The sequence below is a fragment of the Aerococcus sp. HMSC10H05 genome, from assembly GCF_001806975.1.
Taxonomy (GTDB): domain Bacteria; phylum Bacillota; class Bacilli; order Lactobacillales; family Aerococcaceae; genus Aerococcus; species Aerococcus viridans_B.
In genome coordinates this window covers 1-51,474 of the sequence record NZ_KV786999.1, presented here as the reverse complement: position 1 = coordinate 51,474, position 51,474 = coordinate 1, and the positions used below count along the sequence as shown (strand labels likewise).

Here is a 51,474-nt window from a genome sequence, read left to right as displayed (position 1 = left end):
TTTGGTCACCAACACTATTTGACACAGAACCAGTTTTTTAAATAAATAAAACCGCTATACACCAACTTCGAAACGTTGATATATAGCGGTTTCTATTAATGTTAAGAGTGGGATTCGAACCCACGACCTACGGTTTAGAAGACCGTTGCTCTATCCAGCTGAGCTATCCTAACAAAAGCTGCCAATCTTAAATGACAACTACTAAATTTTATACCAAGATAGTAAGTTCTGTCAAGCACTTTTTATCTTGGCTTAGGCAATTGTAAATATTTAGGCTTAAATAAATGCAATTTGTATGTTTGGGCTTCCTCATCGAAGGATAAGTTTTCAAAATAAATACGATCTTGTAAACCCATCCAGTTACCAATTTGATTAGGAGAAACTGAGATTTCAATTTCATCATATTGCTTCTTCAATTCATCGATAATAGCCACTAATAAATTTTGAATGCTATCACCAGACTTAGCACTAATCTGTATATTGGGTTGATTAAAAGCTAAAACAGCTTGACTGCTATCTAACTTATCCATCTTATTATAAACGAATAAATGTGGTATATCTAACATATCTAATTGCTTCAAAGTATCCAACACAACTGCTTCTTGTTCACTAGCATATGGTGAGGAAGCATCAATCACAATTAACATCAAGTCTACCTGTCTACTCTCTTCCAAGGTTGAATGAAATGAATCAATGATTTGTGGTGGTAAATCTTGGATAAAGCCTACTGTATCAGTTATAGACATTTGAAAGTGGTTGTTTAACGAAAATACGCGAGTTAACGGTGTTAAAGTTGCAAACAATTGATTTTCTTCTAAAGTATTCGCTTCAGTTAAAGCGTTGGTAATCGTAGACTTTCCAGCATTTGTATACCCAATTAAACCCAATTGAAAAATAGCGCCCTTTTCCCGATTCTCACGAGTTCGACTGCGATGTTTTTCAACTTCTTTTAACTCCCCCTTAATACGTTGAATATCGTTTCGAAGCACCCGACGATCTTGTTCAATCTTTGTTTCACCAGGACCTCTTGTCCCGATTCCCCCACCAAGTCTGGAGAGTGCATTATAGTTACCAGCTAATCGCGGTAAAAGATATTCATTTTGTGCTAAAGCTACCTGAAACTTACCTTCTTTTGAAGTTGCGCGCATAGCAAAAATATCTAAAATTAATTGAATACGATCAATTACTGGGAAATCCACAGCTTGTTGAAGGTTATTATTTTGTGATGGTGTTAATTGTTGGTAAAAAATAATTAAGTCAGCTTCTTTTACTTCAGCCTGCGACGCTAATTCATCTACTTTCCCTTTACCAATAAGGGTTCTAGCATCATAGCGTTCACGTTTTTGTGAAACGAATCCTACAACTTTTCCACCTGCTGTGTTCACTAACTCCTCTAATTCTTCAATTTGCATATCAAATTGACGGTCACTAATATCAGGTGTCTGAACTGCTGCTAATAAAACTTTTTGCATACATCTTCCTCCTTCTGAACCGAAAATCTATGCTAATGCACACTAGTGGTATTTAAAAAATCATCAACTAGTTTTAATAAATCCTGTAAATCTTGTGGATGTGCTACTAAATCTACCCAATGCACATCTGTTAAACGATTTTTGATCCATGTTATTTGACGCTTGGCATAACGTCTTGAATTTTGCTTTAAATCTTCTAAAGCAATATCAAGCGATATCTCTCCACGGATATAAGGAAATAGTTCCTTATATCCAATGGCTTTCATTGATTGTTGGTTTTTATCTAGATTTTGAGATAATAACCATTTACTTTCTTCGACAAGGCCTTGATTTACCATATCATCTACACGCTTATTAATTCTATCATATAGCACTTGACGGTCAGTATTTAAAGCAATAATACATAGATCATAAGGAGAAACATGATTATCATGTGTTTCTGACTGGTCAGAAAAGAGTTTATCTGAAAAAGTCCCTACTTCCAGTGCTCGAATAACTCTCCTTAAATTATTTGGATGAATTTGTTCTGCTGCCTTAGGATCTAAATCAACTAATTTTTGATAAACAACCTGGTTTCCTTCATTTTTAGCTAACTTTTCCATTTGCGTACGAAATTTAGGATGCTCTAGGTTATCGCCACCTAATGACAAATCATAAATGAAAGACTCCAAATATAAACCAGTTCCACCAACCAATATAGGGATTTTACCCTTAGCTAAAATATCCTCCATCGCCGCCTTTGCGTCTGACTTAAAACGGGAAACAGAATACTCTTCATCAACTCTAACATATGAAATTAAATGATGTACTGCTTCTGCTTGTTCACTTTTAGTTGGTGTCGCTGTACCAACATCTAAGGATTTATATATTTGCATGGAATCACCATTAATAATTTCGCCATTAAATGCTTTGGCTAATTTTAAAGATAAGCTAGTCTTCCCTACCCCAGTCGGTCCAGCTATCACGATTAGTTTGGGTTTCATGCGCCCACTCCTTCTATTTTACCGAAGATTTGCTTTAAATTGTCGATCTTCTTCAATCTGCTCTGCTGCTGCCTCTTTTGCAACTGCGGTAATGTTTGACCCAGTTAGCATTCTTGCAACTTCATTTATGCGTTCTTCATTTGTTAATAATAGTACATTGGTATATGTACGATCACTTTTTTCTTCTTTAGAAATAAATAATTGATGGTCTGCCATAGCAGCTACCTGTGGTAAATGAGTGATACATAAAACCTGAGCTTTAAGAGCAATCTCAAACATTTTAGTTGCGATTGCTTGTGCCACACGACCAGATACACCTGTATCCACTTCATCAAATATTATCGCTGTTACACCAGATGCATTTTGAAAAATAGTTTTCATGGCTAACATCAACCGCGACAATTCACCACCTGATGCAACCTTAACTAAGGGTTTAAATGGCTCTCCAGGGTTTGTCGCAATCATAAACGTCACATCATCCATACCATCTGGCCCTAATTCAGCCAATGGTTGCATATCTACACGGAATTTGGCCTTTTCCATATAGAGTGCTTGCATTTGCCTTTCGATTGCTTTAACTAATCCATCAATAGCTGCTCTTCTACTATCAGATAATTTCTGTGCTATATCTAATGCATTGCTATGTGCTTTTTTTACAGCGTTCTTTAACTTCTGTTGATTTGATTCACGATTTTCCAACTCTTTTAACTCTTCTTTAGCTTTATCCAAGTATACTAAAATTGCTTCTGTATTTTCTCCATATTTGCGGGTGAGATTTTTATAAACAGCTAATCGTTCGATAATTTCATCTAGTCGGTTAGGGTCATAATGTAGTTGGTCAACCTGATCTGAAATGCTAGAAGCTATATCTTGTAAGGCATAGTAAGTACCTGTTATTTGCTCGTAATAATCACTATAAGCCGAGTCAAAATCGCGAATAGTTTCCAATTCCCCAATAACTTGACCCACTAAGTCTATAATATTAAATTCTGAATTAGATAATAAACTATTAGAAGCACCTAATGCATCCGCAATTTTTTGAAAATTTTGTAGTTGATCCCGCTCAATAATCAAAGCTTCGTTTTCACCAACTTGCAAGTTAGCAGATTCGATTTCATTTATTTGAAACTTCAGTAGATCTACCCGCTGAGCTGCTTCTTGTTCATTTAAATCCTGACTATCTAATTTTCTTTTAGCAGCTTGATAACTAGCATATGCTTCTTTATACTCAGCCAACTTAGGAGCGATATCACTTTTTGCAAAGTGATCCAGCAAATGAATATGATTGCTAGTATTCATTAAAGTTTGATGCTCATTTTGTCCATGAATATCTACAATATGTGTCCCTAGCGCTTTAAGCATACTAACCGTCATAGAAACGCCATTGACTTTAATCGTATTCTTACCGTTAGTATCTAGTTGTCGAACGACCATCAACTGAGCGTCATCAAATGGTATATCATTATCTACCAGCATAGCTCGTCCTTCATCTGAAAGATCAGGCATATAAAAAATACCGCGTAAATCAAATTTTTCACTACCATAGCGAATGAAGTCTGTTGATCCACGACCTCCTACTAATAAGCCAACAGCATCGATAATGATTGACTTCCCCGCACCTGTTTCCCCAGTTAGAACGGTCATGCCGGTATCAAAATCAATCGTTAAATCTTCTATAATCGCAAAATTTTTAATTGTAAGATGCTGAAGCATTTACATCTCTCCCCTTATCTAACCATTTAGATATCCATCATTAATGAAAAACCGAATGCGCCTCTTCAATTACCGCACTTATATCAATGGTACAATCGATTTTCCCTAGTTCACCTTCTGTATTTGTTAATAGCATCAAGAATTCTATATTTCCTGACCCACCAGTAATTGGTGAGTAGGTCAAACCTGAAACATCATATCCTAAACCAATTGCAGTTTCCATTGTGTGAGTTATAACGTCTTTATGTACTTGCTTATCTCGTACAATACCTTTTTTACCAACTTTATCTTTACCTGCTTCAAACTGAGGTTTAACCAAGGCCGCAACCTGACCATTTATTTTTAAAATAGACCGTAAAGGCGGTAGGATTAAGTCTAAGGAAATAAAAGAAACATCAATGGTTGCAATATCTGGTTGTCCAGCCACAAAATCTTCTGGTTTTGAATACCGGAAGTTGGTTTGTTCCATGACCACTACACGGTCATCCGACCTCAATTTCCAGTCTAGTTGATTCGTACCAACATCCAATGCATAAGACATACTTGCACCATTTTGTAGTGCTACATCCGTAAAACCACCTGTGGACGATCCAATATCTAAAACTTTTTTATCAGTGAAATCGATAGCAAAAGTTTCCATGGCTTTTACCAATTTAAAACCACCTCTGGATACAAATGGTATATCTTCACCTTTTAAAGTTAATTTTGTTGTCACAGATAGTTTCTCACCCGGTTTATCCACTCTCTGGGCTTTTTCAGTATAAATTTGTCCAGCCATGATAAAACGTTTTGCTTTCTCACGTGAATCTGCTAATCCTTGCCGAACAACTAAAATGTCAGCTCTCTCTTTCTCCATTTATTCTCCTTATTTATTTCGCTAAATTTTTAAGTACTTCAAGAAACCTGCTAGTAGGTCACGGTCAAAAGTTGGTTCGATTTCTTGTATTTGTTTTAATATATCATTACATATATTTACTTTATCATCCAATGCTGTCAACGCACCATTAGTTCCCATTATAGATGGATAGGTACTTTTATTTAGATCAATATCTGAATGATTAAGCTTACCTCTTTTTTCGTCTGTCCACATTACTTCTTGTAAATCATTTTGAATTTGATAAGCAACGCCATAGGTCCAAGCAAAATCATCTAATAAAATTGCCACATCTTTAGATACTTGTGCAATTTGTGCACTGGCAAAAATTGCATATCTAATCAGTTCACCAGTTTTATGTTTATGTATATTCTGCATGGTAAGCAAATCTATTCGTTTGCCTTCTGAATCGACATCCATTACTTGTCCAGCAATCATACCCGTGCTTCCTGCTGCCTTCGACAACTCCGCAATCAATTTCACTTTCGTTTGATTGTCACTAATATAATCATCATTAGCTATCAGCGCAAACGCATCAGTCAGTAAAGAATCACCTGCTAAGATAGCGGTTGCCTCATCAAAGGCTTTATGATTTGTTAGCTTTCCACGACGATAATCATCGTTGTCCATTGCTGGTAAATCATCATGTATAAGGGAATAAGTGTGGATATATTCCAATGCAATAGCCGTATTTAACCCTAAGCGAATATCTGTATTTAAAGATTCTAAAGTTGCCAATAGTAGCATTGGACGAATACGTTTACCACCAGTATTTAATGAATATACCATTGATTCTTTTAATTGTTCTGGTTGTGTTTGTTCATATTGATCGACAGCATTAAGTATCGCTTCATCTAAAACTGGCAAATATTTTTCTATGAAAGTTGTTGCCTTCATCATACATCCCCTTGGCTTGTTGGTTCTTCAAATGCTTCGAGTTGTCCACTTTCTGACATCAGTTTAGTCATCGTTTCTTCCGCATTTTCAAGGGTTTGGCTACAATATTTGCTTAAAGCGATACCATCTTGAAATGCTTCCATCGACTCTTCCAACTTGATATCACCATCTTGGAGCTGATTCACAATTTCTTCTAATTTTTCTAATGCTTCTTCAAAAGATAATTTTGAGGTGTCAATAGACATTTATGATTCTCCTTTAATTTTAGATAATTGTTTCTTATCTGTTCCAGTAATTTGCGCGGTAATTTTTCCATCAGCTAATTGTATAGCTAATGAATCGCCTATATCCACCTTAGTAATTGAATCTACAGGCATTTTATTACTTGTTACGTAGGCAAAACCTTTACTCATACGTTTCAATGGTGACAATAGATCTAATTGTGAAATGGCTTTTTGCAGTTGATACTCTTTAGCTCTTATTTGCTGACTATGATTACTGATTAATTGGTGCTGTAAGTAATTCACTTTTGTATGATAAGTTCCTAATGTAGTCAATGGCGTTGATTGATATAAACTTTGGTCCAAATGTTGGATAGCCATTCTTTGTGATCGCATATTACTTTCTTGAGACTGGATCAGTTGAGCTTGTAGGTTTCTAAGTTTCAGTTGGTAACCTTCATATAATCTCAAAGGTTGCCTAAAAATATAAGCATTTTGATATTCTAATAATCGCTGATTAAGATATTGGATCCGATTTGCTTGCGCACGATATAACCTTGCCTGTAATTCTTGAATCCGAATTAATTCATCCGACAATACTGGTGTCGCAATTTCTGCCGCTGCGGTTGGTGTAGCTGCTCTCATGTCACTTGCAAAGTCTACAAGCGTCGTATCTGTTTCATGACCAACTGAGGAAATGATAGGAATATTCATTTTACGAACGGCACGTACCACTTTCTCTTCGTTAAATGGCCATAAGTCTTCTATTGATCCGCCACCACGTCCGATAATCACCGTATCATACTCACCATGTATTGAGACACGTTCTAAATTTTTCACTAATTCATCCGCCGCATATTTACCTTGAACTGCAGTTGGATAAAGTGTTAGCTGAACAATCGGGTAACGACGTTTAACTGTAGTAATAATATCTCTTATTACAGCTCCCGAGGGTGAAGTAATCACTGCTATATTCTTAGGAAAGTGTGGTATCGGTTTGGGATCAAACTGAAAAACGCCTTCCTCAGTCAGCTGCCGCTTCAATTGTTCATAACGTTGGTAGAGGGCACCAACGCCATCTGGCTCAAGGTGGTCTATATATAGTTGATAGCGCCCCGTTTGATTAAATACACCTATCCGACCGATAGCTAATACTTTCATACCATCTTCTAAGTCAAACTTTAACTGGTTAAAGGCATTAGCAAACATGACACCCGATAGGACAGCATGATCATCCTTTAATGAAAAATATTGGTGTTTCGCCCGTTTACGATAATTAGACACTTCACCAGTTACATAGACTTGATGTAGGTAAGGATCTTTTTCAAATTTCGTAGCAATATATTGCGTCAGCTGACTAACCGTTAAGTAATTTTTGTCAGACAACATCTGTCACTTCCTCTAGTCTATCAATCATCTGTTTAAATACCATTAACTTAGTAACTGGTCCAACCCCTCCTGGAACCGGGGTAATGGCATGTGTTTTTTCTGCTACATTTTCGTAGTCTACATCTCCAAATACTTTACCAGTCTCATCATAAGTTGTACCGATATCAATAACCGTAGTCCCTGGTGAAACCATATCTGCAGTTAAAAATTTTGGAATACCAACAGCCACACAAATAATATCTGCTGAACGTGTTAATTCTGCCATATTTTCGGTTTGACTATGGGCAAGCGTAACCGTTGCGCCACGTTGCAACATTAATTCAGCTAAAGGTTTACCTACGATAGTTGACCGCCCAATCATTACTGCTCTCTTACCTTTGAAACTTGTATTCACTTCATCCATCAATGTAATTGCCGAAAGTGGTGTATTCGGCACACGACTCTGATTACCTGCTAGCAAATTCCCCAAATGTATTGGGTGGATAGCATCTAGATCTTTATCCGGATCAATAGCAACATTGATTTTTTGAAAATCAATTTGTTTTGGTAGCGGCATTTCAATCATGATGCCTTGTACACTGTTATCTTCATTAAGACGTTTAATGATTGCTAATAATTCCTCAGTTGTTGTTTCATTTGGACAAGAAATTAATTCATGTGCTACGCCAATTTTATCAGCAAACTTTGTTTTAGTTCGTGCATATGATGCACTTGCCTCATCATCACCACAAAGAATAATCACTATCTTTGGGTGAATACCATTATCTTTCAATTCACTAACTCTCTGTTTTAATAAATCAGTTTGTACCTTAACAAATTCTTTTGAACGAATTTCTATCATGATTGCCCACCTTATTCAATTTGTAATGTAACAAGTATATCGAATGTTTCACTATAATAACAGTCATGTACTGATATTATACCTACATAAATTAATCATCATATATCACGAATTTTAAAAAGCCGGGACTTAAGTCCCGGCCTCTAACACTCCAAACTATTACTCAACCATATTCTCAGCACTTACATTTGTTTTATGCTCATCGTTTGTATCTTCATTGGCTTTTAATTCTGCTAAGATATTCGATAAAATACCATTTATAAATTTACGCGCACGATCGTCTGAATAAAGTTTTGCTAACTCAATTGCTTCATTAACTGCAACTACTCGAGGGACAGTTTCTTTATCCGTAAATAATAATTCAAATACTGCAATGCGTAAAATTTGAAGGTTTACTAACTCTAAACGTTGTACCGACCAATTACCATGAATGTGGTTATCGATCATTTGATCTATTTCAAAGCGATTGGCTTTAACACCTTCTACTAATGTACGTAAATAAGCGGGAACAGTCACATCTTCAGTTACATCCGGTAATTTATCAAAATGATTTTTTGTTGAAATATGCTCAATACTATCCTTCAACTTAATTGCATGGTTTTCATACTCAATAAATTCTTCTTCTGTTAATTCTTCAAAGTTAACCTTCTGACCCAATTTCTTATGATTTTGAAGAATATGCTTGAAGGCACTTTCTAAAGAAAGTTGTGGATTGAACTCTTGTTGATAAGATATTAATACAGCGAGTTCTCTAATTTGTGATAACCCTAATTTCATACTTGTTCCCCTTAATACGATTTATTTACTTGTTTTTTCCATAGATAAGTTCGTCACATGTACATTCACAACATCAATCGTAATATCTGTCATAAATTTTACCTGATCGATTACCTGTGTTTGAATATTTTGAGCAACTGCAATAACTGCAGAGCCAAAATATAATTCAACAGACATATCTAGCACCATTTCATTTAGATCATTTTGATAAAGGATTACTCCGGCATCACGTTGGAAAACATCTTGAATAGTCTTATTCGCACGTTTAATTGCCCGAACACCTTCACTTTGTAAGGCAGTTGCTGCGGCAATGTTTTCGATTACTTGAGGAGCAATTTCAATTGCACCAGTAGATTGCAGCTGATTTTGCTTGTATGCTTCATTATTGTTAGCCATTGTCGTTCACTCCTTATATCAAATTACGCGCGTGAAATATACTCTCCACCATCAGTGGTATTAATGACTAATTTATCACCAGCGTTAACAAAGAACGGCACATTAACCACTACACCTGTTTCCATAGTAGCTGGTTTTGACCCACCTGAAGCTGTATCTCCCTTTATTCCAGGTTCAGTCTCAGTAACTACTAATTCTACAGTTTTTGGTAATTCAACACCTAAAACTTCGGCACCAAAAGTGATGACTTTTACTTCCATATTTTCTAACATAAATTTTAGTTCATCATTAATTTGATTTTCCGGAATTTCTATTTGTTCATACGTTTCATTATCCATAAATACATGAATATCACCATCCGCATATAGATATTGCATATCGCGACTTTCAATATGCGCAGTTTCTACTTTTTCACCTGCTCGCCAAGTTTTATCTAACAATGCGCCAGTCCGTAAGTTTTTTAATTTTGAACGCACAAAAGCAGACCCTTTACCCGGTTTAACATGTTGGAACTCCACAACACGGAATAAGTTTCCGTTATCTTGAATCGTTAATCCTGTTTTAAAATCGTTTGTTGTAATCATATTTACATCTCCTAAAAATTTAATCCTATCAAAATTATAACACATTAAAATGCATCCTGGCTCAAAAAGTCGGATGCATTCGTTCATTTGCACTAAATCAGATGATAATCAAATGGCGTGGTGAGTGAGTAAGCACTTTATTACCATCTTCTTTTAAAATCAAATCATCTTCAATTCTGACGCCACCGATACCCTCTAGATAAATACCAGGTTCGTTAGTGATAACCGTATTCACTTTCAATACTTGTTTATTATGCATACTTGCGTTTGGTGACTCATGAATATCTAAACCAATAGAGTGACCAAGTGAATGTCCAAAGTCATCTCCATATCCATGGCTAGCTATAAAATCACGTGCTATTGCATCCATTTCTTCACCAGTCATGCCTGCTTTAGCCTGCTCATTTACAAGCTGGTTAGCTTGAAAGACAATATCATATATTTCTTTCATTTTACTTGTAGGTTCCCCTACAGCAATCGTTCTAGTAATATCAGAGACATACCCATTATAGTAACAACCATAATCCAAGGTCACGATATCTCCTTCTTCAATTATTTTATCAGAAGCAACACCGTGTGGCATTGCGGAACGATAGCCTGAAGCAACAATCGTTTCAAATGATACACCACTAGCACCTTTACTTCGCATATAGAAATCTAATTCATTTGCGACTTCAATCTCTGTCATCCCTACTTTAATAAAGTCTAAGATATGGTTAAAAGCTGCATCTGCAATTTCACAGGCGTGTTGAATAGTAGCAATTTCTCCTTCATCCTTAGTCTGACGTAAAGCTTCTATCATACCAGATGCAGGAATTAATCGAGCAGAAACAATATCTTCTAGCTCATCGAACTTCGCAACTGTCATATATTCTTCTTCATAACCTAATTGACTCAGATTTTCGTTTACCACCACAGATTGTACAAATCTCAAAGGACTAGTATGAGCTGCTGATCCACCAGCAATGATGATTTCAAAACCTATACACTGTGCTTTCGCTTGTTCTCTGTATCTAAAATCTGTAATGAAGTAAGCTTTATTAGAAGTAATTAACGCGGTACCACTTGTTCCAGTGAATCCACTGATATATCTTAAGTTAAAAGGATCAGTGACATAATATGCATTAATGCCTTCAGCTGCCATGCTTTCTTGCAAAGCACTTATTCTGTTTTCCAAACTTTTTCACCTCATATTGACTAATCTATCTCTCTAAATAGAACCACTTTTATAGCCCAATTAGTATAGCATATATCAGCTTTTATTGAAAATTGCCTTTACTCACCCCTGAATTTGTATCAAATTATCTTACATTTAATCATGATATATTATTTATTTTTTCTCCTATCATAGGGTATATCTTTGTAGGTATACTGGGAACTGTTTTTTACTAATTTAACTCTAGTATTAAATTGACCATTTTTTAGTTCTACATACACACTTCCTTTATTAAAAGACTTGGTCCATTCACCATTAGCTAATATCGTCTCATTTGTAATGTTATCTTTTTCATCTAATTGTTTGTCTTGATTTACATCATTCGAATCGATTTTGGCTCCATTCATTTCCTTTTCTATTTCTTTGCTTTCGTCTATTGACATATTATTTCTATCCTCTAACCTCTTAGAGGATTCAAGGCTATGCTTAGCGATAATATGTTCAACTGCAAGCCTGGAAAGTATTTGTGCTTGATAAGAAGCATGTATCTCTTCATTCAGTTTAATTTGACTACTATACATACTCAAATTGACTAAATATATAATAGTTAGAATAGACATGAACAATAAGGAAGTATATAGTATAAATCCTCTTTTTCTCATCTACTTATCACCTTTTTCTAGAGGTAAAAGTACTTGATACTGTTTTCCGTCAGATAGTATGACAGTAAACAAATAATTACTAGATGTTACTGCTTTAATATTTAAACTAGTAGCATTAGGGATTTTAGGCTCGTAGCCACCATTTAATCGGTAGACAATCCAGTCAGTATTTCCCTTTGCCTTCTGATAACGAAATGTACCTATTTTTTTATCTTCTATTATCGAAAGACTGTGTGCTGTTGAAGAGACCAGTTTGGCTTGATTATGATCTTGTAAAAATTGAAATGAAAAGACGTCAAAATCATCATAAGCGATTTTTTCAAAGTATTGATAAATATCCATTTCTAATCCCATAACTGCTATAAAAGTGAACTGAATGAGTGCATAAAAAAATAAACCATAAATTAATTCTAGTAAAGTAAAACCTTCCTTATGTTTTGTGTGTCTTGAGTTAGTTTTGAATCTTAAATTTCTCGACTTTATCATATCGTTGATCCTCCAGCATTCCTCTAGCTAAATCTATGCTAATACCTTCATGAATACTAGCGCCAAATTGAACAGCATTTAACTGATGAAACTGTTCACGACTCCGAGCTAATGCGGCTTCACTTTCGCCTAATTTCTGGATTTGGATTTGTTGATTTGCAACCAATAAAACTACCATCATTCCTATCAAATAGATACCGATAAGAGACTCTACTAACATAAAACCCCGTTTATACTTGTTATTGGTATGTTGTGAGCGTATATATTCATTTTTCTTCAACTCGATAGCGACCTCCTGTTAATTGAAATACAATGGCATAATTTTTTGTTGGTGTAATTAAAGTAATTGTCTGTGCACCCACATTTCCTGAAGGTGTGATAGTAATTCTATTAATTTTGTTAAAAGTAGTTTCTTCAGGAAATACAAAAGTTTTATCATCTGGTAAAGATTTAGTTAGATCTCCCCTAAACTCAACTGTATTTTCTTTAAAAGTCACAAAGTACACGCCTTTTCGAACTACGGTCATCTTGTGTACATATTCAAAATGTTGCATGACATTACGCACCATTACTTTTGATTCATAGCGAGTATTAGCTTCTCTTGCATATGGGACCGCAAGTATTAGTGATAATGATAAGGTAAATAGTACCAGTATTAATTCAAGAAGGGTAAATCCCAATTTACTTTTAAAGTTGTTTTTCAAGATCTACCCCTCCTAATCATCTAGAATTTTTCTAATTTACTTTTTTATAGCATTATATTGATTTAATTGATCTTGAGTAATATAGCCGTCATTTGCTAATTTTTCAGCTGTAACGCTTTGTAGGCCATCATTTTCTAATAAATATAAATTTTTTTGTGCTTCAACTGTTTCAACTAACGCTTTATCCGTCTTCGCTTTTGCATTATTTGCTTGTTCTGTCATATTCGGTATAATGAGCAGTAGCAAGGCTGCTACAATAAATAGGACCAAAACCATCTCGATCAATGTAAACGCTTTGTTTTTTCGACACTTTATAATTAAGTTCGTTAATAATTTTTTCATAATAAATTCTCCTTATAGTGTTCCTAACATTGTCAGCATAGGTAACATTAAAATTAAATAAACCATCACCACACAAATGGCGACACTAAGAAATAGAAAGGTCTGAATCATTTTGATTCGTTTATCAATCGTTTCATATAAGAGCCTTAGCGTCCTTTCACTATACAGCCTTGTCTTAATTGCTAATTGATTCAACAACTCACCTTGGATAACTATCGCTGGAAATTCATGGGTAAACACATTTACTGCTCTTAAACTATCTGCAAATGATACACCTTGGTAATATTTTTTATCTAAATATTCACCAAATGCCTGTAAAAAAGCCACCTCATTTTGATTCATTAAAGATTCAGTAATTTGTCTTACTGAATAGCCTATCTTAAAGAGTTGGCTAAATTCGTAAGCAAAAAATTGTGTGTAGTAAATTCTACAAATTTTGCCTACAACTGGTAATTTCACATATAGCTTTGCTCTATCTAATGGGTTAGTCCGCTTCTTCCAAAAATAATAAAGCGTAAGGATAGTGAATATTGCTATAGTGAACCCTATGACGATTAAAGGCAGCTCTTGCAAGAAAATTAATAACCCTGTCAATAAACTGTTACTTTCACCCACTAACATCGTCTCTAGTTGAGGCAAAAGGAATATACGTAGACCAAATAACATCCCAATCATCAAAGCAATTAACACTAACGGATAAATCAATACACCTTTTAGTTTTTTCATCTGTAGGTCACGCTCTTGAATGTACTTTGCAATTACTTCTAGCCCTAACCCAAATTGACCATATGCTTCTGCAACCTGGATTTGATAAGCTACATTTCCATGGATTTTCATGATATGAACAACTTGGTAGAAATATTGACCAGCTGAAAATCCTGTGCTCATTTTCCTAAATGATATTGCTTGTTTAGGATAAATGATCATTAAAAAGTCAAAAATTTCTAACATTGGAAAACCTTCTTGGAGCATTTCAGCAATATATAAGAGAACATTTGCCTGTAATTGAGGGTTCCAAGTCGATGTGATTTCAGTATTCGCTAACTGTTTCCAATCGATACTCTTCCATAGTGTTTTTCGTAATATAGCCATTGGTATAGGCCTCCTTTAACAATAAATTGAGCGATTGAAAATTATTTGGATAAATATGATTTAAAATAAAATTACTCAATTCCTCACTATGAAGTAGCTCAAATAAAGCGATCTTTTCTGTCAAATTACTTACGGAATTAGATGTTTTAGGTAGCAGCCGTTGGGCAACAACCAAAAGGAGTGTTTGTACTAATTGTTCATTAGTAATGCCCAATTCCTTTAATCTACCAATCACACCAAAAGTATTCTTTGCATGAACAGTGGCTAATACTAGATGACCAGTTAATGACGCTCTTATGACCATTCTAGCTGTTTCCTCGCTACGAATTTCACCAATTAGAATAATATCAGGATGGTGACGCAAACTAGCGGTTAACAGTCGATCATAGGTGATATCCGCCTTTTCATTAACTTCCGTCTGCAGAAAAGTTGGTTCTTTAATTTCTATTGGCTCTTCTATCGTTATGATTTGACTAGCCCTTGATTGATAAGCATTTCTAAGTAACTGATAGATGGTTGTGGTTTTTCCTGAAGATACTGGTCCAGAGAAAATAATTAACCCACTCTTACGCTTCATGTATTTATTCATAATGTCATAAGCTTCTTGATTTAAATGATTAGATTCAAATTCATAGGTTAACTTATCATGGAAAACACGAATAACTAAAGATTCGTGCATAAGATAATTAGATATTGAGGATAGACGTAATTCAATTTTTTCATCTACCAAGTCATAAACCATTGCCCCATCTTGTGGCATTCGTTTTTCACCCACATCCATATTCGCCATATATTTCAATAACCGAATCAACTGACTACCTTTTTCAAAGTCAAAGGTATTCTGCAAAATTAATTGGTGTCCGTCTCTAAGAAAAACGTGGTATTCCTCTCCTTCTGGCAGTATATGAATATCATCAGACCTTTTTAATAATGCCATACTAATAATTTCATCAATAATTTCTTTCAACCTACCACCTCCAAGTATTTTAAGATCATATAATTTATACGAAAAATATTTGCAAATGCACTAATAAAATGAAAATAATATGCAAAAAAAAGCGCATCTCATTTTTTTGCCCACTTTTGCATGATAAGCTACCGTTTTAATTTTGAATTTTTTTTGAAATGATATACTTTAAGTTAGGCCATAAAAATGGCACAAAAAAAAGGGAGGGAACTGCAATGGATGACATCGTAAATCGTTTATATCAAATTGAAAATACGGCTAAAGATGCGGAGAATACGGTTCAAAATCAGAAAATGAAAATTAAAAAATCTTTTGATGATAAAAAACGCGATTTTTTACAAGCATCTAATGAGGCTTATGCAAAAAAAATCGAAACAACCAAAGAATCGTTTAGTTCTGAAGACTATGAAACTTCTCATAATCTTTCTGCCGAATTTTCCCGTAAAATGCAACGCATTCAAGAAATTCTTGACAATGAACGCGGTCTTTATGTAGACAAGTTCATGGAAAAAGTAACAAAGCTTGGAGTCGATGAAATTGGATAACTATACTGCTATAGATACAAAAATTCATGGTATGCGGAAGCATTTACTGACTAGTGAAAAAATAGAAGCCCAAGGGGATGTTCGTACATTAAATGAATTGTACACATTGATCACTGAAAATCCTTCTTACAAAAAAGCAGCAGAAGTATTAAACACTGATGTCTCTTCGCGTGAAGATATTGAGTTGATGCTTAATTACGGCAATTTCTTTGAGTTTTTAAAGATATATCGATTTGCCTCATTACAACAACGCGCTTTCCTTAAACGATATGCAATGTTTTTTGAAGCTTGGTTTATCAAACATACCCTAAGATCGGTAGTTAATCGTGGTGAAACAACAGTCATCATGAGTCCTGTTACTCACTATCTTGATGATAATCGTAAGTTCAAAACTACAGAACTCATCATGGCAACCGATGTGAAGACCGTTGTAGATGCACTTGCTGACACCATTTATGGACCTTTTTTCCAAAATTATAGCAATTTATTTAGTCAAAATGACTATCAACGCTATGAATTTGAAATCGCCTTTGACCAATTCGTTATCCAACAAATTTGGCATGGCGGCAAAAAATATCTAACAGGAGAATCGCTAAACGGTTTTAAGAAATTGTTTGGTGCTCGTTTTGATATTTTAAATATCTTTACAATTTATCGTTTGAAATTCCTCTATCAATTAAGTAATAACGAAGTGACTTCTGCTCTAGTGGATGCTCATTATCGCTTAAACGATGAGTATATTGATCGATTGCTAGAGGCACCTGATATTCGTAATTTCGAAATCACAGTTGCTGAGCTAGGCTATGGTGATATTTTTGAACATTTATCAACTGATGAATCCCTTCAAAAATATGAAATAGCGTTTTTAAGTTCTTTACAACGGCATCTAGCAACAAGAGCGCCGAAATCTATGTATGCAATTATTCATTATTTAGAAGATAGCCGTCGCTCATTACTAATGTTAGAAGAATTAACTGAACGAATTTCATATAAAAATATTTCACCCATAGAAAGGAGTTTAAATCAATGATAACCGAAATGCGCTTAGTCAATATTACAGGTCCTCGTGACGATATTGACCGGATGGCGGATCGTTATTTGACCCACTATCCTATCCATTTAGAAAATGCATTGAAGGAGTTGTCAGAGATTCGAACACTTCGTCCCTATACAAGTCCAAACCCTTACGAACCTTGGGAAGAACGAATTGATAACTTATTAGATTACACAAACGTCGAACATGGTAAAAACATCCACATAGACAAACCAATGTCTTTTACGGAAGCACAATCTTTAGTGAACGAGGTAGAAGCCAGCCTACAAAAAGAACGCGAAGCAATTGCGAAGGTTCAAGCCGAACATGATGAAGCAAACGAAAAATTATTAATGTTTAGACCTTTCCAATCGATTGATTTCACCCTTGATAAAATTTACGAAATGAATCATATTAAATTCCGTTTTGGTCGCTTCACTCGTGAAAACTACCGTAAATTTAAAAAATATGTCGAAACAATGGTACCTGCTATCTTCGTTGAAAGTGAAGAAACTGAAAAATATGTTTACGGTGTATACTTCACACCAGATGAAGCACGACAACGTGTGGATGCCCTTCTTTTCTCATTAGCTTGGGAACGAATTTACTTACCTGAAGAAAGTGGTAGTTTCCGTGAAATTACACACAAATATCAGAATCTAGTAGAAGAAACTGAGAGCCAATTAATTCAATTAAAACGAAAAATGCGTGCTTTGGTTACACCAGTTGCCCCAGACTTATTAGCGGCTAAGAGTCGATTAATGGACTTATCACAGGCTTTTGGTGTTCGAAAATTTGCAGCGATTACGCGTGAAGAATTTGCACAGAAAGAAACACGTTACTTATTAATTGGTTGGATGGCACAATCTGACGCACAAAAATTCAGCGATGAAGTAAAGAATGATCCAAACGTAACGATGTATATAGAAGATGAAGATGATAATAGTCATTTAAATCCTCCAACCAAAATGAAGAATAATTTCTTAATCCGTCCATTTGAGTTATTGACCAAGATGTATGGTGTTCCAAACTATCGCGAACTTGACCCAACGGCGATTGTAGGTATTTCTTACTCCCTTCTCTTTGGTGCCATGTTTGGAGATGTGGGACAAGGTTTAATGCTATTTTTAGTGGGACTAATCGGATTCTTTAACAAGAAATTACGTCCAATCGGTATGCTAGCGCCAATTGGTTTGAGCTCAACCATCTTTGGTTTTCTATACGGGTCTATTTTTGGATTTGAAGATGTGATTCCTGCTTTGTGGTTACATCCAATGACTCATATGACTGATATTCCGTTCTTTGGAAGCTTAAATACAGTATTTATCGTAGCTGTTGCCTTTGGTATGTTTATGATTTTAGCAACAATGATGATGAATATCGTACAACGATTTAATGCTGGAGAAAAATGGGAAGCTATTCTTGATAAGAATGGTATTGCCGGTTTTCTTTTCTACTTTGTTTTAGTAGCCATGCTGATACTATATATGTCTGGACATACAATTCCAGCAATTGGTATTTTAATCGCTATCCTAGCATTAACCTTAATTACAATTGCCTTTAAAGAAGAAATTATTCATAAATTAGAAAATCACAAAGAAGCTAATGGCGATAATATCGTAATTAAAGCTTTAACTATCTTCTTTGAAACTTTTGAAACCCTACTAACTTACTTCTCAAATTCAATTTCATTCGTTCGTGTGGGTGCTTTTGCGATTTCCCATGGCGCTATGATGAGTGTGGTATTGATGTTTGCTGGCGCTGAGAATAGCGGTAATATCAACTGGTTAGTAGTCATTTTAGGTAATTTATTTGTAACTGGTTTTGAAGGGTTAGTTGTGGCTATTCAAGTTTTACGTCTTGAATTTTATGAAATTTTCAGTCACTTCTATCGTGGCGATGGTATTGAATTTAAAAATATTTGGATTAAAGATTAAAGGAGAAAATAAAAATGACAACAGAATTATTAATTAAACTAACTATGATTGCTACTTTCGTTTTAGGGTTCGTTTTACCGTTTGGTTATTTCTATACAGGCAAAAAGACAAAAAAACGCTACAAGAAATCATTAACAACTAATATCGTATTCGTTGTTGCTGGAATCTTAATTGCCATCGTATTAGCTTATAACCCTGAAGTTGCACTGGCATCCACTGGTGCTGCTGCAGAAACAGCTGGTGAAGCTGCTGGCTTAGCAACTGGTCTTGGCTACATTGCCGCTGCTTTATCTACCGGTTTATCTTGTGTCGGTGGTGGTATTGCCGTTGCTTCTGCTGCATCAGCTGCTCTAGGTGCTATTTCAGAGGATGGTTCAATCTTCGGTCGTTCATTAATCTTCGTTGGTCTTGCTGAAGGGGTTGCCCTTTATGGTTTGATCATCTCATTCATGATTTTAGGTCAACTATAATGAAAGCTTACGTAATCTGTGATAATTTAGACACTTTGACTGGATTGCGGTTAGTAGGCATTGAAGGTGAAATTGTAAAGCCTGCGGAATTTGAACCTGCCTTTAAAAAAGCAATAGCAAATAAAGACATTGGCATTCTTTATATTTCACCTTCCCTAATTGAAAGCAATCAAGACCTTGTTAATGATGTTCGCTTTAACCAAGCGACACCACTTATCACTTCAGTCTTAGGTGCAAATGAATATCAAAATGCGACCAATACCATTGCAGAAACGATTCAACATGCAATTGGTATTCAATTATAGAATGGGAGTTTTAAGCAATGGATTTAGAAGATAAATTTGCTTATTTTGAAACGCAAGTAAACCAACAAGCACAAAGTATTATTGATGAACAAGTTAATCAATACCAAGCAACTTTGCAAAAAGACTATGATGAGTTTGTAAAAAATACCAATCAAGAGTTTGATGCAAAGTTTGTAAATGCAAAAAAAGATATGCGAAAAGAGTTAAATAAGAATATTTCTCAAAGTCATATTCACTTACAACATGACTTGTACTTACAAGAAGAAAAGTTAAAAAAATCTTTATTCGCTGAATTTAACGAAGCGGTTCAAAAATATATGCAAACAGATGAATATCGCAATCAATTAGTTGTGATGATTAATAACTTAAAAAATTATGCTGATAAGAGTCGTGAAGAATTGGTTGTTTATATCAATCACTCTGACCAAGCTTTGCAAGCTTCTCTTTTAGATGAAACAAATGCAAATGTTAAAATTTCAGACCGTGAGTTTTTAGGCGGCGTTCGTGGAGTGCTAAAAGACCGTCAAGTTTTAGTTGATTATTCTTTCTCTACCCTGTTAGCGAATGCTGAAAATGAATTTACAATCAAGGAGGTTGATGACTAGAATGGCAAGCGAAAATATTATTTATTCAGTTTCGGGTCCAATCGTTAAAATTGCTGGTCCAACCGACTTATCTATGCAAGAAATGGTACATGTTGGTGAGGATAAATTAGTTGGTGAAGTGATTTCAATCAATGAAAAAGAAACCACGATCCAAGTGTATGAAGAAACCGCTGGTATCCGTCCTGGAGAACACGTTTACGGTACAACAATGCCTATTAAAGTACAATTAGGCCCTGGCTTAATCAATAATATTTATGATGGTATTGAGCGCCCATTAGTTGAGATTGAAAAACAATCTGGCTATATGATTAAACGTGGTGTACAAGTAGACTCATTAGACAAATCTACTTTATGGCATGTGAAACCTGTTGTGAAAGTCGGTGATCAAGTTTCTGGTGGTGCTATTGTCGCAGAAATTCCTGAATCTAATGCGGTTACGCACAAGGTATTAGTACCACCAACAATCGTTGGTGAAGTAGTAGATGTTGTAGTTGAGGGTGACTATACTATAGAAGATATCTTGGTTAAAGTGCGTCGTTTTAATGGTGATATCGATGAAATCAAGGCTTACCAAGAATGGCCAATTCGCCAAGCACGTCCTGTTGCTTCGCGTTTTGAATCCACAACACCACTAATTACTGGACAACGGATTATTGATTCTGTCTTCCCTATTGCAAAAGGCGGTACGGCTGCTATTCCAGGTGGTTTCGGTACTGGTAAAACTACTATGCAACATCAGATTGCGAAATATGCAGATGCGGATGTAATTGTTTATATCGGTTGTGGAGAACGCGGTAATGAAATGACAGAAGTACTTGAAGACTTCTCAAAATTGATTGACCCACGTTCAAATGCACCACTAATGGAACGTACAGTTCTTATCGCCAATACCTCTAATATGCCGGTGGCAGCTCGTGAAGCCTCAATTTATACTGGGTTGACTATCGCTGAATACTACCGTGATATGGGTTATGACGTAGCAATTATGGCCGATTCAACTTCCCGTTGGGCGGAAGCTTTACGTGAATTATCTGGCCGACTTGAAGAAATGCCTGCTGAAGAAGGTTTCCCTGCTTACCTGGCTAGTCGTATAGCAACTTTCTATGAACGGGCTGGTTACATGCGTAACTTAAACCAATCTGAGGGTTCAGTATCGATCATCGGTGCTGTTTCACCTCAAGGAGGAGACTTCTCTGAACCAGTTACACAAAACACTAAACGCTTTGTTCGTTGTTTCTGGGGATTAGATTCAGAACTTGCGCATAAACGCCATTATCCTGCTATTAACTGGATGAACTCCTATAGTCAATATGTGGACGATTTAGGTGCTTGGTATAATGCGAACGTTTCTGAAAAATTCTTAGCTAACCGGGCTGAAATGATGGCTCTTTTACATGAAGAAGATCAATTAATGGAAGTTGTAAAATTAATTGGTTCTGATGTCTTACCTGACCACCAAAAATTAGTCTTACAAACTGCTCGTGTCTTCCGTGAAGGTTTCTTACAACAAAATACCTTCCATAAAGTTGACTCAGCGGTACCAATGGCTAAACAAGAAAAGATGATGGCAGTAATTCTTTACTTACATCACCGCGCGAAGTCATTGATTCAATGGGGAATGCCTATGTCATATCTGAATAAATCAAATATTTTCACTGATGTCATCAATATGAAGTATACGACCTCAAATGATAACTTAGCTGATTTCGATCACTACTTTGAGGATATTGATACATTCTATGAAAATGCTATGCAAGAGAATGGTTAAGGGGGAATAATAATGGCAATAGAATATCTAGGACTAAATTCCATTAATGGCCCTCTAGTAGTTGTAGACGGTGTTAGAGGCGCTGCATATAACGATATCGTACGCTTTCGCGTAAACGGTAATGAAGAAAAATTAGGTCAAATTATTACAATGGAAGGTGAAAAAGCCATCATTCAAGTATTTGATTCTACTACTTCTATGTCTCTAGACAATACACACACTCAATTTACTGGTCACGGTTTAGAAATCGAACTTGCGCCTGAAATTCAAGGTCGTGTGTTTGATGGTATCGGTCGACCAATTGATAATTTAGGCCCAATACATTCTGACATTAAACGTGATGTGAATGGTGCACCACTGAACCCTGTATCTCGTGTATACCCACGTGATTATATTGAAACTGGGTTCTCAGCAATCGATGGATTAATGACGTTAATTCGTGGTCAGAAATTACCTATTTTCTCTGGTGATGGTATGAGTCATAATCAGGTAGCTGCTCAAATTGTTAAACAGGCGAAATTGGGCGAAAATTCTGATGAAGAATTTGCTGTTGTATTTGCTGCGATGGGTGTAAAACATGATATTGCGGATTATTTCCGTCGTTCATTCGAAGAGTCTGGTGCAATGGACCATGTAACGATGTTTGTAAACTCAGCTGATGATCCTGTTATGGAGCGATTAATCACCCCTCGTGTTGCGCTAACAACCGCTGAATACTTAGCTTATGATTTAGGTAAACATGTGTTGGTTATTCTAACCGATATGACTTCATTTGCTGAAGCCTTACGTGAAGTATCCTCTGCTAAACAAGAGATCCCTTCTCGTAAAGGTTACCCAGGTTATCTTTATTCTGAGTTAGCAACAATTTATGAACGGGCTGGTATTGTTAAAGGTAAACCGGGCTCTGTAACTCAAATTCCAATTCTAACCATGCCTAATGATGATATTACTCACCCTATCCCTGACCTTACAGGATATATAACTGAAGGCCAAATAGTACTTGACCGTGTAATTGAGGGTAAAAACGTTTATCCACCAGTTGGAATTTTACCATCACTTTCTCGTTTGATGAAAGACGGTATTGGTGAAGGTTATACTCGTGAAGACCATTCTGACGTTGCTAACCAATTATTCGCTTCTTATTCTGGTGCTAATGAAGCTAAGTCTTTAGCTTCTGTTATCGGTGAGGAAGAATTATCAGATGTTGATAAACTTTACCTAAAATTTGGTGAATTATTTGAACAACATTTTGTTGGTCAAGGTCAAGATGAAACTAGAACAATTCAAGAAACATTAGATTTAGGTTGGAAATTATTGGGTATTTTCCCACGTGAAGAATTGACTCGTATGGATACTGAAATCCTTGATAAATACTACAAAGATACTGCTGATGAGGTATTAAACCAACAGACAACTGAAAAGCCCCTAGTTTAAGGTGGTGAAAATTAATGGATATTAACAACACCCCTACCAAGGGGAACCTAATGCAAATTCAAAAGACATTAGATCTTTCACGTAGCGGTTACCTATTGATGGACCGCAAACGAATTATCTTAATGAATGAGTTAATTGAATTGCTGAATAAGGCTTCTGGTTTACAGGATGACTTAAAAAAAGCTTATGAATTGGCATATCATAAATTGTCAATTGCTGCATATGAAAATGGTATTTTAAGTGTAAATGATGCATCAACTAACGTAGATGTTGAAGACGATATCCAATTAAAAGTACGTAGTGTCATGGGTTCAGAGGTACCAGAAATTAACTATCAACCTCGACCTATGAAACCCGCTTACTCATTCTATGACAATACTGTTGCGATTGATGAAGCTAGAATTGCTTTTCATAGAGTAAAAGAATTACTGATTCAAATCGCCGAAGTTGAGAATGCGGCATATCGTTTAGCAAATAATATGCAAAAAACGCAAAAACGGGTAAATGCCCTTCAAAATGTTACTATTCCACAATTGGAAGATGCACAAAAATCAATTTCTTCAGCTCTTGAAGAAAAAGAACGTGAAGAATTTACACGTCTAAAAGTAGTTAAACGTATCATAAATAGTAAATAACAAAAGCGACCTATGTAGATAAGCTACCAGCTTATTCACATAGGTCGTCTTTTTGTATGCAAAAAGGCATTGGCAAGAAGCTCCTAAGAATATCTCACCAATACCTTTAATCATATCTTTCAGTTATTCACTGAGCTCTGTATTATAGTGTACATTTTGTACATCGTCATCGTCTTCTAATAGATCGATTAGGTTTTCAAGTTGACTTGCTTTATCTTCAGGTAAATCTAACATTGTTTTAGCTACCATTGTCAGTTCGGCTTGTGCTAATTTAAATCCTTGTTCTTCTAAAGCATCACGAACAGATGTAAAGTCAGAGGCTTCTGTATAAATCTCAAATACCTCATCTGAAGTGGTCATATCTTCTCCACCAGCTTCAATCACATTCATAAGCATTTCGTCTTCATCAAGGTCTAATCCTTCACGTTCAATGACGATATAACCTTGACGGTCAAACATATAAGCTACTGAACCAGATTCACCTAATGAACCACCGTTTTTATTAAAAATAGTACGAACACTTGTTAGTGTACGGTTTGTATTATCAGTTAGCGTTTCTACTAAGATAGCAATACCGCCTGGTCCATAACCTTCGTAAGTTACTTCGTCGTAGTCTTCACCTGCATTATTGCTAGATCCCTTTTCAATTGCACGATTGACATTGTCATTAGGCATGTTTGCAGCTTTTGCTTTATCCATAACCAAACGTAAAGATGGATTTGATTCTGGATCTGGTCCACCTGCTTTTGTTGCTACATAGATTTCACGAGAAAGTTTTTGAAAGACTTTCGCACGCTTAGCATCAGTTGCACCTTTTTTATTTTTAATCTTGCTCCATTTATTATGTCCTGCCAAGATATATACCTTCTTTCACGTAGTATTCCACTAAATTATTATAGCAAAGTATTGACATCATAGCAATAAAGCCTATTCCGTCGCTTCACTCGGTACCATAACTTCAATATGTGATGGTAAGATTTCAATTTCAACTGGCAAAATCGGTCCAGTTTCTCCATCAATATTCACCTTCACATCCATTGCGTTCTCATTCATTACACTAATTACCACTTTTTTGACGTGATATGTGAGCATATTATTTGCTTCCGATATGTAACCACCATTCAGCTCTTTTAACAATCCTGGTATTTCCATTAATAAATTTTCATCTTTCAAAGCCATAATATGTAACAGGCCATCATCTGGCGAAGCTTTGGCAACCATGTTCTCAAAAGATCCCACACTATTAGTTAAAGCGATGACAAGAACTTTTGTAGAAATTTCAACTTCTTTATCATCATCTAAGATCAGTTTATAAGTATATGGACTGTTCTTTAAGACTGCTCGCATTGAATCGCGCACATAAGCGAAAAAACCAAACTTTGATTTCTCTTCACTTGATGTTTCCATAACTGCTGATGGAATAGCACCAATTGCTGCTACATTACAAAAGTATTGATTATTAATTCTTGCAATATCAATTTTTCTTGTTTTAAAATTTGTTAAATCTTTAGCTGCTTTCCTCGGATTTAAGCTGATACCCAAAGCTCGTCCTAAGTCATTAGCTGTTCCAAGAGGTATAAATCCGAATTTAATACGCGTATCTAGCTCAGCTATACCAGAAATTCCCTCATTAACAGTACCATCTCCACCAACTACAACAACAGCTTCATAGTTTTTTTCACTTGCTTCACGAGACCAGTATTTGGTGTCGCTTTCACCTTGAGTAAATCTTGTTTCAATTTCGTCAAAAGATGCGGTCAAAGCCATTTCTAAATCAGCTTGGATTCTTTCACCTGTTCCTTTACCTGATGCTGGATTAATAATCAACATTGCTTTAGACATGTGCTTTACCTCCATTTTATTTAAGTTAACTTTATTTTACTAAAACGAAGAAAATTAAGCTATCTTTAAGATTTTATAATTTTTAAGTTTAATTATGGTGGCTCATTCACTTTACAATGACTAATTCTAATAGCATGTATACAATTGTTTTGATATAATTAACAGGAAATTAACCTATTTTTTACAATAAAAAACGTTATAGAAAAGTGTGTGTATAGTGAAAAAAAACAATGAAGAAAAGAAGAAAACCGGGAACGAACTTTCTAGACTTGAAAAAGTCATGTTCTATGTAAGTATTGCTTTCAAATCTTTAACAAAGATCTTCCTAATCTTATTACTCATCCTCTTTCTTGCAGGAGCATTTGGATTCGGATTGGGCGCAGGTTATTTCATTGGTTTAGTAGAAGATATGCCAATTCCTACTGAAGAAGAACTGGCCAATGCGGTTGAAAATGCTGGCGAAATCTCCACCATGACCTATAGTGATGATACGGAGATTTCAAGTATTCGTGCTGATTTGGTTCGTGAAAACACTGAACTTGAAAATGTGAGTCCCTTTATCATTAATGGTTTAGTGGCTACTGAAGATGAGAACTTCTTCGAGCATGATGGTATTGTGCCTTCAGCAATCATTCGTGCTGGGGTCTCAACTTTCCTTGGTGTGGGAGAGTCTTCTGGTGGTTCAACTATAACTCAGCAATTAATCAAGCAAAAGTTATTAACGAATGAAGTTTCTTTTGAACGTAAAGCAAAAGAAATGCTATTATCTATGCGTTTAGAAAACCACTATTCAAAAGAACAAATTCTACAGGGCTACCTAAATGAGTCTCCGTATGGTCGGAATAATAAAGGCGAAAATATAGCTGGTGTTGAAACTGCTGCTCAAGGTATATTTGGCGTTTCAGCTAGTGATGTAACACTTGCTCAAGCAGCCTTCCTAGTCGGTATCCCACAAAATCCATATACCTACACACCCTTCTTACAATCTGGTGAGCTGAAGGAGAGTGAATATTTAGAGGATGGTATTACTCGTTCACATGAAGTCTTGCAGCGTATGCGATTAACCAACTATATTACAGAAGAAGCATACCAAGAGGCTATGAACTATGATATTACGCAAGACTTCTTAAGTGCTGGTACGAGTGAAGAAGTGCCAGACGAACGGAATTCTTATATATACCAAGCTGTTGAGTTAGAAACGATCGACATTTTAATGGAACAAAAAGTCGCTGCTGATGGTTTAACGATGTCGGATGTTAATGCCAATGATCAGTTATATAACCAATATTATGCTGAAGCTGAAAGCCAAATGCGTAATGGTGGTTTAACAATTAAAGCAACCGTTGATCCTGATATTTATGAAACAATGAATTCAACTGTACAAGAGTTTTCGGCTTCTTTTGGTACAACTTATTACGGAGAATCAACAGACTCAGAAACTGGAGAAACGATTGAAGTAGAAGAACCCGTTCAAAATGGAACAGTTTTATTAGATAATGATACAGGTCAAGTGCTTGGTTTTGTTGGCGGAATTGACTTTGATACTAGTCAGGTAGACCATGCTTTTAGGTCACGGCGTTCACCAGGTTCATCATTTAAACCGATCTTAACTTACGGACCAGCTCTACAAGAGCAGATTGCAGGTGCCAATACCATGCTTGCAGATACCTATACACGAATTGTAGAGCCAAATGGTACTGTGTATGAACCTACAAACTTTGGAACTACCATTTCAAATGATTTTGTGACTGCCCGTTATGCCCTATCAAATTCGATGAATAACCCAACATTAGCCTTGTATAATGAATTATTAAATCAAGGTGTAGATATTCAATCCTATGCTTATAAGATGGGATTGAGCGACGCTATTACACCTGATGAATTCAATCACATTGCATTATCACTAGGGGGTACTACATATGGACCTACTGTCTTGGAAAATGCTGCTGCCTTTGCAACATTTGCTAACGGTGGTGTATATGTTGAGCCTTATCTAATTGAAACAATAACTGATGCTAATGGCAACGTGGTGTATCAGCATCAAACTACAAAAGAGCGAGTATTCGATGAAGACGTCGCTTACATTATCGCCGACATCTTAAAGGATGCAACAAGTGCAGGTGCTATGGCCTCTTATAAAGCGCAAATGGACAGTGATTTAGACTGGTTCTTAAAGACTGGTACTTCAGAACAATTTAGAGATTTATGGGCCAATGGTTCAACACCTAATGTCACCCTTACCTCTTGGATTGGTTATGATAACATCACCCAAACACGCGATTTATATAGCCAAGCAGAAAATGCAGTTTACGGAACACCTGCTCAACGTTCATTACAATACTGGACAACTTTAGGAAACCGATTAAATTATTACTATCCAAAAACGATGGGATCTGGCGAAGTCCTTGAGGAACCGGAAGGCATTCATGAAGAAACTGTTGTTACTGAAACAGGTACAAAATCTGGAAACTTTGAAGGACCATACGATACCAACTACTCTATTCCTTCTTCAGCTTCTACGAATACTGAGTTGTTCACAGCTGCGATGGATCCAAAAGAGCCAAGCTTTACATTTGGAATCGGCGGTTCAATGGATGACTATATGAATAAATTAGAACCTTACCGTTCTAAGACAAATGCTTCAGTGAATACTAAAGTACAAGAAGTATTAGAATCCTTTAAACTACGTAGTGCAGAAAATGAACAACGTCGTCAAGAACTTGAAGAAGATAACATTCAACAAGATGGTTAAGTAAATAAATAAGGTGACACTGGAAAATAACTCAATCACCTAACAAAGACACCCTTCAACGCCTTCTAAATTAGAAAGCGTTGAAGGGTTTTATTTTTTAAAATATAGCAGATCACATACCTAATCATTACGAAAAGATAGATGAAGTAAATAAACCCCATCCACCCTATATTTTTGAAGTCTTTTTTATTATTTTTTCGGCATTAAAAGCTTCTTATATCAAGTATTTTGTATCTATATACTCTAAAAAAATACTACTGTCTTCATTTAGAAAAAGTGATAAACTTATGTAGAATAGAACATTGTTGCTCTCCTAAATAAATGATCTAGCTTTATAAAATAAAAAGGATGAAAAATATGGAATATGTTGAACAAAATTTGTACTATCATAATGATAAAGAACAATCTACAGACAACTTACATCCCTTTGAACAATTAACAGAAAAAAATGTGTATGAAGTGATTCGTGTTAAAGAAGGCATACCCCTGTTTTTAGAAGATCATTTGCTAAGATTCAGAACATCTGCTTTATACGTCGGTAATCCCTTAACGGATTCAGATAATACCTTAATCAGTCGTTTATATCAACTTATAAATAAGAATAGCGCCTTTGATCAGAATAGCGCCTTTGATCAGAACATCAAATTGATATGGAATAAAGACATAGGTTTACTGGCTTTCTTTACTAAAAGTTTTTATCCGCCTAGGAGCTATTATCAGTCTGGCATTAAAACAACATTATTGAATTTGGAAAGAGAAGATCCGAATATCAAGCTCCAACGTGAAGAGTATCAAAAAACTGTACTAGCAAAACGAGAAAAAACAGGTGCTTATGAAGTGCTATTAGTTGATCAAGAAGATAATCTTACAGAAGGCAGTCGTTCAAATTTATTTATTGTTAAAGGAGATAAACTCTATACTTCTCCAGCTAAAAATGTTCTTTTAGGAATTGTTCGTTCTAAAGTTGTAGATATTTGTCGGCAGCAGCAAATTGATATTATTGAACAAAAGATACCTGTGTCTGAATTAAATACCATTGATGGTGCTTTTATTTCAGGAACAGGTAATGATATATTGCCTATAGCTTCTATCAATAACATCGCACTAGAATCAATAAAAAATCCAATCATTTTGACTATTATGCGCGAATACTATCGCTTAGTTAATCAGTACATTGTCTCTAAAAAGGGGTTTAAAAGATGAGTTAAAAACTATCCATTCTCCCAACAAAGAAAACCTTCAACTCCTTGTAAATTAGAAAGAGTTGAAGGTTTCTTAAGCGTTTAAAAAACGTAGTGAGTCGAAAATAAAAACTGCATTAAGAAATCATATATATAATGATTCATCTCGATTTTTATTTTAGCGTTAATTGCTTTCTATCTCCATTTTCCATGAAATATGACATTAGATTATTCAATCATAAATGCATCTAAAGTTGCCATATCAGCTTCAGCAATCTCAAAATCTAATTTAGCATTGGCAAGAATATATTCTTCATGAACAGATTTCGGTAGGATGATGTGACCTTTTTGCAGTGGATAGCGGTAACATAATTGTGGTACAGATACATTGTACTTATCTGCAATAGCTTTAATGTCTTCATTACCTAACAAGCGACCTGTACCTAAAGATGAATAAGCTTCAACGATAATATCATTCGCTTCACAGTATGATACAATATCTTCTTGAGTGTAACCAATATGGTATTTAATTTGGTTTACAACTGGTTTAATCTTTGTATTTTCAATTAAATGTTGTAAGTCATCTGCGTTAAAGTTAGAAACACCGATTGCACGAACCAATCCTTTGTCATACAGCTCTTCTAAAGCACGCCAGACTTGAATATTCTCTTCATAGAAATTTGGACGATTTTCATCTGTTCTAGAGAAAAATCGCCAAGGCGTCGGACAATGTACTAATAATAAATCAATATAATCAGTATCTAAATCTTTTAATTCTTGATAGAAATTGTCCATAGCTGCTTCATAAGTTTTCGACTCACCACGTACTTTAGTCGTAATGAAGATATCTTCACGACTCACATTTGAAGATTTAATGCCTTCACCAATTCCCTTAGAATTTTCGTACGCATGTGCACCATCAATATGTTTATAGCCATTTTCTAAGGCAAAGCGGACTGAGCTTACCGCTTCTGCCGTTGGCGTTTGCCAAGTACCTAAGGCAATTTTTGGAATCTCTACACCGTTATTTAAGGTGAATGTTTGGTTTAATAAATTCATGGCAATACTCCTTAGTATTTATTCAGTTTACACTGTATATTACATTATAGTTGGAATATTTCAGACCACCAAATAAAAGCCCTTACCTTGTGATAAGGTAACGGCTTTGACTTAAAAATCAGCTTAATTTTTAAGTGATTGGATTGGAGCCGGAATACGGCCACCTCGGTGAATAAAAGTACTTGGAGAGGTTCTATTCACTTGCATGACAGATCCTTCACCGAATAATCCACCAAAGTTTAATACTTCATCATCTTGACGACCAATTGCTGGAATTACACGGACGGCTGTCGTTTTAGAGTTGATCATTCCAATTGCTGCTTCATCCGCAATAATAGCTGAAATAATTTCTGGCGTAGTATCTCCTGGAATAACAATCATATCTAAACCGACTGAACAAACAGCTGTCATTGACATTAAAGTTTCAATATTCAAAGTACCATCAGCTGCCGCTGCAATCATACCTGCATCTTCTGTAACCGGTATGAAGGCACCTGACAGACCTCCAACGTTAGAAGATGCCATGATGCCACCTTTTTTAACTGCATCATTAAGCATCGCTAAAGTTGCTACTGATCCATGAGCACCTACTTGATCTAAACCTATTTCTTCTAGAATATGAGCAACAGAATCACCAACAGCCGGTGTAGGGGCTAGAGATAAGTCAACAATACCAAAAGGTACACCCAGCATCTTAGAAGCTTCAGTCCCAACTAATTGCCCCATACGTGTAACCTTGAAAGCTGTCTGTTTGATCGTATCTGCAACTGTTTCAAGTGAAGCATCCTTTGAAAGTTCTGCTAAAGCATTTCTAACAACACCTGGTCCAGAAACACCAACATTGATGACAACATCTGGTTCTCCTTGTCCGTGGAAGGCACCTGCCATAAATGGATTATCTTCGACTGCATTACAGAAGACCACAATTTTAGAAGCTCCCATGCTTTCATTTTCTTGGGTTAATTCGGCAGCTTGACGAACAACTTCCCCCATGATCTTTACAGCATCCATGTTAATACCAGCTCGAGTTGAACCAATATTTACGGACGAACACACATGTTCAGTTTCTGCCATTGCCTGTGGAATAGATTCAATTAGCTCACGGTCTCCTGCAGAAAAACCTTTATGTACTAAAGCAGTATACCCACCAATATAGTTAACGCCTACTGCATTTGCTGCTTTATCTAAGATGTGGGCATACTTTAACGGGTCACCACCTGAAGCGGCTAACAATTGAGAAATAGGTGTTACAGCAATTCGTTTATTTACAATCGGAATACCATATTTTTCTTCAATTTCTTCCCCTGTTTTCACTAAATCTTTAGCAACAGTTGTAATTTTATCATAAATTTTTTGACATGAACGGTCGATATCCGCATCCGCACAATCAATTAAAGAAATCCCCATTGTAATTGTACGAATATCTAAATTATTGTCTTTAATCATTGAAACTGTTTCAATGATATTATTCATTTCTAGCATTTTTCCTTCTCCTTAACTGAACTAAATCTCATGCATCGCATTAAAAATATCTTCATGCATTACATAAACTTCCATTTCAGTTAATGCATCTTTGATTTCCTTTTTAAAATTTTCAAATTCAACGCTTAGATTGTCAATATTAACAATCATCACCATCGTAAAAAGGTCTTGCATAATTGATTGATCTACATCAACAATGTTCGCATTCAATTCCGCACACTTGCTAGCTGCTGTTGCTAAAATACCGACCTTATCCTTACCAATTACTGTGATTACAGCTTGCATACTTCATCATCCTCCAATTTATTTATCACCTTATCTAATACAAGTCCCACTGATAACATAAATAAGGTTGTTGTTTTATCCAATTCAAAGTACATATGCCTCTTAACCAAATGAAACAAAATCTCATCCTATTATAATCTATGCTAATTGAAAACAAAATCAAAATCTCATCTTCTCTGGAAAAAGCACCCAATTTGTTTGATAATCAATACAAAAACAATTCATTATTGCATTTTAGAAAATCTATTCAGCGTTAACACCTTTTGTCCAGGCAGTCTCTAAATAGTCTTGATATGAGAAATCCTCTGTATAAGTGATCATCCGGTTATGAATTGTATCAACCAAAGACGCTTGCGCAGTCTCCTGTCCTTTATAATCTGCTAAAGGGAAACTTTCATAAGCTGTTTCATTGGCTGTACCTGAAAAGTATGTTGGCATAAATTTCCCTTCACTCACTTGCACTTCACCATTCTCGTCACGGACAAAAGTGATTTCATGAATACCACCTAACTTGTTATCATCTGCAACCTGCCCTGTCATGAAAGAAGCTTGCGAATAAATAACATAGGTCTCTTTATCATTAAGCCAGTTAACTGGTTGAATATCGTGTGGATGTCCACCAATGACCAGTTTTACACCTGCATCTGCTAATGCTTGTGTCACAGCAATTTGTTCATCGTCAGGTAAAGTTCCATACTCAGTTCCCATATGCAAAGATACGATCACCGCATCTACTTTATCGCGTAAATCAGCTACATCTTCTAACATCGTTGGTAATTCGGCATAATTCACTACCCAAGGTTCATCTTCAGGTGGCATCATACCGTTAGTGCCGTATGTATAGGATAGAAAACCCAACTTAATACCATTTTTCTCAACAATTCTAACTGTTTCCTTATCTTCTTCACTAGCGAATGCACCGTAATACATCAACCCAGCTTCATCCAAGTAATCCATTGTCATATACGCCCCATCCGCAAATTGGTCTAGTGTATGGTTAGTTGCCATTGAAACCGCGTCAATTCCCGCCCGTTTCAAACTACCAAGGATAGATGAAGGCATATTAAAATTTGGATAGGAAGATATTGGTAAATCAGGATATGCTGCTGGGATTTCTAAGTTGGCTACAGTATAGTCTGCATAAGATGTAAAAGCAGCAATTCTAGCAATCATTGGATCAAAATTATATTCAGATACACCTAAGTCAACAGTTCCACCTTCGCCTCCATAAGCAATTAAATTATCCGAAGTTAATGCAGCAATCTCTTGGAGTTTAGCTGATTGCTTAGAAAAAATATCTGCAGAGGTGTCCGCAGTTGCTGTTACCTCTGAATGGATTAATACATCCCCAACAGACCGTAACACAAAAGTGCCATCCTCACCTTTCCACTGCTCTTCAACTTCTTTAGCAGGGAGATGAGATAAAAAGATTGGAACTTGTATAGCTGGCTTATCATCACTCACTTGTTCTTCATCATGTATCTGAAAATTCCTTGATGAAATGGCCCCTTGATAAGCTAAACCTATACTTGATAAACATACAATGCCTATGGCTATAATCAATAATAAAATACGATTACCTTGTTTCATTTTCTTCATCTTGCACCCCTCCTAGTGACTATACCCATCATAATGGAAGTATTTTTAAACAACAAGAAGAAAAATACCCACACCCACTAGAAGTTACGCGTAATCAAGACATTCTATAAACGTATAATTTACAAATCAAAAAATAAAGCTTATATTTGCTATACCCCTAAATAATGTAACATAATGCTATGTTAATTAAAAATCCCCCAAAACTTTCGCTTTGGGGGATTTTTATTTCATTACGCATTCTTAGTAGAGTCACGTAAAATAAACTTATGCGGTAAGGTAACATGATTTTCAATTTCATCTTCTTTATTCATTAATTTGGTTAAAATACGCATTGAAACCGCACCAATATCATACAATGGTGGTTCAATTGAAGTTAAAGATGGTCTTACAATTTCAGTTAGCGCCGTATTATTTGATGTTACAACAGCAAATTCTTCTGGCACTTTCACACCATTGTCTACCATATGATTTGTTACTTTAACAGCTAACTCATCACCAACTACTACAATGCCATCAGCTTTTGATTCACGAATTTGTTGAGTGATATCTTCACCATTTTTGAAGCGAGAATCAGCCACCTCAAATAATAACGATTCATCTACTTCTTTCCCAGCTTCTTCCAAAGCTTTCAAATAACCTTGATAGCGGTCTAAGTTATTGTGGAAGTATGGTTTTGCAGCCAAGAAACCAATGTTTTGATAGCCTTGTTCGAATAAGCCTGATACAGCTTCATAGAATGCTTGAGTGTAGTCAATATTTACTGATGGTATCTCATAGCGATCATCATTTAAGCCTGCTAATACAAATGGTGTATTTGTACGATTGATTTCTTCACGTACAGTATCAGATAATTGGTGTCCCATATAAATAACACCATCTACTTGTTTTGCTAGAATGTTTGATAATACTTGAGATTCTTTTTTGTTATCAGCATTATCTAGGATGATATTATACTTGTACATTGACGCAATATCATCAATTCCTAATGCTAACGAACTAAAGAAATTATTTGTGATATCTGGTAATAATACCCCAACTGTAGTGGTTTTTTTACTTGCTAAGCCACGTGCAACTGCATTTGGACGGTAGTCTAGTCGTTTAATTACATCTAATACTTTCGCCCGCGTTGAAGGTTTCACGTTGGTATTGCCATTGACTACACGAGAAACTGTCGCCATAGACACTTGCGCTTCTCTGGCAACATCATAGATTGTAACAGTTTGTTTTTCCATCTTCATCGCTCCTTTTTATTCATTTGTTTTCATACTTACATTGGCAAATATAGCATTAATATAATACATTTGCAAACGTTTTCTTCGTTATGATATTTGCTTTCATTCGCATTTTCATATTCTATCAGTATTTAAAGCGTTTAACAAGCTATTTTCATAAAAAAGTACAATTTTTGCATGATTTTTAAGAAATATACTAAAAATTGCCTACAAGGATTTCAAAATCTTGAAATCCCTGTAGGCAATACTATATAACTATTTAATTTTGTACTTATTTCTCTTTAACTTCTTCTACTTGCTCTTTTACTTTTTTAGCATCCTCTTTAAGTGGTTGTTTCTTAGAAGCTGCTTTATCAGTAGTATCTTTCACTTCTTCAGCACCTTCTTTAACTTCAGATCTAGCATCTTCCGTTGCTTTAGCTGTTGTTTCTTTCGCATCTGCATAAGCACTAGCAACTTCATCTCGTGCTTCTTGATATTGCTTAGTCGCTTCAGTTGCTGTTTCATTTAATTGCGACTTTAATGCTTCTGCTGATTCTGATAAGTTAACACGGATATCTTGAGCAGCATCACTTGCAGTTTGATACATAATATTACCTTTTTCAGTAACAATATCTGCATAATCTAAAGCTGTGTCACGAAGAACATTTGCTTGTTGATTTAAATCATCGCGGAATTCACGCCCTGATTTTGGTGCAAATAATAAAGCTGCTACCGCACCTGCTGTTCCCCCGATAATTGCACCTAATAAGAATGACCCTGTATTTTTAGACATATATATTTCCTTCTTTCTTTAAATAATATTATTGATTAATATGGTTTAGATTGTGAATTTTCTTGCGCCTTACGTACTTGGCGTTTTTGGTATAAAGCCTTAGCTGATTGCCCAACCTTTTGAATACCAGTGACAGTAGGTTGACCAGGCTTAACGATTTGATCAGTAGTTACTGAACTAGCCGTTTCGTTATCAGAATCACCCACTGTTTTTTCTTTAATATCATCTACTTTGGTTTGTGCAGTATTGGTGATATTCAGTACTAGGTTTCTTGTAGAGTCATTCACGTCTGAAACAGTTACACCAATATCCCCAATTGCTTTAAATAACGGATCAACCTGCGCCACCTTTCCGTTTACATCATCTAATAAAACATTAGATTTATTGAGTAATCCTTGCACCTCAATTGATAATGCATCCACATCCTTGGTGACTACCTTTACTGTTTCATTCGCTTCATTAACAATACCCGTTACTTCTTTCATGGTCTTTGTTAGCTCACGTAAGAATAGAATAATGTAAATCACTAATGCCGCAAATGCTATTGCTGCAATTAAGCCCGCAATTTGGCCTCCGATCATGTAAAAATCACTCCTTCTCCATCTCTCATACCATTAAATATAAGATATTTAATATATAACTATAAGAATATTTTACCATAGACTGCAAGGGCTTTACAAAACATAACGCACTTATTTTAAGGAAATAAATCTTGCATCCATATCTATTTATTGTCTATTTTGCAAATAACTTTACAATAATTTCCCCATTAGATAACATTAATAAAAAAGGTGAATAATGAAAGGATGATTTATTTGGATCAAATTAGACAATGGTGGCGCACATATATTGAATCCATCGATTATGCTAGCTTACTATCCAGCTTCATTTCGACTGTTTTTGAACTCATCATCACGATAATCATTTTTTGGATTGTAAAAAAAATTGTCGACCGTATTGTTGATGTATACTTTGAGCGTGATGCTAAGCGGATTGAAAATCGTAATATTGGCTCAATACAGCGTAATAAAACAATCCATAAATTAGTAGAAAATGTTTTACAATACACTTACTTTTTCCTATTAGGATACTCTATCCTAGCTATTCTTGGTCTACCAGTTGCTACGCTAGTTGCCGGTGCTGGGGTTGCTTCATTGGCCTTAGGTCTTGGAGCACAAGGTTTTATCACAGACGTTGTGAATGGTTTCTTTATTTTATTAGAACATCAATTTGCTGTTGGCGATTATGTAACAATTGCTGGTTTATCAGGCACAATCATTTCAACCGGTATTCGTACGACTATTCTCTCAGGCGATGATGGCTCTAGACACTTTATCCCTAACCGCAATATTGATAATGTAACGAATTCATCTAACACCACTCGCCATATGTATGTGGATTTATATATTGATCCTAACTCAGACCTTGCTGATATAGAGTCTATGATTAAAAATGGACTAAGTATGGCTTCAACTGATGACCGTGTCTTAGGCGAACCAGAAGTTTGGGGCTATCAGCGTGATGCAGTTGGTCGTTTATTCTATCGCGTAGTCTTTAATACTAGAGATAGCGATAAAATGGTTGTTCGTTCATATTACTATGAACAATTAACTGCATTACTTGTTCAAAATGGCTACAAGCAACCCGTTTATGACTCATATGCTGAACTTTAACGTATCAATATTTTTTTACAATACCCAAAACAATATAAATAAATCGCACGATTGACATGAATATCATGCTATAATCGTGCGATTATTTTGTATTTTCATTAACCAATTTCTGTGATAACTTCCCAATTTTGGTTATAAAACGTGACTTGCTTACTATCTCCTTGCCAATCTAAAATAGCAAAGGATGGGTAAGGGTACTTCCCTTTTGGAATACGAATTGACCCTGGATTAATAATCTTAATACCGTCAATATCTTGGTCATTCATAACATGCGTATGACCATACATAATGACGTCTGCTTGGTTTTCTTTCGCTAAGGAAACCAATTTATTCAAGTTTTGTTTTACACCATATAAGTGGCCATGTGTCACCACAATTTTCCCCTCAGGTGTATTTAAACTAATTGTATCTTTGTAATTGCCATAGTCTGTATTTCCACGTACAGTATTGAAGACGCCCCATATGGTATCTTCTTCTGATAATTCTGAATCGCCACAGTGGATAAATAAATCGATATCATCCCCCGCTTTTAAGACTAAATCAGTTAAGGCTTCATGATCTCCATGATTATCACTAGTAATCAGTATCTTCATATAATTTCAGCTCCCCACTTTCCAAGTCTTTGGCCAGTAACCGTAAGGCATTTCCACGGTGACTTATTGAATCTTTTTTTTCTGCAGACATCTCTGCAGTTGTCAAACCTTCGCTAGGCAAGTAAAAAATCGGATCATATCCAAAACCATTTTCTCCTCGTTCTTCGCGTATAATCACGCCGGATAAAGTACCATGATATTGACTGATTACTTGACCATCTGCATCCGCAACCACTAAATAAGTATGGAATGTCGCCCCTCTATCCTCATCTTGGACATCAACCATCTCATCTAACACTTTTTGGCGGTTATGCGCATCAGATTTCTCTAACCCTGCATATCGTGCGGAATAAACACCTGGTGCCCCGTTCAACGCATCTACTGCCAAGCCTGAATCATCAGCTATCACAGGAATATGTAAGCCTTTTGCCGCTGTAGTTGCCTTAATCGTAGCATTTTCTATAAAAGTTGTGCCAGTTTCAGGAATTTCAGGGTAATCTGGAAAATCTAACAGTGTCTTGACTTCTATGCCATATTGATCAAATAAATGCTTAAACTCTTTGGCTTTTCCTTGATTGGCAGTTGCTATCATTACTTGTTTCATCTGTGTATTAGCCTTCTTCCATTTGTCTTTGAATTTTTTCTAGTGTATCAATTGTGACACGGCTTACTTCAATTGGCTCAGCTAGCCAGTCATCAGCAATGTTTTTAAATAGTTCAGGTGACCCGGTTGTATAGAATTGTCTTACTTTTGGTGATGGATCATCAGACATTTTAGCAATGTCATTATAATCTAGCAATATAGAAACATCTGAGATCGTTTCTTGCCCAGAATCAATCAATTTCACTGACTGTCCTAATATTTTTTGAACCGTTTCGCGTAATAAAGGATAATGGGTACAACCTAAGATAACTGTATCTAGCCCTTTGTTTTTTATTGGTGCCAAAGTCTCTGCCACAATCTTTTTAGCTAATGGTGTATCATATTGCTGACTTTCAACTAGTGGCACGAAAGCTGGACAAGCGAGCGAAATGATGTCCAAATCTTTATTCTTTTGTAATAGATTATCAAGATATACTCCGCTTTTAATCGTCCCTTCTGTACCTAAAACACCTATTTTACCATTTTTTGTGTATTTATTCCCTGCACGCGCTCCCGGCTGAATTACGCCAATTACTGGTATAGATACACGCTGCTTAATTTCATCTAGAGCAACTGCAGTCGCAGTATTACATGCTATGACTAACAATTTGATATCTTTGGTCAATAAAAAATCGACCATTTGATTCGTAAAAGTCACTATTTCTTCGACACTTCTTGGCCCATAAGGACACCGTGCGTTGTCACCTATATAAATGATTGATTCATTGGGTAATTGTCGCATTGCTTCTTTCACTACTGTTAAGCCACCTACGCCAGAATCTAAGAATCCTATAGGTCTGTTCATGATAACCTCCTTCAACAAATAGATTATTCAAAAATCGCAATGAACAAATTATACTCTATGGTACAATTATAACAGAAGAAAACGTTTCTCTTCACTCTTTCGCATTTATTAAATGTAATTTAAAAAAGTATGGAGTAGGGGCTCACAGGTCATTTGTCGATATAAACTGGAGGATATGTATATGAAAATTGCACTTATTGCACATGATTCAAAAAAAGAAATGATGGTTTCTTTTGCAACAGCCTACAAATTTATTCTAGAGAAACATGAATTATTTGCAACCGGTACTACAGGTTTACGTATTATCGAAGCTACAGGGTTAGACGTCCACCGCTTCAAATCGGGACCTCTTGGTGGTGACCAGCAAGTAGGGGCCGCAATTTCCCAAAATGAAATGGACCTTGTTATTTTTATGCGTGATCCATTAGCTGCTATGCCCCATGAACCGGACGTAACTGCCTTAATTCGTTTGTGTGATGTATACAACATTCCCTTAGCAACTAATATAGGTACCGCAGAGGTTTTAATTCGTGGCTTAAATGCAGGTTTTATGGACTGGCGTAAACAATATGAAGAAGGCTTCTTGAATCGAGATATCTTAGATAACATAGAAAAAGGCAATGAAGGTCGTAAATTAATAGAATAAGCAAGCAATGACACCGCTTGTTTTTAGTGCTGATCAATAAAAAGTAGTGGAATAACCAAGCTAATTGGTTTCCACTACTTTTTTCATTCTCACATATATACCTCAATAAAACCAAAAGTAATCTTTGAAGTAGTTATTGCGCTTTTTCAATATAAGAAATCATGACTTTTAATTTAGCGACTAGTGCCCTTTTACGAATTGAAATAGTAAACTACCTTATAAAAAAAGCGCTCAGAATTTTTCCCGAACACTTTTTCATCATTATAAGTATTTGTTTAATACTTGTTCTAAGTTTTCTTTAGGTGTATAACCAACTAATTGTTCAACAACTTGACCATCTTTTTTGATCATTAAGGTTGGGATGGACATGATACCAAATTCACGCGCTGTTTCTGGATTATCATCTACATCCATTTTCGTAAATTTAACTTGGTCACCCATTTCATCATCTAAAGTTTCTACGATTGGTGATTGCATGCGACAAGGTCCACACCAAGTAGCCCAAAAGTCGACTAATACAACGCCTTCATCTGTTTCATTTTTGAATTCTGCATCTGTAATAGCTTTAACCATTTATATTTCCCCTCTCATTTTTAATTCTTCGTCATTATAGCATCTTCTGATCAATTTGAACATTTATCTGCTTTTAAACGATTAACCTTTAAATTTGGCGATTGTTGCCCCATTTCCACCCATATTATATGGAGCAAATTCAAATGTTTCAATGCGCGGATGATTTTTCAAAGCTTTCTGTACGCCTTGTCTTAAAGCACCTGTCCCGTGACCATGAATAATCGTTATTTGACTGTGACCAGCAAGTAACGCTGAATCGATAAAGTGACTTAAACGAATCATAGCCTCTTCATAACGTTCGCCTCGTAAATCTAAGCTGGTGTTGACAGATTTTGCTTTGCTTGCCTTAATACCTGCGCGATGATTCTTTTCTTTTTTAGGTTTTTCATCAACTAATGACAAATCTTTTTCTGCTACTTCCATTTTTAGCATACCCATTTGTACGACCCAATCTTTATCTCTTTTTTCAACCAATGTACCCCGTTGACCGTAGGTTAGCACATTCACTTCATCACCAGGCGCTAAGTTTGCTTTTCTAGCTTTATTTTTCTTGGCTTTTTGCAAGACTTTGTTTTTCTTCAATTGACTTTCTTCTTGCGTTAAATTAGTTAAAGCGCTTTGACGATCTATCATTTCATGTTCTTTAATATTGCCTTTTGTTGGATGGTTCATTTGCCATTCCCGTATTTCCGCTAGAATTGCATCAGCTTTTGCTTTTGTTTCTTCAACTAATTGATTGGCTTCTTTTCGAGCACGATTCATATAGGTTTGTTTGTCAGCTTCTAAGCTGGCTTGTGCCTTTTTCAAATCATTCAAAAGATTTTCGGCATCTACTAAATCTTTAGCAGCTTCGGCTGATAGGTCTTCATACTTATGGCGTTGTGCTTCTAAGTCAAGTAGCATTTCATTCAGATTTTGACTGTCTTCTTGAATGTAAGAGCGGGCTTCATCAACCATTTCAACGGGTAAACCTAAACGCTGCGAAATATCAAAGGCGTTTGAACGACCAGGTATACCAATCAACAATTGATAAGTCGGTTCAAGGGTTATTTCATTGAATTCCATCGAAGCATTGATAGCGCCAGGGTGTTCATAAGCAAAAGTTTTCAATTCAGGGTAATGGGTAGTGGCTATCACTCGAGCATTTAGGAAGGCAAAACGGTTCAATACTGCAATAGCAATAGCTGCCCCTTCTTGAGGATCGGTACCTGATCCCAATTCATCAATCAGAACAAGTGAATGATCATCTGCTTCTTTAACAATGCGTAAAATATTTGTCATATGTCCTGAAAAGGTAGATAGACTTTGCTCAATTGACTGCTCATCGCCAATATCGGCAAAAATTTCATTAAAAATTTCTACACGTGAATCAACTTTTGCAGTAATGTATAAACCTGATTGGGCCATTAATTGCAATAAGCCTACCGTTTTTAATGTAATTGTCTTACCACCGGTATTGGGTCCTGTTATCACAATCATATTATAGTCTTCATTAAAATGAATATCATTAGCTACTACTAATTTGCGGTCTATGAGTGGATGTCTCGCCTCTTTTAAGTTAATGCGTTCTGATTCTTTTGCTAAAATTGGTCGATTTGCGCCAATTTCACGGGCAAAAAAGAACTTAGCTTGAATGAAATCAAGGTCGCCTAATCGTTGGTTATTTTCTGCAATTTCATTCGTATACGGTGCTAATTCAGCTGACAATTCTTGGAAAATCCGCCTTATTTCTTCATCTTCTTGAACTTGTAGCGAGCGCAAGTGGTTGTTCGCATCCAAAACAGTTTGCGGTTCGATATATAAAGTTTGTCCAGAAGAAGATTGGTCATGGACAACACCACCAAATGCATTTCTATATTCTTGCTTAACAGGGATAACAAAGCGATTATTTCGAATTGTAATGATTGCTTCACTTAAATAAGCAGCTTTATTTGACCGTATAATTTGGTCAAGCTTAACACGAATGCCAGCTTCCTCACGCTTTATTCCTTGTCGCAAGCCATGTAGGGTTGCTGAAGCATTATCATGAACTGTCCCATCTTCTGCAATCGCATTTTGCATTTTACGCATTAAGTCCCGTAAATCAATAAATTCTTCTGCTATTGTATATAGCTGTTGTAATGCTACTTGTTCCTCTCTTAATTTATTGAAAAAGCTAGAAACTTCACCAGTTGCACGTAGCACACGGCTTATCGCCGCCAATTCTTTTCCATTTAAATCTGCGCCAATATCTAATCTTTTGAGATAAGGCTTAACGTTGATTAATTGACTAATAGGAATTCGCTTGTCTAATTCAAACAAGTGTTTCACATCGTCAACACTTTGTAATTGTTGTTCAATTTCCGCTGCTTTTGAGCTTGGTATCAGATTTAATGCCTGAATTTTACCAATTTCTGTGCGGGTTTCTTTAGCTAATTGTTGTTGTATTTTTTCAAATTCTAAGGTTTGATATATTTTATGATTCAACATTTGCCCTCCTTCAAATTTTTAATTAGGGATAATCTTAAAAAGTCGCCTTAAGTTGGAAATAGGCCGTGATAGATATCACAGCCATAAGGGGTGCCATGATTGCGCATTACGCAAAGGCATATATTTGTACGTTGTTAGAATGGTAAATTGCCCAATCCTTGCAATAGGATATTAAATACTTGTCTAGATAAAATTGGTGTATTCAAAATAATAAAGTTCGCAATAGTTGAATGCTCTATACTAGATTGAACTGCTTCAAAAGTTAATACTGTCATAAATATAAGAATAAAAAATGCCCAAAACCAAGCTGAGAAGAAGCCGAATAAGCCACCAAGAATACCGTTCCATTGAATATCCATCTCTGTAAATTTTAAATCTCTAACACTATATGTAAGTAACTTAGTTAGCAACCATATAATAAGGATGATTATTAAGATTGCAACTAATCTAAAGTAAATGATATCCATATTTTGAAGTAGACTAACTGGATAATATGCAAAAGTATTTTCGATATCAAACCCTACATAAGGCACCCATAAAGATACAATATCAACAAGATTTTGATAAAATAATAACGCAAATAAGTAGGCAATCAATAAACCTAATGATTGAATCCCTTGTATTAAAGCGCCTCGGTAAATACCAATAGCGACGCTTAGAATAAAAAATAGTAAAATAAAAAAACTGATCATACTTTCCTCCCGTAGCTCCAATTCTATTTACTGCCTATGATCTTGGTGTTTGGCGTAAGCGTCCCAATTTTTTTGAAGCAGAGTTGACACTTGATTTCAAACTGGGTTGGCTAATTTGAGGAATTTCTTGATTTTTTTTAGCTTGTGGCCCTGCTTGTTTTGTTTTTCCAGTTTTTTGAGTTCGTGTCCTTGCTTGGCTCTGGCTAGATTTTCCACTTTTAGAATCCTGACCAGCACGTAGTTTTTCTTTTTCAATTTCTGCAATTTCTTTCACTAAAGTACCCATAGTTTGTTCCATAGACTTCACGCGTATCATAAGATCAGCATTCTCTTTTGTCTTAGCTGCCATTTGGTCCTGTAAGTCCAAATAATCAGATTGAATATTCAACGCCAGCAATAACGCCATTTCTTCCATAGACATATTTGGGTTCTTTTTACTGATTTCAGCAAGCAATTGGTTAATTTCCCGACTGACTTGCTGAATATGTTCACTCGTTTTATGACTCTTAATAGTGAACTTATGATACCCCAATTTTGCCGTTACTCTATTTTTTTTGTCATTCGACATATTTGTCACTCCAACTTTTTAACTGTTTGTATTTGCTAATTATCTTGTTTTCATAATCTTAAATATTCTACCATTTATCCTAGATAATGGCTAGACCTAGCCATTATCTGCTAAAAATACTTCATATTATTTACAATATTTTTAAAAACATATAAAAGATCTAATCATATTTTCATGACAATTCAATATTCTTCGTGTATGATGGGATACAATATATTGAGATAGAGGTGCGGAGCTTATCAGTACATACTCGAGCGGGAGCTATGACAGTATGGAAAGGAATATTCGCCGAAATATTTTAACCCCAAGTTGAAATATTGGGCATAAACAAAATATGTTTATGACTGTCACTTATGCTAGTGATGCGCTATCCTATGAGTAACGACGAAAGATCAAAGACGGTCTAGATGCGTACGAATGGAAGCCTCTATTGCAATTTATTGCTGTAGAGGCTTTTAATTATTTTCGGGAGGTTATTTTATGAAAAATCACAAAGTAAGTAATACTTGGCAAAAAGTATTCATGGCTATTTTAACTATTATATTTGCTGTTATTGGTCCAACTTCTTCATTCGTTTCGGCAAATGAAGTAGGAACAACTATTGAGGTAGATGAAGCTACACTAGCAGAAGGCTTAGACCAAGATGGCGTGTTACGTGTCGGTATGGAAGCCAACTATGCACCGTTCAACTGGTCGCAAACATCCGATACAGATGGTGCGGTCCCTATAACAAATTCTGACGGTGAATATGCAAACGGCTATGATGTTCAAATTGCTAAGCGCTTAGCTGATTTACTTGGCTTAGACCTTGAAATCGTTAAACTAGAATGGGACGGTCTACCACCTGCTCTTGAATCTGGCATGATTGATGTCATCATTGCTGGTATGTCACCAACAGCAGAACGATTAGAACAAATGGACTTCTCAGATTCATATTACTCATCTGATATTGTTCTTGTAACAATGGCAAATGGTGAATATGCTAATGCAAAAACCTTAGAAGATTTTACTGGTACTACAGTAACTGGTCAATTAAATACCTTCCATTATGATTTAATCCCACAAATTCCCAATGTCAACCAAGCAACTGCACTAGACTCATTTCCTACAATGATTACAGCGCTGAATGCAGGTTCAGTTGATGCTTATGTCTCTGAAAAGCCTGGGGCTATGGCTGCTGTGGCAGCTAATCCTGACCTGACTTATGTTGAATTTGCTGAAGGTCAAGGTTTTGATTTAGGAGAAGTCACTTCTGATATTGCCGTAGCAACTAGAAAAGATTCGCCATTAACCGCGATTGTGAATGAAGCTTTAAGTGTCATTCCAACTGCTAAGCGTGACCGATTGATGGAAGATATGGTAAACCTTAACGAACGTGGTGAAAGTGCTAGTTTCTGGTCTGAGGTAGCAGGAATTTGGCAAACTTACGGTGCTCAATTCTTAGTTGGTGCTGGTAATACAATGTTTATTGCTTTAAGTTCAACTATCATCGGTTTTATTATAGGATTACTAATTGCTATCTATCGTTCGCTAATTGTGCGTCGTGATCAAATGCCAATCGGTTACTTTTTCTATAAATTATTCGACTTTATGATTTCTGCATACATTGAAATTTTCCGTGGTACACCGATGATGGTCCAAGCCATGATGATTTTTTATGGTTCAAGATTATTCTTCAACTTCCAAATGTCTACTATGTTCGCTGCATTACTGATTGTATCTATTAATACAGGAGCTTACCTTGCAGAAGTTATTCGTGGTGGTATTACCTCAGTAGATAAAGGCCAAACAGAAGCTGCACGTGCGATTGGAATGAACCATTATCAAACAATGACAACAATTGTGTTACCACAAGCTATACGTTCAATCCTACCAGCCTTGGGTAATGAATTTGTAATAAATATTAAAGATACGTCTGTATTGAATGTTATTGCGGTAACTGAGTTATTCTTCGTTACCAAGTCTGCTGCAGGTTCAACATACTTAACCTTCCAAACATTCTTAATTACAGCCATTATCTACTTCGTATTAACATTTACAACTACTCGTGTCTTGAACTTTATTGAGAGTAGAATGGCTGGGAAAAAGACTTACCATGTCTATGAATCTAGTACGAATTCAGTAGTCAATAGTCCAAAAGAACAATAGGAGGAAAAAGACATGCAAAACCAGGATCAACTAATCTTAAATGTTCAACATTTAGAAAAACGTTTTGGCGAAAATTTAGTCCTTAGAGATATCGACTTTCAAGTACGCCCAGGACAAGTTACCTCTATTATTGGGTCTTCCGGGTCTGGAAAGTCTACCCTACTACGTTGTTTAAACCTATTGGAGGAACCAACTGGGGGCGACATTTTATATCACGGCCAATCCATTTTAAATGGTAAAAAAATGAATATTAATAAATACCGTACCCAAGTTGGTATGGTATTCCAATCATTTAACTTATTTAAAAATTTCACTGCACTTGAAAATTGTACTGTTGGCCAACGTAAGATTTTAGGCCGTAGTCAAGCTGAGGCAGAAGCAGTTGCACTCAAAAACTTGGAAAAAGTAGGCATGGCACCATATCGTGATGCTCGTCCAGAACAACTTTCCGGTGGTCAACAACAACGTGTAGCTATTGCGCGTGCACTATCAATGGACCCTGAGGTATTATTATTCGATGAGCCTACTTCTGCCCTTGACCCAGAAATGGTCGGTGAGGTATTGGAAACCATGACGCAATTAGCTAAAGAAGGCTTAACAATGATTGTTGTTACACATGAAATGGCTTTTGCTAGAGATGTATCAACGAATATTGTATTCATGGATAAAGGTGTAATTGTTGAACAAGGTCCAGCTAAAGAAGTGATTGATACACCTAAACAGGAAAGAACTAAAGCCTTCTTAACAAGATATGCTAATGAACGATTTTAGTGAGAGGCTATAAATACGCTCGTAACTTTTAAAAAACTTCCTATAAATCAAATACACACTACAGAAAAAGCAGTTGGTCAAACCAGCTGCTTTTTCTATTTGCTCACTTAAATACTTTTATTTTGATAAATCAATGCTGTCTCGGATTTGGCGTAATAAGTTGTGCACATGCTCATCGTCTATTTTTTCAGCATATACATTTAATAGCTCATAATTTACATGGGCATCCGTTATTTCACCAAATTCAGTTTGAATAGCTTTGGTATCCTTAATATATTTGTTTAAATCTTTTGGTAATGTCTCGTTAAAATAAGTAGCTGCATAACGAAGCTTCTTGGCGCTTTTCCTTAGCTCGTGCACTGCTTGGTAGTCTAAAGTATTTACATATTGGTAGGCATGACGTAATTTTTTATCTTTTCTCTTGAAACGTTTAAGTGCATACTTTTTCCAATCCTTCTTTTGATCAAATAAATCAAATTCAATCACTCGTTTTGCACTTTCAATTGCTTGTTGAACCGTATCTATATTACCTTTGTTAAAAGTTCGATTCATTTCTAAACGCCTATCTTTCATAAAGGTATTAAATAAATCGTAATAATGATTACTATTTTTAGGATGATGAATTGCATACTGCTCACAATAGGCATACAAAACATCCAATTCTCTAAGTGGCCTAAATACACGCCCTGCCTCAGCTAATTGTTGGTTTAACTGGTCATAATATGCTTCATCCAACCGTTTTTTGATAAAATTTAAGAGGCCTCGTAACTCTCGAATAGCTACTCTTAGATCATGAACAAGTTTCACGGAAAATGGATTATTCTGATAATCTATATACAAAGCTGATACTTTGTCTATCTGTTGTTCAAATACATCTTTAATCGTTTCCATCAACCTCACTCCCTTCCCTACACCTATCTACTCCTGTGTCTTGCCATTATACAAAATAAATTATTAATCGTAAAATAAAACAGGTACCTCCTAAAAAGAGATACCTGTTTTAATCTAGCTAGTCATTAGAATATTTTTCTTCTATTTTTGAGAACCAAAGTGAAAAGATTGTGCCGATTACAAAGGCAATTACACACCAAACTAAAGTACTCATAAATGATAAACCTGAATTGGCTAATCCTTCAGTAGAAAAGCCTGGAAACACTTGTGTTGGGAATAGTGCAATTGATGAACCGATGACTGTCCCCAAAATAAAATGGTACATTTTTGAATAGTAATGTTTAAAGGCCCACTCAGCTGCTTTAGCTAAGGCGATGACACATAGTAAACCACCTAGTCCAAGCGGAATAATAACTGAAAAATCAAGTGCAGCAATACCTGCGGCCATTTTGTCATACAAACCAAAGTAAATTAAAAAATTTGATGGACTCATCCCAGGTACAATCACACCTAAACCGATTAAAGCGCCAGAAAGAATCCAAGTAATAAAGGAAGGTGTAACTTGAGTAATATCTTGACCTCCAAAATACATAATTAGAAAAATAATAATAGCTGTGACTGCTAATATTGTTAAATCAGCAGTACTTCTACCCTCTTTACCAGCAGATTTAAATAACGAAGGTAATGTACCGACTACAAAGCCGATAAATAAGGTAATAAAGATAGCTGCATACAAACCAAATGCTTTTTCAACAAAAATAGAGAAAACAAGGATTCCTAATAAGAAACCGATACCTACAGGAATGAAGTAGCGGACATTCTTCCAAAAGTTTTCTGTGATATTGGCTAAAAAGTGAATAATTTGGTCGTATAGTCCAAAAATAACGGCTAATACACCTCCAGATAATCCTGGAAGGATACCTCCAATACCTACTGCTGCACCTTTAAGTACACGTATAAACCAATCTGCCGAAAAAACAATATCTTTTTTATTATTCATCTATTCTCCTCTTTCATTCTTTTTTCTAGATGCCCATAGAAGACGAATCTAGTCTACTCTTGTATTATAGCTATTGTATCAATCTTTAGACTGAAATTCCTAGCCTAAGATTGAGAAATATGCGGATAGGATAATATTTAATAACTTAACACATATTTACTTTTTTCTTATCACTTACTGTTTGATTTTTTCCTTGAAGCTTTGCTTGGTACAGCGCTTGATCTGCCCTAAGTAAAGTAGTTTTCATATCTTCGTGGGACTTGCGGTGCGCTATGCCTATTGAAACAGTAAGACTTATCGGTTCTCCATCTTCACTTAATATGAATAACTCAGAGATTTTTTGATGAATCTTTTCTGCTAACTTAATTGCCTTCTGTTCGCTCCAGTCAAAAACCAAGCTAACAAACTCTTCACCCCCATAGCGATAATAATCATATAAATCAGATTTCAAATCGTTGAGCACTATCCCAATTTCTTCTAAAGCTTTATTGCCAACAAGATGCCCACATGTATCATTTAACTTTTTAAAATTATCTATATCTAAAATCAAAACTGAATACGAATGATTCTCTCTTGAAATTTTTTCTAAATCCTCTTCTAATTTTCGGGCATTATATAGTGTAGTCAGGCTATCATGAACAGAGGATTGGTACAATTTATCTAAATCTTTGGTGAAATGATAAGAAATATAAATAAATACAGAGGAAAGACCAGCTAGCAATAAATAAGATACAAAAATTATTGGTGGTTCATCTAATCGAACGAGCGAAATTGGTATAGTAATCACAGTTGTTGCAAGGGCTAAAATCCATAATTGTAGTAATGGTGAAAATTTTTCTTTAAAATGATCAAACAATCCTAAACTTAATAGTATATAAGCGAAGACAATTATAAGGCTTATGCTAGATACTAATAAATCACCAAATAAAAAGCGGCAAATTGCAATCAAGATCATTGATGGGTATGCAATTTCCTTACCTAAATAAACTATGGTATAGGCAAATAATACAGGACGAAAATCAAAGCGAACGCCTTCCACAATAAAGGAAGACAGCATCAAACAAATACCTGCTACTGTTTGTAAACCGATAAATAAGAAACGATTATTCGTCGGATTACGTCTTTCTTCAATGCTATATTGCCAACGCCAAATAAAATAGATGTCAATAAAAATAATGGCCATATTGGCCAAAACATTTACTACCATTCTACCCTCCTATAATATTCACTTTCCTACTATCAAACTAGTTTTTTCATCTTTATACTTTTAAAAAGCTATCCCGACTAATATATCATGATTCACTATTGAATTCTCATTTTAAGTTCTTTTTTGATAAAAATGATGACTAATCCTCCAACAATTTGTAATTGGAGTGGATTTTTTCACTTTAGTATCACAACTTCCATATTATAAATAGTATTGAATGATATCGATACTTTTAATTTTAATGATTATGAGAATATTCAAAAATAAAAGGCTCTACAATATATAGGACTGATGACTAAA

53 protein-coding genes, 1 tRNA gene and 1 riboswitch are annotated in these 51,474 nt (G+C 35.7%); of the genes, 15 read left to right on the top strand and 39 right to left on the bottom strand.

From position 1 onward, the window contains the following. Window positions 1–99: 99 nt before the first annotated feature. From HMPREF3116_RS07720 to comGA, 20 genes are all read right to left on the bottom strand, one after another. A tRNA-Arg gene (locus HMPREF3116_RS07720) sits at window positions 100–173 on the bottom strand. 69 nt (window positions 174–242) lie between these two features. Next, window positions 243–1,472 (bottom strand): GTPase HflX, encoded by a 1,230-nt coding sequence (gene hflX / locus HMPREF3116_RS07715; protein WP_070468932.1) that lies wholly within the window; start codon window positions 1,470–1,472, stop codon window positions 243–245. Window positions 1,473–1,504: 32 nt separating this feature from the next. Beyond that, window positions 1,505–2,455 (bottom strand): tRNA (adenosine(37)-N6)-dimethylallyltransferase MiaA, encoded by a 951-nt coding sequence (gene miaA / locus HMPREF3116_RS07710; protein ID WP_070468930.1) that lies wholly within the window; start codon window positions 2,453–2,455, stop codon window positions 1,505–1,507. A gap of 18 nt (window positions 2,456–2,473) precedes the next feature. After that, on the bottom strand, window positions 2,474–4,168 hold the full coding sequence (gene recN / locus HMPREF3116_RS07705) for a DNA repair protein RecN (RefSeq protein WP_070468928.1): 1,695 nt from the start codon (window positions 4,166–4,168) through the stop codon (window positions 2,474–2,476). Between the two features lie 40 nt (window positions 4,169–4,208). Further along, the gene (locus HMPREF3116_RS07700) at window positions 4,209–5,024 is read right to left on the bottom strand and encodes a TlyA family RNA methyltransferase (protein ID WP_070468926.1); all 816 of its coding nucleotides are present in this window, start codon (window positions 5,022–5,024) and stop codon (window positions 4,209–4,211) included. Between the two features lie 21 nt (window positions 5,025–5,045). Continuing rightward, complete coding sequence (locus tag HMPREF3116_RS07695) at window positions 5,046–5,939, bottom strand: polyprenyl synthetase family protein (protein ID WP_070468924.1); 894 nt, start codon at window positions 5,937–5,939, stop codon at window positions 5,046–5,048. After that, on the bottom strand, window positions 5,939–6,184 hold the full coding sequence (locus HMPREF3116_RS07690; protein WP_070468923.1) for an exodeoxyribonuclease VII small subunit: 246 nt from the start codon (window positions 6,182–6,184) through the stop codon (window positions 5,939–5,941). The genes HMPREF3116_RS07695 and HMPREF3116_RS07690 overlap by 1 nt, the downstream gene beginning before the upstream one ends. After that, a complete protein-coding gene (xseA, locus tag HMPREF3116_RS07685) occupies window positions 6,185–7,549 on the bottom strand; it encodes an exodeoxyribonuclease VII large subunit (RefSeq protein WP_070468921.1) in 1,365 nt (454 codons plus the stop codon). It lies immediately after the preceding gene. Beyond that, complete coding sequence (locus HMPREF3116_RS07680) at window positions 7,539–8,390, bottom strand: bifunctional 5,10-methylenetetrahydrofolate dehydrogenase/5,10-methenyltetrahydrofolate cyclohydrolase (RefSeq protein ID WP_070468920.1); 852 nt, start codon at window positions 8,388–8,390, stop codon at window positions 7,539–7,541. The genes xseA and HMPREF3116_RS07680 overlap by 11 nt, the downstream gene beginning before the upstream one ends. A 159-nt stretch (window positions 8,391–8,549) precedes the next feature. Continuing rightward, window positions 8,550–9,167, bottom strand: a complete 618-nt coding sequence (gene nusB / locus HMPREF3116_RS07675; protein ID WP_070468918.1) for a transcription antitermination factor NusB — start codon at window positions 9,165–9,167, stop codon at window positions 8,550–8,552. Window positions 9,168–9,188: 21 nt separating this feature from the next. Next, a complete protein-coding gene (locus HMPREF3116_RS07670) occupies window positions 9,189–9,563 on the bottom strand; it encodes an Asp23/Gls24 family envelope stress response protein (RefSeq protein WP_070468916.1) in 375 nt (124 codons plus the stop codon). A 23-nt stretch (window positions 9,564–9,586) separates the two neighbouring features. Further along, on the bottom strand, window positions 9,587–10,147 hold the full coding sequence (gene efp, locus HMPREF3116_RS07665) for an elongation factor P (RefSeq protein WP_070468914.1): 561 nt from the start codon (window positions 10,145–10,147) through the stop codon (window positions 9,587–9,589). A gap of 97 nt (window positions 10,148–10,244) precedes the next feature. Beyond that, a complete protein-coding gene (locus tag HMPREF3116_RS07660) occupies window positions 10,245–11,324 on the bottom strand; it encodes a M24 family metallopeptidase (protein ID WP_083272814.1) in 1,080 nt (359 codons plus the stop codon). A 149-nt stretch (window positions 11,325–11,473) separates the two neighbouring features. Then, window positions 11,474–11,965 (bottom strand): hypothetical protein, encoded by a 492-nt coding sequence (locus HMPREF3116_RS07655; RefSeq protein ID WP_070468912.1) that lies wholly within the window; start codon window positions 11,963–11,965, stop codon window positions 11,474–11,476. After that, window positions 11,966–12,451, bottom strand: a complete 486-nt coding sequence (locus HMPREF3116_RS07650; RefSeq protein ID WP_070468910.1) for a hypothetical protein — start codon at window positions 12,449–12,451, stop codon at window positions 11,966–11,968. Then, a complete protein-coding gene (locus HMPREF3116_RS07645) occupies window positions 12,417–12,731 on the bottom strand; it encodes a type II secretion system protein (RefSeq protein WP_246819077.1) in 315 nt (104 codons plus the stop codon). Before HMPREF3116_RS07645 ends, HMPREF3116_RS07650 begins: the two co-directional genes overlap by 35 nt. Continuing rightward, window positions 12,718–13,155: a prepilin-type cleavage/methylation domain-containing protein gene (locus tag HMPREF3116_RS07640; protein WP_070468908.1), complete on the bottom strand. Its 438-nt coding sequence runs from the start codon at window positions 13,153–13,155 to the stop codon at window positions 12,718–12,720. The genes HMPREF3116_RS07645 and HMPREF3116_RS07640 overlap by 14 nt, the downstream gene beginning before the upstream one ends. Before the next feature lie 36 nt (window positions 13,156–13,191). Continuing rightward, window positions 13,192–13,497: a competence type IV pilus major pilin ComGC gene (gene comGC, locus HMPREF3116_RS07635; protein WP_070468907.1), complete on the bottom strand. Its 306-nt coding sequence runs from the start codon at window positions 13,495–13,497 to the stop codon at window positions 13,192–13,194. 12 nt (window positions 13,498–13,509) lie between these two features. Next, window positions 13,510–14,589, bottom strand: coding sequence for a competence type IV pilus assembly protein ComGB (comGB, locus tag HMPREF3116_RS07630; RefSeq protein ID WP_070468905.1), 1,080 nt, complete (start codon window positions 14,587–14,589; stop codon window positions 13,510–13,512). Then, window positions 14,528–15,556: a competence type IV pilus ATPase ComGA gene (gene comGA / locus HMPREF3116_RS07625; RefSeq protein ID WP_070468903.1), complete on the bottom strand. Its 1,029-nt coding sequence runs from the start codon at window positions 15,554–15,556 to the stop codon at window positions 14,528–14,530. Before comGA ends, comGB begins: the two co-directional genes overlap by 62 nt. A gap of 215 nt (window positions 15,557–15,771) precedes the next feature. On the opposite strand from comGA, the gene HMPREF3116_RS07620 reads away from it, so the two are divergent. From HMPREF3116_RS07620 to HMPREF3116_RS07580, 9 genes are read left to right on the top strand one after another with little or no spacing between them, the layout of a single operon-like run. Then, window positions 15,772–16,101 carry a hypothetical protein gene (locus HMPREF3116_RS07620; RefSeq protein ID WP_070468901.1) on the top strand — a complete coding sequence of 110 codons (330 nt, stop codon included), beginning with the start codon at window positions 15,772–15,774 and terminating at the stop codon, window positions 16,099–16,101. Then, on the top strand, window positions 16,088–17,131 hold the full coding sequence (locus HMPREF3116_RS07615; protein WP_070468899.1) for a V0D/AC39 family V-type ATPase subunit: 1,044 nt from the start codon (window positions 16,088–16,090) through the stop codon (window positions 17,129–17,131). The genes HMPREF3116_RS07620 and HMPREF3116_RS07615 overlap by 14 nt, the downstream gene beginning before the upstream one ends. Continuing rightward, window positions 17,128–19,071 carry a V-type ATP synthase subunit I gene (locus HMPREF3116_RS07610; protein WP_070468896.1) on the top strand — a complete coding sequence of 648 codons (1,944 nt, stop codon included), beginning with the start codon at window positions 17,128–17,130 and terminating at the stop codon, window positions 19,069–19,071. Before HMPREF3116_RS07615 ends, HMPREF3116_RS07610 begins: the two co-directional genes overlap by 4 nt. Window positions 19,072–19,085: 14 nt before the next feature. Continuing rightward, window positions 19,086–19,541 (top strand): ATP synthase subunit C, encoded by a 456-nt coding sequence (locus HMPREF3116_RS07605; RefSeq protein ID WP_070468894.1) that lies wholly within the window; start codon window positions 19,086–19,088, stop codon window positions 19,539–19,541. Continuing rightward, window positions 19,541–19,846, top strand: coding sequence for a V-type ATP synthase subunit F (locus HMPREF3116_RS07600; RefSeq protein WP_070468892.1), 306 nt, complete (start codon window positions 19,541–19,543; stop codon window positions 19,844–19,846). Before HMPREF3116_RS07605 ends, HMPREF3116_RS07600 begins: the two co-directional genes overlap by 1 nt. Window positions 19,847–19,863: 17 nt before the next feature. Next, a complete protein-coding gene (locus HMPREF3116_RS07595; protein ID WP_070468890.1) occupies window positions 19,864–20,451 on the top strand; it encodes a V-type ATP synthase subunit E in 588 nt (195 codons plus the stop codon). A 1-nt stretch (window position 20,452) separates the two neighbouring features. Next, window positions 20,453–22,219, top strand: a complete 1,767-nt coding sequence (locus HMPREF3116_RS07590; RefSeq protein WP_070468888.1) for a V-type ATP synthase subunit A — start codon at window positions 20,453–20,455, stop codon at window positions 22,217–22,219. A gap of 12 nt (window positions 22,220–22,231) precedes the next feature. After that, window positions 22,232–23,653 (top strand): V-type ATP synthase subunit B, encoded by a 1,422-nt coding sequence (locus tag HMPREF3116_RS07585; protein WP_070468886.1) that lies wholly within the window; start codon window positions 22,232–22,234, stop codon window positions 23,651–23,653. A gap of 14 nt (window positions 23,654–23,667) precedes the next feature. After that, window positions 23,668–24,288, top strand: a complete 621-nt coding sequence (locus HMPREF3116_RS07580) for a V-type ATP synthase subunit D (RefSeq protein ID WP_070468883.1) — start codon at window positions 23,668–23,670, stop codon at window positions 24,286–24,288. Between the two features lie 123 nt (window positions 24,289–24,411). On the opposite strand, the gene HMPREF3116_RS07575 is transcribed toward HMPREF3116_RS07580, so the two are convergent. Together HMPREF3116_RS07575 and HMPREF3116_RS07570 are read right to left on the bottom strand one after the other, a co-directional pair. Beyond that, window positions 24,412–25,143, bottom strand: a complete 732-nt coding sequence (locus HMPREF3116_RS07575) for a YebC/PmpR family DNA-binding transcriptional regulator (RefSeq protein WP_070468881.1) — start codon at window positions 25,141–25,143, stop codon at window positions 24,412–24,414. 72 nt (window positions 25,144–25,215) lie between these two features. Further along, complete coding sequence (locus HMPREF3116_RS07570) at window positions 25,216–26,130, bottom strand: diacylglycerol/lipid kinase family protein (protein WP_070468879.1); 915 nt, start codon at window positions 26,128–26,130, stop codon at window positions 25,216–25,218. Window positions 26,131–26,347: 217 nt separating this feature from the next. Between HMPREF3116_RS07570 and HMPREF3116_RS07565 the strand changes: the two genes are divergently transcribed. After that, the gene (locus tag HMPREF3116_RS07565) at window positions 26,348–28,882 is read left to right on the top strand and encodes a transglycosylase domain-containing protein (RefSeq protein WP_070468877.1); all 2,535 of its coding nucleotides are present in this window, start codon (window positions 26,348–26,350) and stop codon (window positions 28,880–28,882) included. A 357-nt stretch (window positions 28,883–29,239) separates the two neighbouring features. Then, entirely contained in the window at window positions 29,240–30,085 is an 846-nt protein-coding gene (locus HMPREF3116_RS07560) for an aminotransferase class IV (protein ID WP_070468875.1), read from the top strand. A gap of 206 nt (window positions 30,086–30,291) precedes the next feature. Here the strand turns inward: HMPREF3116_RS07560 and HMPREF3116_RS07555 are convergent, their stop codons facing one another. The 7 genes from HMPREF3116_RS07555 to HMPREF3116_RS07525 all read right to left on the bottom strand — a co-directional run bounded on the left by HMPREF3116_RS07555 (window position 30,292) and on the right by HMPREF3116_RS07525 (window position 37,076). Next, window positions 30,292–31,122: an aldo/keto reductase gene (locus HMPREF3116_RS07555; protein WP_070468873.1), complete on the bottom strand. Its 831-nt coding sequence runs from the start codon at window positions 31,120–31,122 to the stop codon at window positions 30,292–30,294. 123 nt (window positions 31,123–31,245) lie between these two features. Further along, window positions 31,246–32,604 carry a PFL family protein gene (locus HMPREF3116_RS07550; RefSeq protein WP_070468871.1) on the bottom strand — a complete coding sequence of 453 codons (1,359 nt, stop codon included), beginning with the start codon at window positions 32,602–32,604 and terminating at the stop codon, window positions 31,246–31,248. A 21-nt stretch (window positions 32,605–32,625) separates the two neighbouring features. After that, a complete protein-coding gene (locus HMPREF3116_RS07545) occupies window positions 32,626–32,889 on the bottom strand; it encodes an ACT domain-containing protein (protein WP_070468869.1) in 264 nt (87 codons plus the stop codon). Window positions 32,890–33,132: 243 nt separating this feature from the next. Further along, window positions 33,133–34,488: a CapA family protein gene (locus HMPREF3116_RS07540; RefSeq protein ID WP_070468868.1), complete on the bottom strand. Its 1,356-nt coding sequence runs from the start codon at window positions 34,486–34,488 to the stop codon at window positions 33,133–33,135. Between the two features lie 230 nt (window positions 34,489–34,718). Further along, window positions 34,719–35,720 carry a catabolite control protein A gene (gene ccpA, locus HMPREF3116_RS07535; RefSeq protein WP_070468866.1) on the bottom strand — a complete coding sequence of 334 codons (1,002 nt, stop codon included), beginning with the start codon at window positions 35,718–35,720 and terminating at the stop codon, window positions 34,719–34,721. A 271-nt stretch (window positions 35,721–35,991) separates the two neighbouring features. Next, window positions 35,992–36,495 carry a YtxH domain-containing protein gene (locus HMPREF3116_RS07530; protein WP_070468864.1) on the bottom strand — a complete coding sequence of 168 codons (504 nt, stop codon included), beginning with the start codon at window positions 36,493–36,495 and terminating at the stop codon, window positions 35,992–35,994. 35 nt (window positions 36,496–36,530) lie between these two features. Further along, on the bottom strand, window positions 36,531–37,076 hold the full coding sequence (locus HMPREF3116_RS07525; RefSeq protein ID WP_070468862.1) for a DUF948 domain-containing protein: 546 nt from the start codon (window positions 37,074–37,076) through the stop codon (window positions 36,531–36,533). A 225-nt stretch (window positions 37,077–37,301) separates the two neighbouring features. Between HMPREF3116_RS07525 and HMPREF3116_RS07520 the strand changes: the two genes are divergently transcribed. Then, window positions 37,302–38,168, top strand: a complete 867-nt coding sequence (locus HMPREF3116_RS07520; protein ID WP_246819076.1) for a mechanosensitive ion channel family protein — start codon at window positions 37,302–37,304, stop codon at window positions 38,166–38,168. Window positions 38,169–38,266: 98 nt separating this feature from the next. On the opposite strand, the gene HMPREF3116_RS07515 is transcribed toward HMPREF3116_RS07520, so the two are convergent. The 3 genes from HMPREF3116_RS07515 to racE are packed head-to-tail and all read right to left on the bottom strand — an operon-like array spanning window position 38,267 to window position 40,209. Further along, a complete protein-coding gene (locus HMPREF3116_RS07515; RefSeq protein WP_070468859.1) occupies window positions 38,267–38,761 on the bottom strand; it encodes a YfcE family phosphodiesterase in 495 nt (164 codons plus the stop codon). Further along, window positions 38,742–39,365, bottom strand: coding sequence for an XTP/dITP diphosphatase (locus HMPREF3116_RS07510; RefSeq protein ID WP_070468858.1), 624 nt, complete (start codon window positions 39,363–39,365; stop codon window positions 38,742–38,744). The genes HMPREF3116_RS07515 and HMPREF3116_RS07510 overlap by 20 nt, the downstream gene beginning before the upstream one ends. 7 nt (window positions 39,366–39,372) lie before the next feature. After that, complete coding sequence (racE, locus tag HMPREF3116_RS07505) at window positions 39,373–40,209, bottom strand: glutamate racemase (RefSeq protein ID WP_070468856.1); 837 nt, start codon at window positions 40,207–40,209, stop codon at window positions 39,373–39,375. 181 nt (window positions 40,210–40,390) lie between these two features. Here racE and mgsA point away from each other — a divergent pair, with 181 nt between their 5' ends. Next, on the top strand, window positions 40,391–40,855 hold the full coding sequence (gene mgsA, locus HMPREF3116_RS07500; protein WP_070468854.1) for a methylglyoxal synthase: 465 nt from the start codon (window positions 40,391–40,393) through the stop codon (window positions 40,853–40,855). Window positions 40,856–41,116: 261 nt separating this feature from the next. Here mgsA and trxA read toward each other — a convergent pair whose 3' ends face one another. The 4 genes from trxA to HMPREF3116_RS07480 all read right to left on the bottom strand — a co-directional run bounded on the left by trxA (window position 41,117) and on the right by HMPREF3116_RS07480 (window position 45,157). Then, window positions 41,117–41,428: a thioredoxin gene (gene trxA, locus HMPREF3116_RS07495; RefSeq protein ID WP_070468852.1), complete on the bottom strand. Its 312-nt coding sequence runs from the start codon at window positions 41,426–41,428 to the stop codon at window positions 41,117–41,119. Window positions 41,429–41,509: 81 nt separating this feature from the next. Beyond that, complete coding sequence (locus tag HMPREF3116_RS07490) at window positions 41,510–43,894, bottom strand: endonuclease MutS2 (protein ID WP_070468850.1); 2,385 nt, start codon at window positions 43,892–43,894, stop codon at window positions 41,510–41,512. Window positions 43,895–44,031: 137 nt separating this feature from the next. After that, window positions 44,032–44,589, bottom strand: coding sequence for a CvpA family protein (locus HMPREF3116_RS07485; RefSeq protein WP_070468849.1), 558 nt, complete (start codon window positions 44,587–44,589; stop codon window positions 44,032–44,034). 34 nt (window positions 44,590–44,623) lie between these two features. After that, entirely contained in the window at window positions 44,624–45,157 is a 534-nt protein-coding gene (locus HMPREF3116_RS07480; protein WP_070468848.1) for a cell division protein ZapA, read from the bottom strand. 214 nt (window positions 45,158–45,371) lie between these two features. Further along, window positions 45,372–45,535: riboswitch (Lysine riboswitch) on the top strand. A gap of 102 nt (window positions 45,536–45,637) precedes the next feature. Between HMPREF3116_RS07480 and HMPREF3116_RS07475 the strand changes: the two genes are divergently transcribed. Together HMPREF3116_RS07475 and HMPREF3116_RS07470 are read left to right on the top strand one after the other, a co-directional pair. After that, window positions 45,638–47,305: an ABC transporter substrate-binding protein/permease gene (locus tag HMPREF3116_RS07475; RefSeq protein WP_070468846.1), complete on the top strand. Its 1,668-nt coding sequence runs from the start codon at window positions 45,638–45,640 to the stop codon at window positions 47,303–47,305. A 12-nt stretch (window positions 47,306–47,317) separates the two neighbouring features. After that, window positions 47,318–48,076 carry an amino acid ABC transporter ATP-binding protein gene (locus tag HMPREF3116_RS07470; RefSeq protein WP_070468844.1) on the top strand — a complete coding sequence of 253 codons (759 nt, stop codon included), beginning with the start codon at window positions 47,318–47,320 and terminating at the stop codon, window positions 48,074–48,076. Window positions 48,077–48,193: 117 nt separating this feature from the next. On the opposite strand, the gene HMPREF3116_RS07465 is transcribed toward HMPREF3116_RS07470, so the two are convergent. The 3 genes from HMPREF3116_RS07465 to HMPREF3116_RS07455 form a co-directional block, all read right to left on the bottom strand. Beyond that, the gene (locus HMPREF3116_RS07465; protein ID WP_070468842.1) at window positions 48,194–48,967 is read right to left on the bottom strand and encodes a CHAD domain-containing protein; all 774 of its coding nucleotides are present in this window, start codon (window positions 48,965–48,967) and stop codon (window positions 48,194–48,196) included. Between the two features lie 118 nt (window positions 48,968–49,085). Beyond that, entirely contained in the window at window positions 49,086–49,967 is an 882-nt protein-coding gene (locus HMPREF3116_RS07460; protein ID WP_070468840.1) for a DUF368 domain-containing protein, read from the bottom strand. Between the two features lie 145 nt (window positions 49,968–50,112). Beyond that, complete coding sequence (locus tag HMPREF3116_RS07455) at window positions 50,113–51,174, bottom strand: GGDEF domain-containing protein (RefSeq protein ID WP_070468837.1); 1,062 nt, start codon at window positions 51,172–51,174, stop codon at window positions 50,113–50,115. Between the last annotated feature and the right edge of the window lie 300 nt (window positions 51,175–51,474).

Coding starts and splice junctions, on each gene's coding strand:
- HMPREF3116_RS07515 (WP_070468859.1), bottom strand. CDS start 38,761: ATGAAGATACTGATTACTAGTGATAATCATGGAGATCATGAAGCCTTA.
- comGB (WP_070468905.1), bottom strand. CDS start 14,589: ATGGCTATATTACGAAAAACACTATGGAAGAGTATCGATTGGAAACAG.
- HMPREF3116_RS07510 (WP_070468858.1), bottom strand. CDS start 39,365: ATGAAACAAGTAATGATAGCAACTGCCAATCAAGGAAAAGCCAAAGAG.
- xseA (WP_070468921.1), bottom strand. CDS start 7,549: ATGTTGTCTGACAAAAATTACTTAACGGTTAGTCAGCTGACGCAATAT.
- HMPREF3116_RS07460 (WP_070468840.1), bottom strand. CDS start 49,967: ATGAATAATAAAAAAGATATTGTTTTTTCGGCAGATTGGTTTATACGT.
- HMPREF3116_RS07700 (WP_070468926.1), bottom strand. CDS start 5,024: ATGGAGAAAGAGAGAGCTGACATTTTAGTTGTTCGGCAAGGATTAGCA.
- HMPREF3116_RS07585 (WP_070468886.1), top strand. CDS start 22,232: ATGGCAATAGAATATCTAGGACTAAATTCCATTAATGGCCCTCTAGTA.
- HMPREF3116_RS07465 (WP_070468842.1), bottom strand. CDS start 48,967: ATGGAAACGATTAAAGATGTATTTGAACAACAGATAGACAAAGTATCA.
- HMPREF3116_RS07570 (WP_070468879.1), bottom strand. CDS start 26,130: ATGTCTAAAGCAATGTTGATTATTAATCCAGCATCAGGTAAAGGAACA.
- HMPREF3116_RS07620 (WP_070468901.1), top strand. CDS start 15,772: ATGGATGACATCGTAAATCGTTTATATCAAATTGAAAATACGGCTAAA.
- HMPREF3116_RS07555 (WP_070468873.1), bottom strand. CDS start 31,122: ATGAATTTATTAAACCAAACATTCACCTTAAATAACGGTGTAGAGATT.
- HMPREF3116_RS07530 (WP_070468864.1), bottom strand. CDS start 36,495: ATGTCTAAAAATACAGGGTCATTCTTATTAGGTGCAATTATCGGGGGA.
- HMPREF3116_RS07540 (WP_070468868.1), bottom strand. CDS start 34,488: ATGAAGAAAATGAAACAAGGTAATCGTATTTTATTATTGATTATAGCC.
- HMPREF3116_RS07545 (WP_070468869.1), bottom strand. CDS start 32,889: ATGCAAGCTGTAATCACAGTAATTGGTAAGGATAAGGTCGGTATTTTA.
- HMPREF3116_RS07485 (WP_070468849.1), bottom strand. CDS start 44,589: ATGATCAGTTTTTTTATTTTACTATTTTTTATTCTAAGCGTCGCTATT.
- HMPREF3116_RS07580 (WP_070468883.1), top strand. CDS start 23,668: ATGGATATTAACAACACCCCTACCAAGGGGAACCTAATGCAAATTCAA.
- HMPREF3116_RS07590 (WP_070468888.1), top strand. CDS start 20,453: ATGGCAAGCGAAAATATTATTTATTCAGTTTCGGGTCCAATCGTTAAA.
- hflX (WP_070468932.1), bottom strand. CDS start 1,472: ATGCAAAAAGTTTTATTAGCAGCAGTTCAGACACCTGATATTAGTGAC.
- HMPREF3116_RS07655 (WP_070468912.1), bottom strand. CDS start 11,965: ATGAGAAAAAGAGGATTTATACTATATACTTCCTTATTGTTCATGTCT.
- HMPREF3116_RS07525 (WP_070468862.1), bottom strand. CDS start 37,076: ATGATCGGAGGCCAAATTGCGGGCTTAATTGCAGCAATAGCATTTGCG.
- HMPREF3116_RS07595 (WP_070468890.1), top strand. CDS start 19,864: ATGGATTTAGAAGATAAATTTGCTTATTTTGAAACGCAAGTAAACCAA.
- HMPREF3116_RS07680 (WP_070468920.1), bottom strand. CDS start 8,390: ATGATAGAAATTCGTTCAAAAGAATTTGTTAAGGTACAAACTGATTTA.
- HMPREF3116_RS07560 (WP_070468875.1), top strand. CDS start 29,240: ATGGAATATGTTGAACAAAATTTGTACTATCATAATGATAAAGAACAA.
- efp (WP_070468914.1), bottom strand. CDS start 10,147: ATGATTACAACAAACGATTTTAAAACAGGATTAACGATTCAAGATAAC.
- racE (WP_070468856.1), bottom strand. CDS start 40,209: ATGAACAGACCTATAGGATTCTTAGATTCTGGCGTAGGTGGCTTAACA.
- HMPREF3116_RS07605 (WP_070468894.1), top strand. CDS start 19,086: ATGACAACAGAATTATTAATTAAACTAACTATGATTGCTACTTTCGTT.
- mgsA (WP_070468854.1), top strand. CDS start 40,391: ATGAAAATTGCACTTATTGCACATGATTCAAAAAAAGAAATGATGGTT.
- HMPREF3116_RS07475 (WP_070468846.1), top strand. CDS start 45,638: ATGAAAAATCACAAAGTAAGTAATACTTGGCAAAAAGTATTCATGGCT.
- comGC (WP_070468907.1), bottom strand. CDS start 13,497: ATGAAAAAATTATTAACGAACTTAATTATAAAGTGTCGAAAAAACAAA.
- HMPREF3116_RS07695 (WP_070468924.1), bottom strand. CDS start 5,939: ATGAAGGCAACAACTTTCATAGAAAAATATTTGCCAGTTTTAGATGAA.
- trxA (WP_070468852.1), bottom strand. CDS start 41,428: ATGGTTAAAGCTATTACAGATGCAGAATTCAAAAATGAAACAGATGAA.
- HMPREF3116_RS07455 (WP_070468837.1), bottom strand. CDS start 51,174: ATGGTAGTAAATGTTTTGGCCAATATGGCCATTATTTTTATTGACATC.
- HMPREF3116_RS07610 (WP_070468896.1), top strand. CDS start 17,128: ATGATAACCGAAATGCGCTTAGTCAATATTACAGGTCCTCGTGACGAT.
- HMPREF3116_RS07520 (WP_246819076.1), top strand. CDS start 37,302: ATGATTTATTTGGATCAAATTAGACAATGGTGGCGCACATATATTGAA.
- ccpA (WP_070468866.1), bottom strand. CDS start 35,720: ATGGAAAAACAAACTGTTACAATCTATGATGTTGCCAGAGAAGCGCAA.
- HMPREF3116_RS07670 (WP_070468916.1), bottom strand. CDS start 9,563: ATGGCTAACAATAATGAAGCATACAAGCAAAATCAGCTGCAATCTACT.
- HMPREF3116_RS07690 (WP_070468923.1), bottom strand. CDS start 6,184: ATGTCTATTGACACCTCAAAATTATCTTTTGAAGAAGCATTAGAAAAA.
- HMPREF3116_RS07470 (WP_070468844.1), top strand. CDS start 47,318: ATGCAAAACCAGGATCAACTAATCTTAAATGTTCAACATTTAGAAAAA.
- HMPREF3116_RS07480 (WP_070468848.1), bottom strand. CDS start 45,157: ATGTCGAATGACAAAAAAAATAGAGTAACGGCAAAATTGGGGTATCAT.
- miaA (WP_070468930.1), bottom strand. CDS start 2,455: ATGAAACCCAAACTAATCGTGATAGCTGGACCGACTGGGGTAGGGAAG.
- HMPREF3116_RS07615 (WP_070468899.1), top strand. CDS start 16,088: ATGAAATTGGATAACTATACTGCTATAGATACAAAAATTCATGGTATG.
- HMPREF3116_RS07650 (WP_070468910.1), bottom strand. CDS start 12,451: ATGATAAAGTCGAGAAATTTAAGATTCAAAACTAACTCAAGACACACA.
- HMPREF3116_RS07550 (WP_070468871.1), bottom strand. CDS start 32,604: ATGCTAGAAATGAATAATATCATTGAAACAGTTTCAATGATTAAAGAC.
- HMPREF3116_RS07600 (WP_070468892.1), top strand. CDS start 19,541: ATGAAAGCTTACGTAATCTGTGATAATTTAGACACTTTGACTGGATTG.
- nusB (WP_070468918.1), bottom strand. CDS start 9,167: ATGAAATTAGGGTTATCACAAATTAGAGAACTCGCTGTATTAATATCT.
- recN (WP_070468928.1), bottom strand. CDS start 4,168: ATGCTTCAGCATCTTACAATTAAAAATTTTGCGATTATAGAAGATTTA.